This is a genomic window from Thalassotalea agarivorans (assembly GCF_030295955.1).
Lineage (GTDB): Bacteria > Pseudomonadota > Gammaproteobacteria > Enterobacterales > Alteromonadaceae > Thalassotalea_D > Thalassotalea_D agarivorans.
Map to the genome: position 1 here is coordinate 1,268,770 of NZ_AP027363.1, position 57,671 is coordinate 1,326,440.

The window sequence follows — 57,671 nt, forward strand, 5'->3', positions numbered from 1 at the left end:
GCTACAACTTTTGCGGTAATTGGAACACGTGCACTACGCACACGACGGTCTTGGCGAGCATAGCCAAAATAAGGCATAACCGCTGTAATACGACCCGCTGACGCACGACGTAATGCGTCAATCATTACAATAAGTTCCATTAGGTTATTGTTAGTTGGTGCACATGTAGATTGAATAATAAACACGTCTGCACCACGGACATTCTCAGTGAACTCAACACTGATTTCGCCGTCGCTAAAGCTACCAACTTTAGCTTCTCCTAAACTGATGTATAAACGGTCAGCGATTTTTTTAGCCAGTTCAGGGGTGGCGTTACCCGCAAAAATTTTCATGTCAGGCACTGTCAGTTCCTCAGAAACTTTTGACATTTAAACATATGGTTGGTGAATAAATATTACCAACCTTCATTAATTTTATATCGACCTAAGTGCAGTCGTAACGGGGGAATTATTCACCCCTTTAGCAACAAAGCATTCAACGTCATCTGGCAGCTGTTTGGCTGCGGCTAAAGCTTCATCTTTTGTGCTAAAACAACTAAAAATACAAGCACCTGTGCCGGTCATACGCGACGGCGCGTATTCTAACAACCTAGCCAGTAGATTGGCAACCTTAGGATAGTGATTTACCACATAAGTTTGGCAATCATTATGGAAATCACTAAACAAGTTGTCATCATTATAGTCGTTTATATTGATAGACGCGGAATTTCTCGGTAGTTGCTCTGCGGTGAATACCTCAGCAGTACTAATGCTGATGTCTGGCTTTGAAATCAGGTACCAGTACTCTTTTGGATGTACTTGCGTTAATTTCTCTCCAACGCCTTGCGCAAACGCGGAAAAGCCATGTACAAAAATCGGTACATCTGCACCTAAAGATAAGCCAATATCAGCGAGTTTTTCTGTGGTTACATTAGTTTGCCAAAGTTTGTTTAGTAGCAATAGCACTGTGGCTGCATTTGATGAGCCTCCGCCTAAACCGCCACCCATCGGCAGTACTTTCTCTATTGATATATTGCAGCCATGTTGTGTCTTGGTATAACGCTGTAAAGCAGTAGCGGCTTTGTAAATTAAATTGTCTTCAAGCGCAACGCCTGGCATCGGTGTTTGTAAGATGATTTTACCCGAGGCGTTTGCCGCGATGGTTATGCGATCGCCATAGTCGAGAAACTGAAACAGCGTTTCTAAATTATGGTAACCATCAACGCGGCGACCGACGATGTGAAGAAACAAATTTAGTTTCGCTGGGCTTGTTACTGTGATGCTACTTGGCATCTTTTTTTCTGTTACAGCACCCATTTATTGATGCTCAATTTGATTGTACTAGAAGGGTGTTTAACCGATATTTTGGTCGGCATTTGAACACCTTGAAACGCTTTGTAGCCGCTGTAAGTGACCTTGTATTGGTTACTGTGATAATTCCCGATGAGTATATTAGGCAAACCATTTTTGTCATCAATTTGATCATCTTCACTAAACGGCAGGGCTTTTATCCAATAAGCGATCGGTTCAACCGGAAATTCTAGCTGTGTTAAGTCAAACAACAGACTATCTAAGTCTTTTCCTTGATAGCTTTTACCATCTACGTCGATGACATGTTTGTCGGCGTCGGACGTTAGCTTAAATAGCGTGATGCCAAGCACATTTGTTACCGTGATTTTTTGATTAACGCCTTGTTTTTCCCAATAAATAACAGCACTTTCGCGTTTATTTTGTTGGATAAATGCAATTTTACCGCTGAGCTGCCAAAAGTTTGAAGTAGCCAAGGCTTGCTGTCTTTCCATTCCTTGATAATTTTTCAAGGTATGGGGTGGCTCGCTGAGTAAGCTACAACCCGATAAAAGCAAAACAAAAACAAATGATAAGCGTTTAAAAAGCATGAAATAACGACTTTATTACAAAAGAAACTAGGTATATTTTAAACATAGCTTGCATATAGCTTTCAATCGTTGCGTTATTTTCGTAAAATTAGCACCATTGTAGTTGTAACTAAATCCGTATCAACAGGTCCTTTATTTTTCATGTCGATAGTAGCCGTAGGTATTAATCATAAAACAGCGCCGGTCGCCGTTAGAGAGAAGATCTCTTTTGGCCCAGATCTGTTAACTAGTGCCTTACAAGATATGATTACTGCTGTAGAGTGCAAAGAAGCGGCGATACTGTCTACCTGCAATCGTACAGAATTGTATTTGGTGCAAGAAGGTGACGTAACCGCAACTCAGGAGCGTGTTGTGCGCTGGTTAGAGCAACACCATAATGTTCCAGCCTCAACAATTGCCCCTTGCTTGTATTGGCATCACGATCAACACGCCGTTAATCATATGATGCGTGTAGCGTGTGGTTTGGATTCACTTGTTCTTGGTGAACCACAAATCCTTGGTCAAATGAAGCAAGCCTATAGTCAAGCGAAAGCGGCTGGCTCTATGGCGCTTGTTATGGATAGATTGTTTCAACGCACCTTTGGTGTTGCGAAACAAGTTAGAACAGAAACAGACATTGGCGCTAGCGCGGTCTCTGTGGCTTTTGCAGCGGTAAGCTTAGCTAAACATATTTTTGCTAACCTAGAAAAAGCACGTGTGTTGTTGGTCGGTGCGGGTGAAACGATTGAACTGGTTGCTAAGCATTTATACGACAACAAAGTAGGGCAAATCACCGTTGCCAATCGTACCTTGGGTCGCGCACAAGAGATGGCGAAGCAAGTTGGCGCGGATGTGATTACCTTAGCGCAAATTCCAGAGCATATTGGACAAGCCGATATTGTCATTAGCTCGACAGCCAGTACCTTGCCTATCTTAGGAAAAGGTATGGTGGAAAAAGCGTTAGAAGAGCGTAAGCATCAGCCCATTTTTATGGTAGATTTAGCCGTTCCTCGCGACATTGAAGAGCAAGTGGGCGAGCTAGAAGACGTATTTTTGTATACGGTTGATGATTTGCAATCAATCATTGCAAAAAACATTGAAAGTCGTCGTAAAGCTGCCGTACAAGCGGAAGGTATCGTAAAGAACCAAACCGGACAGTTTATGTCTTGGCTACGAGGCTTGAACACACAAGATACTGTAGTGAGTTATCGTAAACAGTGCATAGATGAGCGCGATGTGTTGATTGAAAAAGCTGTTGCTCAGCTAAAACAAGGTAAGCATGCCGATGCTGTAATTGCAGAGCTTGCTACCAAATTAACGAACAAATTAATGCATGCACCTACCAGTGCAATGCAGTCAGCCGCGCAAGGTGGTGAGCTAGATAAGCTAATTTACCTGCGAGATATATTTAATTTAGAACAGACCAAAGAGTCTTAACCTTTCTATAAAGACGAATAATTCATGAAAGATTCTGTTTATCAAAAACTGGAAATGCTTGTTGAGCGTTTCGAAGAAGTGCAAGCCTTATTGTCAGATCCTGATGTCATTAGTGACCAAGAAAAATTCAAGGCACTATCTAAAGAGTTCTCTCAGTTGGAAGAAGTGACAAAAACGTTTAACGCCTACAAAACGGCGCAGGACGACATAGAAACTGCGCAAGAAATGCTAAATGAGGACGATCCAGACCTTAAGGAAATGGCGCAAGAAGAGCTTGCTGAAGCGAAAGACGCCATTGAGCGTTTGGAAATGGAATTACAAGTGCTACTTATTCCTAAGGATCCAAATGATGACAGCAACTGTTTCTTAGAAATAAGAGCCGGAGCAGGTGGTGACGAAGCGGCTATCTTTGCCGGCGACTTATTCAGAATGTATACCCGTTATGCAGAAAAGATGGGTTGGAAAATCGAGTCAATGAACCTGAGCGAAAGTGAGCAAGGCGGATACAAAGAAGTGATCGCTAAGGTTGCTGGCGACGGTGCATATGGCCAAATGAAATTTGAATCGGGCGGTCATCGTGTGCAACGTGTTCCTGAAACTGAATCGCAAGGCCGTGTTCATACATCAGCTTGTACCGTTGTTGTGATGCCAGAGATTCCAGAATCGGAAGCGATTGAAATAAACAAAGCCGATCTGAAAGTGGATACGTTTAGAGCGTCAGGAGCAGGTGGACAGCACGTTAACAAAACCGACTCAGCGATTCGTATTACTCATATACCATCGGGTATTGTTGTAGAGTGTCAGGATCAACGTTCGCAACACAAAAACCGTGCACAGGCTATGTCTGTATTACAAGCAAGGCTTCAACAAGTTGAAGATGAAAAGCGTCGTAGCCAGGAAGAATCTTCACGCAGAAACTTAGTGGCTAGTGGTGATCGTTCTGAGCGTATTCGTACTTACAACTACCCGCAAGGGCGTATGACGGATCATCGTATCAACCTAACCTTGTATCGTTTGAATGAAGTAATGGAAGGCAACTTACAACTGGTTATGGAGCCAATCCTTCAAGAAAACCAAGCCGACCAATTAGCGGCGTTAGCAGACGAGCAAAACTAAGCTGAATGACTATTGAGCAGTTATTAAGTTTTGGTGAAAAGGCACTGGCGGCATCATCCGACAGTGCCAAATTAGATGCACAAATTCTGCTTTGTCATGTCCTAGATAAACCGCATACCTATTTAATCGCATGGCCAGAAACCAATGTTGAAGCGAGCGTGCAACAGCAATATTCAGCATTAATTGCTCGTCGCCGTGAAGGTGAACCCATAGCCTATATTACTGGCGAGAGAGAGTTTTGGTCGCTAACCCTTAAAACTTCGCCGGCGACATTAATCCCAAGAGCCGACACCGAAAGTTTAGTCGAGACGGTATTGTCACAGCACCCTCAAGCAGATTTGAAGCTATTAGATTTAGGCACCGGCACAGGTGCTATCGCTTTAGCACTGGCAAGTGAACAACCAAGTTGGCAAGTAGACGCCGTTGATTTTAATCAAGATGCAGTAGCGTTAGCTAACGAAAACAAAACGTTAAACCAGTTGAATCATGTCAACGTATTTCAAAGTGACTGGTTTGAGCAGGTGGCAGATGATAATCGTTACGACATTATTGTTAGTAACCCACCATACATAGATGAATCGGATAGCCATTTATCGCAGGGTGATTTAAGGTTTGAACCCAACACAGCTTTGGTTGCCAGTGACAACGGTTATGGCGATATCATCCATATTATTGAACAAGCACGACACTATCTAAATCAAGGCGCGAGTCTCTATCTTGAACATGGTTTTGAACAAGCTGAAAAAGTAAGAGCATTATTTGCAAAATTTGGATACGCTAACATACAAACAATTAAAGATTACGCAGGCAATGACCGCGTAACATATGCGCAATACACACGTTAGAGGTATAAATGAAACACTTACACATGACACTTGCTGTGATCAGCATCACGTTTTTTACGGTTAGATTTTTTTGGACGCTCGTCGGTTCGGCGCAGCTTAATAAAAAATGGGTAAAGATTACCCCTCATGTCGTTGACACCTTTTTACTGTTAACAGGTGCTGCAATGGCCTTTTATTTGGCGATAAACCCATTAGAGTACACTTGGTTGTTAGAGAAGATTATTGCCTTAGTTGCTTACATATTTACTGGCTACTATGCGTTAAAACTTGCTCGTAACAACGCGATGCGAGTGCTAGGTTATGTAGGCGCAGTAGGCTGGTTTATGTTAATTGCGCGCGTTGCTATGACTAAGCAACCGATTTTCTTCTAGGCCTTGAATTTAAACGATACGTCCCCATATAGACGTTAAGACGTAACAGAGAGAATGTGATAAGCAGGAATCTATGCCTGCTTGACGTATTACATGAAAGAATTACTTGTAAATGAATTAACCGATAGCAACATCGATTTACTTGATGCCATTGGCTTAATTGAAAAAACGCTGCTAACACATCATAGCGAAACAGCAGCTTTAGAGGGGCTTGTAGCAATGGCGAAGACTGCTATTGCCGAGCAAGAAAATCCGCTAGAGCAAGCTGAGCTTTTGCTAAACCACGTGTTTATCGAACAGCTATTTCTCGATCATAATCGCGCCCATTGGCCACTTGATAGCTTTGTTATAGACAAAGGTATTGAAGGCAGAAAGCTGTCACCTACCTTAAAAGCGATTGTTATGTGTTACGTGATCAACCAATGTGATTTGACCGCTGATATTATTGTGTTGCCAAAACAAGCCTTCGTGCGCATCGTTTGCAACGAAGTCTACGCTATTATCTTCGACCCTGTCACGGGGGATTCTCTGAGTGTAAATGAGTTGGAAGGTCAACTAGATGACTTACCAAGCGACCCGAGTAACCGAGAACTAAAAGTCCTTTCAAAACAGCATTTGATTATTGCTTATCTTACCGAGTTAAAAGCAAGTCTTATTCATGCTAAAGCGTACAAAGATGCTTTGATGTGTGCGGATGTTCTTAATGGCCTTAACCGAACATTGCTACCAGGTGATGCCAATACACTTGAGCAAAACCTTTCAAACAATGACAGACACGCTGTCATGTATGACGATAAGTTATCTGTGGACAATACCTTAAATAGTGTATTTATCGATAGCCTGAGCGAATCGCATAAAGTACACTAAACTAATACTAACAAAGACAAAAAGCAGGCAACATTAATGAGTCTACAAACTGTCGCAATTGGCGATATTCAAGTAGCAAATGACAAACCATTTGTTTTGTTTGGCGGTATGAATGTATTGGAATCTCGTGATTTAGCAATGCAAATTGCAGAATACTACAAAGAGGTTACTACCAAACTTAACATTCCATACGTATTTAAAGCTTCGTTTGATAAAGCAAATCGCTCATCAGTGCATTCGTTTAGAGGGCCTGGTATGGATGAAGGCTTGAAGATTTTTGAAGAAATCAAACAAACCTTTGACGTGCCAATTATCACTGATGTTCATGAGCCACACCAAGCACAACCGGTCGCTGAAGTTGTTGATGTGATACAACTACCTGCATTTTTGGCGAGACAAACCGATTTGGTGGTAGCAATGGCAAAAACAGGCGCCATTATCAATGTTAAAAAACCTCAGTTTTTAGCTGCACACGAAATGCGCCATATCATCAAGAAGTTTGGCGAAGCGGGTAATGAAAACATTATTCTGTGTGAACGCGGCAGTTGCTACGGCTACAACAATTTGGTTGTCGATATGTTAGCCATGGATGAAATGAAGGGCTATGCACCGGTTATTTTTGATGCCACTCATGCGCTTCAAAAGCCTGGTGGTAGGGAAGATTCAGCTGACGGTCGCAGAGCACAGGCTGCTCAACTAGCGCGTAGCGGTATGGCTTTAGGTATTGGTGGATTGTTTATTGAAGCGCATCCAGATCCTAGCCAAGCTAAATGCGATGGACCATGTGCTTTGCCACTTGATAAGTTAACGCCTTATTTATCGCAAATGAAGGCAATAGATGACTTGGTTAAATCATTCGAACCATTGATTACAGGTTAAAAAAAAGGTGCCAAAAGGCACCTTTTTAATTTGCGCGAGCATTATTCAGCGACAGCTGTTTGCGAATGGCTGTCGATCATTTCATCAGAGTTACCTTGCGCTAACAGGGTGTCTGTCTCTAACGAAATTGTTAATTGATTACTTAATTTCAATTCCTTCTGCAGGGCTTCACGCATTTGTGCATTTTGCTCTGCGTTTATTTGGCTTAGTTCAACTGGTTCAGCGCTAACTAAATTAACCTGGTGAACATTGGCCAAAGACAAAGGTGAGATCAAGTAAACTGCGAGCACGCTAGATAGCGTTAAATGTTTGCTTAATTTCATGTAAAAGTTGCCTTTAAGTTTTGTAAATCCGTTAAAAAACCTTATAGATAAACAAGTGCACTTATATTTACAGGAAGTTGAAGGTTGGGCATTCAACACAGTATCCTTATAAAAAATAAGTGTTTTTTTGTTCTTTTTATCTACGGGAAGAATGATACGCAGTTACTAGCCTTTTTTAAAATGACAATTTATAATATTTTAGATTAGAAAAACTAATGCGAAATATGCGATGGCAACCAGAATACCACCACTTAATGCCTTGCGCGCTTTTGAAGCGTCTGCCCGGCACCTAAGCTTTACAAGGGCTGCGGAAGAATTGTTCGTGACACAAGCAGCCGTAAGTCACCAAATAAAATCATTAGAAGAGCATCTTGGCTTAAAGCTATTTATGCGTAAAAACAGGGCGCTTTTGCTGACTGAAGAAGGACAGTCCTATTTTATGGACATTAAAGATATCTTTAAGTCCTTGCATGATGCGACCGAAAAGTTGCTCGCAAGAGGCGCTAAAGGTGCGATAACGGTCAGCTTACAGCCAAGTTTTGCGATTCAATGGCTCGTGCCACGACTTAGCGAGTTTAATAGATTGCATCCTGATATCGATGTGCGCATTAAAGCGGTTGACGATCCTGACGGCACCTTAACTGAAGACGTCGATGTTGCCATTTATCATGGACGTGGTAATTGGCCAAATGTGCATGCAGATAAACTGCACACTGAGTTTCTTATTCCAGTATGTTCACCTATGCTAGTCAATGGTACCAAGCCGCTCAACGCTGTGTCTGATTTATCACACCATACATTGCTGCATGATACTTCAAGGCGCGATTGGAAAAGATGGTTTAAAAATCAGCAAGTGAGATCGATTAATGTTAATCATGGGCCTATCTTTAGTCATTCAGCTATGGTGGTGCAGGCCGCCGTCCATGCCCAAGGGGTAGCACTTGCTCAAAGTGTATTGGCGCAGCCTGAAATCGACGCAGGCCGTCTCGTTGTGCCGTTCACAGAAAAGCTGGTTAGTAAGAATGCGTTTTACCTAGTTTGTCGAGAAGCGCAGTTGGATATAGGAAAAATTTCAGCGTTTAGAGATTGGGTATTAGATACAGTAGCAAGTGAAGAAAGAAACGATGAAGATTAGCCAACAATGGTTGCCCGCAGATGATGCCATTGCGCTTGTCGTTATGGCACATGGTGCTGGCGCAGATATGTCACATACGTTTATGCAAAACATGGCGGCATTGCTCAACCAACAAGGTTTGTCGGTATTACTGTTTAACTTCCCCTATATGGATAGGAGAGCAGTCGAAGGAAAAAAATTTCCACCCGATCGAATGCCTAAGTTATTAGACTGCTTTCAAGATATCCTTGCACAAGTAGGGCAATACAATGTAGAGCAGCTGCCGATATATCTAGCTGGTAAGTCTATGGGGAGCCGTGTTGCCGCAACGCTATTAAAATCTTCACCACAAAAGGCAAACGGGTGTATCGCATATGGCTATCCTTTTCATCCGCAACGAAAAGCCGACAAGTTGCGACTAGAACCACTGCAAGGCATCAATACGCCTACGCTGATAGTTCAAGGTGAGCGAGATCTGTTAGGGAGTAAAAGCGAATGCAACGACTACGATTTGGCCGACTGTGTCTCGATTCACTTTGTTGAAGATGGGGATCATGATTTAAAGCCGCGCGTTAGATCGGGTTTTACGCATGAGCAGCACGTCGATACGGCAGCGCGATTAACAAGGGAGTTCATTAATGAAATCAACAGCAAGTGTTAATTTGTTTATAGGGTTAAATGGCTTGTTTTTAGTCATTTTTAGCGCCTTGTTTAGTCATGGTGCTTTTGCTGTTGCCAATCCCAAGGGAGTCGTTATTGCGCTTGCCTTTCATGCGTTCCATTTGTGTGTCATGTGGTTATGTCATTTATCCAAAGGAAAACTAATTAAATTTGCCGAGATGTTTTTTTTATCAGGTATAATACTGTTTTCTTTTACCATCTATATCAAATCAACCATGGCAATTGATTTTATCGGTAAACTCACCCCCGTTGGTGGTGTTTGTTTTATGATTGCATGGCTGTTAATTGCTGTTTCAGGAATACGCAAAAAATGAGTTCATCCATTACCTTGTATTGCCGCCCAGGTTACGAAAAAGAATGTGGCGCGGAGATTCAGGACCGAGCGGCCTCAATAGACATTTTTGGCTATTTTACCTTTGATAAAAACCAAGGCTTGGTGACCTTTAATGTATATCAAGCCGATGATGCCGAGCGTGTCATTCAAAAAGTTCGATTGTCGAGTTTGGTTTTTACACGCCAATGGTTTGTGACGTTAGCAAGTCAGGTAGCCTTGCCCGATTATAACCGTGTTGAGGCGATTATTGAGGCGCTAGGAAGTGAATGGCAATATGCCGATTTACGCATGGAAATGCCTGACACCAATGAAGGTAAAGAGTTATCTAAGTTTTGCCGTAAACTCGCGGTACCACTTCGCCAAGCGATGCGACAGCATAATATGCTAACCAAAAAAGGCGACACTGATGGCGCCATCTTGCATGCCTATTTTCACAGCGGCAAAGAGGTCACGCTAGGATATTCATACGCAAACAATAGCTCTGAACATGCTATGGGTATTATGCGTTTGAAGTTCCCAAACCAAAGCCCTAGTCGTAGTACATTAAAACTCGATGAAGCATTTCTTACCTTTGTAGAAAAAGATGAGCGCGACACGCGCGTAACATCAGGCATGAAAGCCGTTGACTTAGGTGCTTCCCCAGGCGGTTGGACGTATCAATTGGTTAGACGCGGCATGATGGTTTCTTCAGTGGATAATGGTCCCATGGCAGAATCCTTGATGGAAACAGGGCAGGTGAAACACTTTCAAATGGATGGCTATAAATTTACGCCAAATAAGCCGCAAATCCATTGGTTAGAGAAGAAGCTTTCAAATGGACAAATGGTACCAGTGCCCGATCAAACACCGATTGATTGGATGGTATGCGACATAATCGACAAGCCACAACGCAGTGCTAAGTTAATTATCGATTGGATGCAAAAAGGTTGGTGCAGAGAGTGCATTGTTAATTTGAAACTACCGATGAGCAAGAAGTTTGAAACGATAAAAGAGTTGCTTGCCAAAATACGTGAAGAAATCGGCGATTTTTGTAAGGTTCAAGCGAAACACTTGTATTACGATCGTGATGAAATTACGGTGCACGTGCGCTATGTAGTTAAAAGAGAAAACAATAGATAAATAGTAATTTATTTATAAAAAAAGCTGGCTAATGCCAGCTTTTTTGTCTTTTACACCATTAAAGCTTAAGAGCTTTAAAGAGGCGACAAACTAGTTGTCGCTTATAAACGCTCTAATAATGCGTCAGTGAAGTCTGTTGTACCGTGCTCACCACCTAAATCGCGAGTTGTACGGTCGCCTGATTCGATCACGTCAGTTAATGCTGCGCGAATTTTTTCAGCTTTATCAGCCATACCTAAATGCTCAAGCATTTGAATAGCCGCTAGGATAACAGACGTTGGGTTTGCAAGGTTTTTACCTGCAATGTCTGGCGCAGAGCCGTGAACCGCTTCAAAGATTGCACAATCTTTACCAATGTTAGCGCCAGGTGCCATACCTAAACCACCTACAAGGCCAGCACATAGGTCAGACAAAATATCACCAAATAGGTTAGTCGTTACGATTACGTCGAACTGACCTGGGTTCATGACAAGTTGCATACACGTGTTATCAACAATCATTTCAGCTGATTCGATATCTGGGTAACGCTCACCAACTTCACGTGCAACTTTAAGGAATAAACCAGACGTTGACTTAAGGATGTTTGCTTTGTGTACCGCAGTGACCTTTTTACGACCTTCTTTACGTGCTAGTTCATAAGCAAATTCTACGATACGCTCAGCACCTTCACGTGTAATTTGGCTCATTGCTTCAGCGCGAGAACCGTCTTCAGTAACAACCTGACCTAAACCAGAGTACATACCTTCTGTGTTTTCACGAATCGTGATGATGTCGATGTCTTCGTAACGTGCTTTAGTGCCTTTGAACGAAAGTACTGGACGTACGTTTGCGTATAATTGGAATTGCTTACGCAATGTTACGTTGATTGAGGTAAAACCTTCGCCAACAGGTGTTGTTAGAGGACCTTTCAAAGTGATTTTGTTCTTTTGAATTAAGTCTAATGTTTCTTGAGGAACAAGTTCACCGTGCTTTTCTAAAGCAACTAAGCCTGCATCTGCAAACTCATATTCAAAGTCACAGCCTGCTTTGTCTAATACTTTTAACGTTGAATCGATGATGTCCGGACCAATACCGTCGCCCGGGATTACCGTAATGGTTTGTTTAGCCATTTAACAATACCTTTGTATAAAATTCTGAATGAATGTCTTTTACGTGGTTAGACCACGCTAAAAAATTGCGCGTTTTATATCATTTTTAAACTATGTAAGCCAGTATGAAAGCTTTCATAAGTTAGTTTTTTGAACGAATACCCGTATTAAAGGATAGTACAAAGCGAGAAACAAGCAGACTTTGGTCGTAGTTGGTTGATAAATGTATCTTTTTTGTACGAGAAATTAATTGATTGCAAGAAATGCAGGCGCGAGTCTGAGTGAAATGCCCCGAGCGGGGAAACTGACTAACTTAATTCTCTAAATACTTGGTAAGCGGGCTCACCAATGGCAATGAGTTGATCATTCTTAAATAGTAACGGTGTACACTCTTCTTGCGTTGTAATGCCGTCAGACTTCACGTGTTGCGTGCGATAAAAAAGGACTTGGTAGTTGTCGATGCCGACTTTTTTAGCTTCCGTTAAATCGGGGGTACCTAAATCCGTCAGCGCCTGCTCAAAGTTAAAGTTGTCGATTTTCAGCGCGGCAATATATTGGCGATTATAAAGTTCGCGATCTTCCCACTTCATATCTGCAGGGCTGTCTTTGTAGAACATAACAACGAGCACCACGAACACCGCGTATGCAATTAGCGCAAGGAGGATCCTAAATAATACTTTTTTATTCATTTAAATCTTTAAATAAGCCAGAGAATGACAAATTAGTCATAAAAAGATAACACATTTAAACAAAAAACAGGGCACATTAGTCGTATTTTACTGACAACTGACCGAAATCAGCCGGTAGATTGCATGCTTTGCCCGTCGTTAAGGGGTAAGCGGATATCTTTAAGGTTAAATCCTAGCGGAATATCCGTTTGTAAACATAAGAGCTTGCGAGTCATCATCAATTGCTCTTGGTGGGTATTAATTTTTTCTCGTACACTCGACTTTAAATCGTCTGCTTTTAAAATCGCTTTTAACGAACCGTATTGGTTAATTAAATCGGCAGCTGTTTTACCGCCAATACCACTCACGCCAGGAATCTTATTGGTATTGTCGCCAGTAAGCGACCAATAGTCGATAAGTTGTTGTGGTTGCACACTAAACTTGCTTTCAACATGTGCTTCGTCTAAGAAACGTCGAGTAAAGTAGTCATACACGCGAATATGCTTGCTCAACAATGACAAAAATATTTTGTCAGTGGAAATAATCGTAACCTGTTGACCTCTTAAGGCTACTTTTACCGCGAGCGTCGCGATCAAATCATCTGCTTCGTCTTGTTCTGAAATTAACGAGTCGACGTGTTTTTGCATAAACACTTCTTGAATGTCATTGAGACTCTTGGCCAAATATTCGGGCATTTTCGCGCGGCCTTTCTTGTAATCTGGAAAGGTTTCGTAGCGCCAACAAGGGTTTTCTGAATCGAACACTGCTAGCGCATGCGTTGCTTTGTGATAACTCACAATTTTTTCCATAGCTTTGGCACAGGCTGTTGACGTGTTATGAATAATTTGAGCGATGGTAGAATCGGAAAGCGTACCTGTTTGCCCATAATGGCGCTGTTCAACGGCGTGTATCCGCCGAATCAAATTGAGCGCATCAATTAAGACTAAATGAACAGACATGGTCGGTACTACTTCCTACTTATTTATTATTTTGCCGCAACGTAAACCGCTGCGGCTTTTATACTAGCTTCTTGCAACCTTGTAGCAAGGCACATACTCAGTGCCAGGTAGTTTCATCCGCTGTTGCTCAACAAACGACTGCAATAACTTATCCATAAGAGCCATGATACGCTCTTCACCAGAAATAATAAATGGTCCATTTTCTCTTATTGCTTTTATCCCTTCAGACTTCACATTACCAGCAACAATACCAGAGAAGGCACGCCTCAAATTTGCCGCTAGATGTGGCAATTCAATCGTTGAATCAATGGCTAAGCCCGCCATATTTTCATGAGTGGGTTCAAAGGGTTCTTGAAATTCTTTCTCAATTTCCAATGACCAATTAAAGTGAAAACCATCGCCGGTATCACGTCTGTGGTCGATAACGAGCTCTAGTTTTTTCTTCATATGATCAGCAACGGTTCTTGGCTCGTCGATGATAATTTCGTAAAGATCTTGTGCTTGTTTACCAAGTGTTGCGCCAACAAACGCGTCTATTTCTTCAAAATAGGGAGCGCTAGATTCAGGGCCGGTTAAAATGACAGGTAATTTTTGCTCGCTATTCTTCGGGTTTAACAAAATACCCAGTAAATAGAGCAGTTCTTCTGCGGTTCCCGCGCCACCCGGAAAAATAATAATACCGTGAGAGACCCTAACAAATGCTTCTAAACGTTTTTCAATATCCGGCATGATCACCAATTCATTGACAATGGGGTTAGGCGGCTCTGCGGCAATGATGCTTGGCTCCGTGAGTCCAAGGTATCGGCCCGTATATTTACGCTGTTTTGCATGCCCAATGGTTGCCCCTTTCATCGGGCCCTTCATAGCACCTGGGCCGCAGCCAGTACAGATGTTAAAGCCACGTAAACCAAGTTCATAACCCACTTGCTTAGTGTATTTGTATTCTTCTTGATTGATTGAGTGTCCGCCCCAACAGGTAACAAGGTTTGGCTCGGTTTCAGGCTTGATCATGCGAGCGTTACGCAGAATATCAAACACAATATGCGTGACGTGCTCTGTTTTTGTTTCCGCGCCTAAATAGCGAGAATGAATATATAAGATATCGCGCAAAACGGCAGAGAGTAATTCTTGTATACCACGGATAATTTTGCCGTCGACGAATGCTTCTTTAGGTGGGTTACATAACTCGAGCTTGAGACCACGTTCTCGACGGAGTAATTGAATATGAAATGTTTCAAATTGCTTGTAAATCGCTTCAGCGTCATCGGTGTTACTGCCCGAGTTTAAGACCGCCAAACTACAATTTCTGTAAAGATTATAAAGTTCACTGGTCGCTGATTGCTGTAAACGGTCGACTTCCATGTGTGAAAGTAAGTTCATAGAACCTACAGGATTGACTTGCGTGCGCATAAAACCCCTCCAAACAATGAGAAAGCCCAGGTGCTTTCTCTTAACCTCATCTTAACGCAAAAAAGGAATTGCTCAAGGTAAGGTTTTTGTTTTTTAAGCGTTTTCTAACGCTTAAAGGGAATTATTGCCTTAATGTACGTAAACTAGGCGCGCTCAAGTCTGCTGTGCTTCTGTATGGATTGATATCTAAACCGCCACGTCTTGTATAACGTGCATAGACAGTTAATGACGATAGCTCGAAATAATGTTGTAAGTCGCAAAATATTCGCTCAACACACTGCTCATGAAATTCATTATGTTGTCGAAACGAAATGATGTACGCCAATAATTTCTCGTTATCAATTTCCTTGCCTTGGTAATCGATATAAAGAGACGCCCAGTCTGGTTGATTAGTGATCAAACAGTTGGACTTAAGTAGATGACTAACCAAAGATACGCTGCGTATTTCTCCATCAATTGCTTGCGCCCCTTCGAGTAGCGATGGATTGAAGTCAAAATCGTCTATGTTGATATCTAAATCATCTATACACAGCGCTGTTGATTGGCCTATCTGCAATGCAGGGCAGTCATCGACCGCAAAAAGAGTAACTTGCACAGGTAGTTTTGCTACCTCACTTAAATCTTTTGTTAATGCATCTTTGACCGCATGCCAACTGTCGAAACGCGATTGATTAAAACTGTTTAAATAGAGCTTGAATGATTTTGATTCAACAATGTTTTCGCTTTCGCAAGGGAATCTAAATTCAGCGACCGCAACTATAGGCTTGCCTTTGGCGTTAAGCCAAGACAGTTCGTAACCATACCACACATCCTCGCCTTTAAATGGCAAATTGTCATTGGAGACATCAATATCATCACGATTTAAACTACGCGGTACTGCTTGCAAAATCTCTGGTTGATATTCGCTGACATAAGCGGTGGTTTTACCTAACGTCAAACCTTTTAACGCCTGACTATCTTTGTATTTGCTCATTTATTTCGTTTCCATTGCCAAGGACTGATGATGGCAGTTAAACTGATACCTTATTTTATAACAGTTAGCCGCTGTGGTTAATAAAAAATTAGCGCGAAGAAGTATGACTGACAATGCCACCAAAAACGCTGTAGTACAATTTACGCAGCAATACACCGAACAATTTGAACAAGCCCATGGACATTTGCCTGTTGCTGAAAAGGATGCGCAATGGCCATCGCCTTGTGAGGCCGGTGACAAAGACAATGAGTATTGTTTTTGGACACCTAAGCCGATAGCTGATGACATTAACTTCGACAATGTAGAACAAGCGCTTGAGTTGTCGTTTCATCAGGATATTAAAGATTACTTTCTCTCGGTCTATAGTGAAGACATTCACGCCAGTCATAGTGAAGGCCGTTTAAGTTTATTGTTTGCATGGAATCAAGACGATTTTGACCGACTACAACAGAATATTATTGGTCACATTCTAATGAAGCGTAAGCTTAAGCAAGCGGAGACTGTGTTTTTTGCGGTAACCGATCAAGAAGATATGATTTTGTCGGTGTTAAATAGTACGGGCGAGGTCTGGGTGGAGCAGGTTGGCAAAGAGCCTCACAAGAAAATAGCAGACTCACTTGCCGAATTTATGGCGCAACTAACGCCATATGTTGATACTTGGGACTAGCACTCACAGTTATCACATTACTTTTTTAACTGCGCTTCCATACGACTGATTCTGTCTTCGATCGCGGTTAAACGATTGAGAATTTGACTCAGTATATCACTGTCACTACCTGTGCTTGCTTCCTCAACTGTTTGTTTTTCGGCTACAGGTGCGTTGGTTGCTATATTGTCTGGTTCATGTTGCCAGCTTTTCATTGCTTGTATAATAGTAGGTAAGGGAACATTACCCGTTACTCTGCTTTTTACCAAGGCAGTCGTTGGCTGCTTTCCTTCGTTTTTAAGCTTGTTGGCAATTTGATGTATGTCATTAATTGATGTCATAGCGGTTAAACCTTATACAGATTTGGTCAATTCGGCTGTGTAAATTTCGCTAGATGTTAGTCTATTTCACTAAAACTAGTAAGCTGTTTTTTTGAAGTTGTATTTAAATGGCAATAAATTCAATGGGTTAAAATTTTGGCAAGGTGTTTGCTGTATCTAGTTGCAATGATAATTAATTGATTTATTCAAAAAGAGTAAGAGAGAGTTAACATGAAAAAGTCTTTAATAGCCTTAGTGCTTGTAGCGCCATTAGCATTATCTACTACAGGGTGTGTGTTTGCTGTAGGCACCGGCAGTGACAAGGAATATAGCAACAGTGATTTTGAACGAATTCAAGATAACAACAGAGAAAAACTTGCTCGCGTAGCGGTGAACGATTCACTCGATAGCGTTATGAAGCTATTTGGTACGCCTAACTTTAATGAGGTATATCAAAAAGACGGTGAAAGCATTTAAGTGCTTTACTATAGAACACACCGTAAACATAAAGATGGCTTAACCACTAAAGATGAGTGTACGCCACTTATATTTAAACAAGGTAAACTGGTTGCTTGGGGCGAAACAGCTTACAAAATGATGTAAAAATCAATAAGTTAATAATGATATAAGGGCGCTTTTTGCGCCCTTTTTTATATTGCTATGCACAATATTTGACCAATGTTAATGTTAGTTGCTATGTTTATAAGTCCGCTGTTGAACCTGCACTTATGTTCATGCGTATAAAAATAATCATAATAAACGGGGAGAGGACATGACAGACGTTGTAACTGAAAAACCGCAAACAGATATTCGCGCAGCCTATCTTGGCGCAGAAGACTTAAAGCTAGCAGCATCACTTTTATATCAAGCCTACCACGACGATCCCGTATTTTTAGAAATCTTCAATGGTCAACGTGACGACTACGAGCAACGTTTACGCGCTTCTATTCGAGAGGAGCTTGGCGCATTTTGGCAGGCTAAACAACCTATCATTGGCCTATACTTAGGCGAAGCTATGGTCGGTGTAGCATGTTTAAACGGCCCTGATGACGGTTTAGGCAGCGAACGATTCTGGCACTGGCGCCTAAAAATGTTGCTAAGCGCAGGTTACGTTAGTACCAAACAATTAATCGAGAAAGAGGAAATTATCCTCTCCTCTGTGCCGCTTGATAAGTTTCATATGTTGTCGTTTATTGCTGTGCACCCGCTACATCAACAACATGGCTTAGGACAATATCTTATGGCCGCGGTGAATACGGTGCTAAGTGAGCACCCAGATAGTGAGGGTGTTGCTGTTTATTCTACGATGGATAAATATCAACGCTTTTTTGAAAGCGTGGGCTACGATTTTATACAAGATGTAGAAGTGGGGAACGTTTCTGGCGCGCTAATGGTGCAGCATAGACATCAATAGTATGGGGCAATAAGAATACATCGTTGTATTTATGCCTGCTTAAATAGGTCGACAATAAGAAATTATTGTCGGCTTTTTTGTTTTTTAAACAATAGATGACACTTTTTTCAAGACTAATGCCGCTAAAAAGCCGATAATACGCTATACCCGTTAACGCACTTAACTCGCGATCCGCGTTTGACTATGAGACTTTCCGATGGAAATAAATGTAAATTTTCTTGATAACTTGAGATTAGAAGCAAAATTTGATGATTTTAGCGTTATTGCTGATCAACCTATTCGTTATAAAGGTGACGGTAGTGCGCCGAGCCCTTTTGATTATTTTCTAGCTTCTTCTGCGCTTTGTGCGGCGTATTTCGTCAAGGTGTATTGCAATGCAAGAGATATATCTACCGACAATATCAAAGTATCTCAAAACAATATTGTTGACCCTGAAGATCGTTATAACCAAGTCTTTCAAATAGACGTTGAGTTACCTGAGACGATTTCTGAAAAAGATCGTCAAGGTATTTTGCGTTCGATTGATCGTTGTACAGTAAAAAAAGTGGTTCAAACCAATCCTACCTTCAAGGTTAATGCTGTAGAAAGCCTAGCAGATAACAACGAAGCTATGCTGATGGTTGATGTCGGTGAACATAGTGAAACATACATTTTAGGTAAAGACTTACCACTTGAGAAAACGATCGAAAATATGACGTCGATTTTGTCGAGCCTCGGTATGAAAATAGAAGTTTCGTCTTGGCGTAATATCGTGCCCAATGTTTGGTCTTTACATATTCGTGATGCTCAGTCGCCAATGTGTTTTACCAACGGTAAAGGCGCAAGTAAGGAAAGTGCGCTATGTTCAGCGTTAGGTGAGTTCATTGAACGTTTAAGTTGTAACTTCTTTTACAATGACCAGTTTTTTGGTGAAGAGATTGCCAATAGCGAGTTTGTTCATTACCCCAATGAAAAGTGGTTTGCACTGACCGAAGATGACAGTTTACCTGAAGGGATACTCGACGAATATACTCGCGCTATTTACAACCCAGATGACGAGCTATATGGTTCAAACTTAATTGATACAAATTCAGGCAATTTTGAACGTGGTATTTGCAGCTTGCCTTATACCCGCGCGTCTGATGGCGAAACGGTTTACTTTCCTTCAAACCTTATCGAGAACTTATTTTTAAGCAATGGCATGAGCGCGGGTAACAACCTACATGAAGCGCAAGTCCAATGTTTGTCAGAAATTTTTGAACGCGCTGTAAAGCGACAAATTATCGAGCAAGAAATTTCATTACCTGATGTGCCAGAGCAGGTTTTAGCGAAATACCCTGCTATTCAGGCAGGGATCGCTGGCCTAGAAGCACAAGGTTTTCCTGTGGTGGTAAAGGATGCTTCGCTTGGCGGAAAATTCCCGGTTATGTGTGTCACCTTGATGAATCCGAAAACAGGTGGTGTATTTGCATCATTTGGCGCTCATCCAAGTTTTGAGGTTGCGTTGGAGCGCAGTTTAACTGAGTTGCTACAAGGCAGAAGCTTTGAAGGGTTAAACGACGTACCTAAACCAACGTTTAGCAGTGAAGCGGTTGCTGAACCAGAAAACTTTGTGGAACATTTTATTGATTCTACCGGTGTTATATCGTGGCGATTTTTTAGTGCGAAACATGATTATAGTTTCTGTGAGTGGGATTTTTCGGGCAGCAACGAGGAAGAATGTCAGCAACTAATGGCCATTCTTTCTAAGTTAGGTAAAGAGTCATATATGGCGGTATACGAAGATTTGGGCGCTACCGCTTGTCGTATTTTAGTACCAGATTTTTCTGAGGTATATCCAGTCGAAGACCTTATCTGGGACAACACTAACAAAGCGTTAGAGTATCGAGAAGATATCCTTAATTTGCACCGTCTAAGTGATGAGCAGTTAGAAAGTTTGTTTCATCGTTTAGAGGATAGTCAATTAGACAATTATATTGATATTCGTACCCTGATAGGCATCGAATTTGATGAAAATACGGTTTGGGGTCAGCTGACAATATTAGAACTCAAAATTCTTATCGCACTTGCACTGGGCGCATTTGAAGAAGCCTATGATATGGTTGGAGAGTTTTTGCAATACAATGACAATACCGTAGAGCGAGGCTTGTTCTATCAAGCGATGCACCTAGTTTTAGAAATAGCATTAGATGAATCTTTAGAGCTAGAAGATTATTTAGACAGCTTTAATCGTATGTATTCAGAAGATGTGATGGCGCAAGTGGTTGGTTCGTTAACCGGAGAGGTAACATTTTCTGGCCTTACAGAAACCAGTATGGCACTGGAAGGCATAGAGCCTCACCTAAGACTCATTGAAAGCTATAAGAAACTTCATGCAGCACGCGCTAATGGTGGTATAACGCGTTAATTTGCAGATGGCCAAGGTTAATCCCCTTGGCCTTTGGGCAATTTTTACTATGCGATAAAGATTTATTCCCAGCACATTTCTTGTTACTGTACTTTTGATACATCAATCAAAAAGACGTACCTCATGGAAAAGCAATACAAAACGTTTAAAGAATTTTATCCTTTTTACTTGTCACAACACGAAAACAAAACAAGCCGCTATTTGCACTATATCGGTACAAGTTTAGGGTTGGTATTGTTCGTCTATGCACTTGTCGTACAAAACCCTTGGTTGTTGTTAGTTTCTTTTGTTTGTGGATATGGATTTGCTTGGGTGGGCCATTTCTTCTTCGAGAAAAACAAACCTGCGACTTTCCAATACCCTTGGTATAGCTTCCTAGGTGACTGGGTGATGTTATGGCAGTTTTTAACGGGCAAACGTCGATAGTCGTTAGTTTTTTACAATAACTCGGCAACCTGTATAGTGCTTTAATAGTTATACTTGTTATAGCGCAATGCTATTCTGTCCCTGCTTCAATGCTAATCACTTCATCGAGTTTTCGCTTGGTGAGTAGGGTGTTTTTGTGAGATTCGCCAAGTATAGCTTTTCGTTGCTGCCAAGTTTCTGTCAGTAATAATCTTGCTTGGTTACTTTTTCCCGTTTCAATGTAGAGTTCACCTAGGTAATGTTTTGAGCTTAGTACTTCGGGATGGTCAGTTCCCATCACGCGAGAAGAGGCATCTATATGTCGAGTAAAAAGCTTTTCAGCGTTGTCATATTGGTTAGTCGCTAGCTGAGTTATCGCTAGTCTTCGCATGCAATGTAGCGTGTATGGATTGTTTAATTGGGCTTTTTCTAGCCAAGTTTCATAGCACTGTGAGTAGTAGCTTTCTGCTTTTGAATACATGTTTTGTGCAAAATACAAGTCACCCAAGTTTTCAAGTGAGTACAAAGTATGGTTGTGGCTTGCACCAAATAGCGTTTTTCGACGGTGGTAAACATCTAAAAATATAGCTTCTGCTTCATCGTAGTTTTTTTGATCCAGATAATAGGTGGCAAGATTGTCTAATGCGCCTAAAGTATCCTTATGTTCTTCTCCAAACAACAGTTTGCTCACCTCAATCGTTTCTATAATTCTTGCGTATTCGCCTGTAGGATCGGATTTAAGCACACTTAACCGACTTAAAGTAAACAGCAAGCCAAGGTAATCTTCATCTCTTGTTAAATTATTATCTTTGTATATGCGGAATCCCTTATTTAGGTGATATTCCGCCGGTTTAATTTTACCAAGATCAATGTAAATCACGCCAAGTGTTTTGTGTAATAGCGCATCAACATAGAGTTGTTGAATAGTGCTCTTTTCATTTTTATCGTTAAGTTGTTCACTTGCATTAGCCAAGACATCTTCTAATAGGAGGTCTTTTCCTTGCGCCTCATAGGGGCTCTCGGCGGTTAGTATTTTGGTTAAAAACTTTGATATGGCTTTAGTTCGCTGACTTTGCGTTAGTGCAGTATCACGTTCAAACCTCACTTGCTTTGCTTGAAACCAAGTGGAGATGCTAAAGGCGATTAACGCAACAACTGCAGTGGCTAATACATACTTTTTTCTACTTTGGTAGCGTTTTGATTTTGCGATAAATTCAAGCTCTGCCTTACTTAGCGTAATTTCCGAGCGATCCATTAAGTCAATGCAGTCAAGCACCTTCTTTTTAGAATTCAACAAGGCGTCCGACGCTTTACCGCTTTCCAACCAAAAAGCACAATTTTCCGCAAGTTGCTCTCTGGTCTGAATAGCGCTGGCATTGTCATTTAACCATTGTTTTATTCGTTGCCAGTGTTTGAGCAAAGCTTCATGCGCTATGGTAATGTATTGCACCGGCTCTCCTCGAGCGTTTTGTATCAATGATACAAACAACTGAGCATCTAAGAATCGTTGAATAAATTGTTTTTCCAACGCTGTTTTGAATGCGGTTATCGGTACTTTTCGCGCTGTCACAGCATGTTTGTTTTTATGATCCACCTGGATTAACGCATGCATGATGTTATTCCAACAGCCTTGTGTTTTTTTAGGTAGGCTGGTGAACACTTTTTCCGCTTGCTTCGCGATAGCGCCTTCTATTCCACCAATTTGATGATAAACATTCATTGTTAATTGGTTGTCTTTGCTGCGTTTTTGATAGAGTTGATCTAAGGTGTATTCAAGCAGCGGCAGCGCATCTGGGTTCTTAACCGCGGTATCTAGCAATATATCGTCCAATTGCACACCTGACTTTGCATCCTGTTCAAAAGTAAGGCCTGCGGCAATAGCAGGGTTTCTTATCATCCTTGTGATTTCTGTTGGTGTTGGTGGCTGCAAATCATATTGGCTACCAGCATCTTTTAATTCAGTGAATCCTTTTATAGCTGTGCATTCTGCATAAAAATCATTTCTAAGTAGCGCCACACATAAAATATGCTCGTGCAGGGCTAATTGCTTAATGCAAAGTACTAAATGCTCTTTGGCGGCTGTCGTTAGGTTTTCATCAAGTAAAAACTGTTCAAATTGGTCTAAAACGAGCAAACAATAAGAGGTGGTTGGTTTTTTTTCATGGGCACTGGATAGCTCAATGCTATCTGGAGAAGTTGATATATTAGTCGGTAATGCAATTCCCGCATTAATGCGTTCTGGGCTTCGTTTAACCTCTTTAATAAACTTGTCGAGAGAAATGCTTTCCTTTAGCAATGACATGGCTTCTAGTGCATTTACAAGTGTAACGGTTGGCGACTCGTGAATACTTTGACTGGGCATCACGATATGGTGTTTGACCACATTAAGCGGAAAAAGCCCTTTCTCTTTGCTTAATTGTGGCAGGACCCCCGCTCTGATTAAAGAGGACTTACCACTACCGCTTTTACCCAGAACTAAAAGAAAGTGGCATTGTTTTTCTATACAAAGGGTTAGATGATGAACTACGTCAGCTATAGCTGCTGTTCTGCCAAAATAGACCGCCGCATGTTTATTCTCAAACGTATTCAAGCCCAAATATGGAGAGCCATCATTCCATTTTTTAAGGGGGGTACGCTGCGAGAGGTCAGGGCCATCGTCAGGGAAATCGACATTAGCGATAATTTTATACCCCCGACGATAGATGGTTTCTATGTAGCTCGGGTTTTTAGCATCGCAGCCAAGTTTCTTTCTCAGACCCGCGATGCATTTTTGCACAGGGGCGTCACCATAAAAAGTGCCTGCCCAACAAGCGGTCAGTAATTGTTCTGCACTAATGGTTTGCCCAGCATGCTGGCAAAGGTAAATCAGTACATCCATCATTTTAGGTTCGATGGTGTAGCACTTTCCATTGCTAATGAGCTGATTAGAACCACTATCAACGGTCCAAGCGCCTAGCTTAAACGAATATTGTTTCTCTGCTTTACTAACGGGACCTTTAGCATCCATTCGAATTGTTGCCTATATGCAGTGTATGTAACTATTAAAGTCTAATGTCTTCGTTTTGTCATGCCCTGGTATTGCGTGGCAATGTCATAGTTTCTAGTTTTTTATATCACTGAAATGCAGTATTTTTCTACTAAATCTATGATTGGTAAGGAAATCGTAAGGTTTAACTTAAATGGTTAGAAAACCGTAAGTCATTTTTTAACAACCTGAACAATACTGAATTGAGCAGATAGGAGTAGCTAAGCAAAATTTTAGGTTTTATGGAGGAAGTCATGAAGTATTTAATATGTTTCGTTGTATTAGTTATCAACTCAGTCGCTTTGGCACCCGCTCAAGCTGAGCAAACTACCTTAGAAATAGCACCGGTATGGAGTATGGATTCATCCTTACAGGCAACATTTGTCGAGCAGCATCAAACGTATTATTTAATAGTTAAGGACAAGGAAGGCAACTCAGTATCCGAACACCTCGTATCAAGGAGTAGCAATCTTTCGGATATCTCTTGGGCACACGATAACAACCACTTAAGTTTTGTTGAAAACAATAACCGTTTATGGCTGCTCAATTTAAAAACAAATGCATTATCATTAATTGCATTTAACCAAAGTGAACAAGCAAAGGATAGCCAAGACATACCAGCGTTTAACGTGCAATGGTCGCCACAGGGTAATTGGATTCAGTATTTATCTAAAACGCCTAACAGAACGTCTGCTAAAGTTTATTCTCTCGATCGCCGCCGCTCTTTTACTATCCCTGTCAACGCAGAGCAGATAGCATCAATCAACTGGCATAGCCAGGAAAGTCAATTAGTCGTTAATACAGATGATGGAAATAATGTGGAAAGCGAATTGATGGTACAAGGCATCAAACTACTTGTTAATCCACAGACTCAATTGGTAAAAGCCTATTAGGCTGGCAAAGGCAAACTTAGCAATAGCTATCAGGGGTATGCTAGCAATAAAAAAGCACCATTATTTGGTGCTTTTTAACAATCTAAAAACGTATGAATAATTACTGATTTAATTTTCGTGACATCAGCCCCAAAATACCTAATACAAAAATCGCTAGGGTTGAAGGTTCAGGAACCGGAACGCCGGTAGTTGTAACAAGAAAAACTGAACGTTCGTCTGATGATCTGACATCACCACCCGATATCGATACAACACCTGGGAAGTTAATATCCGTAGGGTTTGTTCGATTGATTTCACTGATTATTAAGTCTAGTTCTGTAATTACGCCATCGCTAAAAATTAACCATGGGTATTGAGGATAATCTGTGTCATTAGTGTTAGTGAAAATTTGACCTAGCAAGTTCAAGGTCATGGTAAACTCTGTTCCTTCTAAAGTTTCCTCACCGACTCCCGATAGTAGATCATCGTCAAATTCAACCGACAAAGATCCCGTGGCTCCCACTGCGACACCAGAAACTATCGCAACGTCTAATTCTTCAGTAATTAAACCTGCATTAGCAATACTACTTAATGACAAAAACAAACTTGCCAAGACCGCTTTTAACATTTTTAACTTCATAGTACTTCCCTTTGAAATACGTTCATTGAAATAGAATGGTAATGCTTATGGTTATTCGCTTGAATGTCAGCATTAATCGTACCAAGACGTAAAAATCCTTAATTTACATTGTGATAGTGATATAGATAAAACGCGAAAACTATAATGTGTAAAAGAATTGGACACTTCTGCAAACGTAACGCTATACCATTTGCTTGATACGTTTCGTTCACTAACCAAATACTTTGCTGTATAATTTGCCCTCTCAAAAGCACTGCTAACCATTGATTTAATAAAGACACGCATGACTGTTGAACAATTCGACCCGAACAAAACATCACCCAAAGCTCAATCTGACATTAAGCAGACCACTACACTAGATACGCCTAACCAAGTCATCGCAGAGCAAGCGAGTCAGGTAGGTCATAGCCAAACACAGGGCAGCCGTATTGGCTTTGTTAGCCTTGGCTGTCCCAAAAACTTGGTAGATTCTGAGCGGATACTGACCCAACTTCGTACCGAAGGGTATGATGTTGTGCCAAGTTATGATGATGCCGATTTAGTGATAGTAAACACCTGTGGTTTCATCGATAGTGCTGTGCAAGAGTCGCTCGACACCATTGGCGAAGCGCTCAACGAAAACGGTAAAGTGCTTGTAACGGGCTGCTTAGGTGCCAAAGAAGATGAGATTACTGAAATTCATCCCAATGTATTAGGTGTCACGGGTCCTCATGCTTATGAAGAAGTATTGACGCAGGTGCATAGCCATGTTGCCAAGCCTAAACACAACCCGTTTACCGATCTTATTCCTGATCATGGTGTTAAGTTAACGCCTAAACATTTTGCTTACTTAAAAATATCGGAAGGCTGTAACCACCGTTGTACTTTTTGCATCATTCCTTCCATGCGTGGCGACCTTGATTCTCGTCCAATTGGCAGTGTTCTAAGTGAAGCAAAACGTTTAGCTGATGCTGGCGTAAAAGAATTATTGGTGATTTCACAGGATACATCTGCCTACGGCGTAGATGTAAAGCACAAGACTGATTTCTGGGATGGCATGCCGGTTAAAACGCATATGAAGGCGATGTGTGAACAACTCGCTAAACTCGGTATTTGGGTGCGCCTACACTATGTTTATCCATACCCGCACGTAGACGATATTATTCCACTGATGGCAGAGGGAAAAATACTGCCTTACTTGGACATTCCTTTTCAACATGCAAGTAAGCGTATCTTAAAGCTTATGAAACGCCCTGGTAGCTCAGACAGAGTGCTAGAGCGTATTAAAAAATGGCGAGAAATTTGCCCTGAATTAGTGATACGTTCTACTTTCATTGTCGGCTTTCCAGGTGAAACAGAAGAAGAGTTTGAAGAGCTGCTCGACTTTTTAAGAGAAGCGCAACTAGATCGCGTTGGCTGCTTTAAATACTCACCTGTTGAAGGCGCAACTGCCAATGATTTGCCAGATCATGTACCTGAAGAAATACAGGAACAGCGTCTGCAACGCTTTATGCAAGTGCAAGCGGAAATCAGTGCCGCTAAACTGCAAGCGCGCATCGGCCAAGAGTATTTGGTGCTTATTGATGAAGTAACAGACATTGGTGCAGTAGGGCGTTCTTATATGGATGCACCAGAGGTAGATGGAAAAGTTCACCTTAGCGATGAGTTTGACGTTAAACCAGGCGAGCTTGTTTGGGTACAAATCATTCATGCCGATGAGCATGACGTTTGGGGCGTAAAAGTAGACGACGAATAATTACTTATGTAGCACGAGCGAATATGCTCTTCGCTCGTGCTTTAATAGTTATCTAATTTGTCGCGCTCTAAATTTTCTCCCTTTCATTTTCTCATTCGTAATCAAGGCGAGCGCTTTTCTTGCTACTGGTTTAGCTATCGCCACAAAGGCAGTATTGCTGAACATATGAATTTTTCCTACATCATCGCCTTTGATTTGTTTACTTGAGGTTAGAGCGCCTAAAATATCGCCAGGGCGTAACTTTTGTTTTTTTCCTGCATCAATTTGAATCGTTGTCCATTGGGCTGACAGTGGTTTGCAAGATTCAGAAATCGTTGGCAAAGGCTCGGTTTCGAATGGCTGCTTCATATATTCTTCAAGTCGAAGCAACTTTGGAATTTCTTTGTCAGAAATTAATGTGCAGGCCAAACCATGGCTGTCGCCGCGGCCTGTTCTACCGATACGATGCACGTAAACTTCACTATCTTTGGGCAGATGGTAATTTATAACAAGTTCAACGTTGTCTATGTCTAACCCACGTGCAGCAACGTCAGTGGCAACAAGTATTCGCGCACTTTTGTTCGCAAACTGGACCAGTGTTTGGTCTCTGTCTCGTTGCTCTAGATCACCATGCAATGCAACACAGCTATATCCGCTATTTACCAATGCATTGGCAACGGCGCTCGTTTCTGCCTTCGTTGTACAAAAGATTACACTGGCAACGGGTTGGTAGGTATTTAACAATATTTCAAGCGCCGATAATCGTTGTTCGTTGCCAGAAACTTGGAAAAAGTGTTGGTCAATCGAGGCGCTTTGATGAAGAGATTCTTCTTTCACTGTCTCAGGATTATTGAGGATACTAGCCGCTATCTGTTGTATTTGTTTCGGGTAGGTTGCACTAAACAGCAAGGTTTGGCGTTTTCTCGGACACTGATTAATGATGTTATCTAAAGCATCTTGAAAACCCATGTCTAACATGCGATCAGCTTCGTCTAACACAAGGGTGTTCAGGTGATTCAAATTAAGTGTTCCTCTACTTAAATGATCTTCTATTCTTCCTGGTGTACCTACAATAATATGAGCACCATGTTCCAACGACCCTTTTTGAGGGCCAAATGGCATACCCCCACATAAGGTAAGTACTTTAATATTGTGTATGGTACGAGCCAAACGTCTAATCTCCTTTGCTACCTGATCGGCAAGTTCACGCGTCGGACACAAGACCAATGATTGGATACGAAACAAGCTTACGTCTAGGTTTTGTATAACGCCTAAGCCAAACGCGGCAGTTTTTCCAGATCCTGTTTTTGCTTGGGCAATTATATCTTTACCATTGATAATATGTGGTAGAGAAGAAGCCTGAATAGCGGTCATTTGGTGGAAGCCTAAGCTATCTAGGTTTTGGATAAGCGCCGACTTTAAAGGCAGTGATGAAAACGAAAGAGTAGACAAGTGAGAGTCTCAACATAGAAATGTAATTCCTATATTGTACGCACTAATGGCTTAAACGACTAATTTAATACATTTTGTCTAAATCCAATTATTCCTATTAATTTTTTTAAGTGCAGGGGTACAAATTATTCACGCCGTTGAACATGACGTTTGAGGCGTAAAAGGAGATGACGAAGAATAACGAACAAATTTTAAACAAATGATAAAGTTTCATTAATAAAAGCCGCTTTTGAGGCTTTTTTTGTGCTAAATTTGGTTAAAGTACTGATATAAAAGAACACAAAAATATGTCATCTATAGAAGCCAATTTTGATGGTTTAGTGGGGCCAACGCATAATTATGCAGGCCTAAGTGAAGGCAACGTTGCCTCCCTTAATAATGCGCAATCGATTTCAAGTCCTAAAAAAGCGGCTAAACAGGGATTAGCTAAAATGAAGGCCCTTCATGATATGGGCTTTGTGCAAGGTGTATTAGCACCACAAGCTAGGCCAGATATCGGCGTGTTAAGGCGTGTAGGTTTTGGCGGTAACGATCAGCAAGTGTTAGAAAAAGCGTATAAGCATGCGCCGGTATTGTTATCTGCTTGTTTTTCCGCTTCAAGCATGTGGACAGCCAATGCAGCCACCGTATCACCATCAGGGGATACGCAAGACGGCAAGATTCATTTTACCCCAGCAAACCTAACGAATAAGTTTCATCGTTCTATCGAGCCAAAAACAACGGGCAATATTTTAAAAGCGGTATTCAATGACGAAGCGACCTTTAGTCATCATGAACACCTGCCAGAAAACGATCATTTTGGTGATGAAGGTGCGGCAAATCATACGCGTTTGTGCCAAGACTACGGCAAACAGGGCATCGAAATTTTTACTTTTGGTCGCTATGCCTTTAATCGCAGTATGCCAAAGCCTACAATTTTTCCTGCAAGGCAAACCAAAGAAGCGAGTGAAGCGATAGCTCGATTGCACCAATTGAACGAAAAAAATACGGTGTACGTTCAGCAAAATCCTGATGTGATTGATCAAGGAGTGTTTCACAACGATGTTATAGCGGTTGGAAATCGCAATGTCTTGTTTTATCACGAACAAGCGTTTTTAAATACTGACCAGTTTAAGCAACAACTTCAGGAACGATTTGAAGAACAACTGTATTTTGTAGAAGCGCCAACCGAGCAGGTTAGTGTGGAAGATTGTGTCAGCTCTTATTTATTTAATACACAGCTTGTGTCTCACAATGACAACGAGATGAGCATTATTGCGCCAATGCATTGTAAAGAGAATGAAGCGGTTTACCGCTACTTGCAGAGTGTTGTTCAAGCGGATAACCCGATTTCCAATGTGCACTATTTCGATGTTAACGAAAGTATGAAAAACGGTGGCGGCCCAGCATGTTTGAGGCTACGCGTTGCGTTAACAGAAAATGAAGTTAACGCCGTTAACCCACAATGTTTACTTAACGACGACTTGTTTAATCGATTAAACCAGTGGATTGATAAATACTATCGCGATCAATTAGCGTTTTCAGACCTAAAAGATGGAAATTTATTAAAAGAATCGTACGATGCACTTGACGAATTAACCAAGATTTTGAATATTGGTAATGTCTATTCTTTCCAGCAATAACGTAGGATAGATACAGGTTGAATATTTATTCTGTTTTACTGCATGAACAGTTTGAATATTTGCTCTAAAAAAAATAAAATAACAACGAAAAGATAAATTCACACTATAAATAACAAAGTTCACATGAAAAATACTCACTTTAAAAAGTCAGCGTTATGCTTGGCGGTAAGCACAGGACTTGCTTTACCTCAAGTGGCACTCGCTGCAGAAGAAGAATCTGCCAAGGATCAAGGTATAGAAACAATTCAGGTTACTGCCTCTCGCCGTAGCTCTACTATCCAGGAAACACCAATTAACGTAACCGCACTAGACGGCGACGTGATGGCTGACCAAAACATCACGCAACTTGCTGATGTAGCACGTTGGGTACCGGGTTTAACCGTACAAGATCAAGGTGGTCGTTCTGCACCGCCAATTATCGTGCGTGGTCTAAACACCAACTCATCTGGCCCAGGTGCTGATGGTGGTACAGTTGCAACTTACGTGGGTGAAATCCCACTTGCAATCGATTTAAAGATTCTAGACGTCGAACGAGTAGAAGTCCTTATTGGCCCACAAGGTACATTATACGGTGCGGGTACACTAGGTGGCGCGATTCGTTACATGCCGAAAAAACCTGTATTAGACGAAACTTCTGGTAGCGTTTATGGTGATATTTTTAATATTGCACAAAGTGATGACCTAGGTTCTGAAGCAGGCTTTGTTGTTAATACACCAATTATCGAAGACACATTAGGTGTGCGCGTTGCGTTTAACCACCTAGATGAGCCTGGTTTTATCGACTACAACTATGTCGTTAGAGAAAGCGGTGTTTCACTTCCTGATCCAGACTGGAACAACCCAGACGAAGTTGCGGCAAACTTGAAGCAAGTTAAAGACGCTAACTTTGACAAAGCAACGACAGCACGCGTAATGCTTCGTTGGCAACCGAATGAAATGTTCGATGCAACGTTGTCGTATCATTATCAAAAACAAGAAATTGGCAGCCGCTCAATTACACACTACGGTAGCTTAAGCGATACAAACCCTTTGTCAGCGTTCATGGGCAAGTATGAGTCTGGTTATCGTTACGAAGAACCGTTTACGCGTGAAGATTCTTTAATTAGCTTAGAGTTAACTGCAGACTTAGGTTTTGCTGAATTAACATCAGCAACGGGCTTTACCGACCATCAAGCAGACGGTCAACGTGACCAAACTGACTTACTTATTCGTCTTGATTACAGCTACGAAGAATTCCCAGCGTTTTCTGCGTTTACGCGTGAAACAGAAGACGATCAAACCATTACACAAGAAATTCGTTTAGTATCTACGTCAGATTCAGCGCTTTCTTGGATTGTTGGTGGTTTCTATAACAAATTCGATGGCTTCAACGACTCAAAAGAGTTCACGCCAGGGTTTGACCAATTTGCAGTAGATAATTGGGCTGCCAACCAACTACGCCCTGATTCGCTAGAGTACATCTCTGTAGGTGATGACGTTGTAGAAGAAATGGCACTATTTGGTGAATTGTCATACGACATTACCGATGCGCTATCAGTTACTGTTGGTACACGTTTCTACAACTATAGCGTTGAATCTACATCAGGTATCGACTTACCATTATTCTACACTTTATTCGGTGATTACGGTCCAGATGAGATCAATATCGACTTGTCTACAGATGAAGCAGAGGACGACGGTAACTTGTTCAAGTTCAATGTGTCGTATCAAGTGAGCGAAGACGTATTGACTTACTTTACTATCAGTGAAGGTTTCAGAATTGGTGGTGCAAACGGTGTTGCGGCCTGTCCAGACAATATCGACGATATCGACAACCAAATCGTCTGTGCATTGCCAGATGAAGTTATCTATACGGCTGATACAACAACCAACTATGAATTTGGTTTAAAGAGTACTTGGTTTAACAACAAGCTACACTTTAACTCAGCGCTATTCTACGTAGAGTGGGATGATGCACAAGTAGCTGGTGCAACAGTAAACGGTCAACAACCAATTACGTCAAATGCAGGTGCAGCTGAATCTAAAGGTATTGAAATTGCGACACGTGCACTTATCACAGATGAGTTAATTGCTTATGCAACGTATGCATACACGCAGGCAGAGCTTTCTGAAGATGCACAATACCTATTTGGTGTACCAAGTGATCCAAACGATACGTCATTAGATGCATTTGCTGGCGACCGTTTACCAGGTTCTCCAGAGAATCAATTCTCATTAGGTTTAACTTACTCAACAGAAATCTTTGAAGATAAAGGTCTAGACGTTACATACGGCTTAACCTATCAAGATGAGTATGTTTCAAAAGTTGGTTTACGTAACTTCGGTGAAGTTGTGCCGGGTTATGCATTAAGCAACTTGAATGCTAAGTTCTCAGATGAATCTTGGGCAGTTACGTTATACATCGACAATATGTTCGACAAGTATGCGTTTAGCTCGGTCCGCCGTGACTTTGGTGACATTACCGTACGTAACGATCCAGCATTACAAAGAAACTATGGTCATTATCTAGTGACACCAAGAAAGATTGGTTTAAGATTTGAATATTTCTTTGACCTATAAATCTTAGGTGAATGGTTAAAAGGCATTGTTTTTACAATGCCTTTTTTTGAGGGAAAAATAATGAAAAAATTAACGCTTTTATTATCGTCGCTTGCTATCTTGTTTAGCTTGCCTGTATTGGCGAACCAACACGTGATCAAAGCCGGCTATGTGTTAGATGTTGCCTCTGGCAAGCAATTAAAAGATCAATATATTGTGGTCGACAATGGTAAAATTACTAGCATATCGAGCAATCAACCAGCATCGTTTGATCAAACTAAGTTAATCGATTTGTCCGACAAATACTTAGTGCCTGGTTTGATGGATATGCATACACATGTGGTACGTAATCTGTCAAAAAACTATTTTGACTCATACTTTCAGTCGCCGCATCGTTCGACTATTGGCGGTGTTGTTAACATCGAGAAAACCTTACTTGCCGGTATAACGACTATTAGAAACGTAGGCGCTTCAGATTATCGTGATGTTGCACTTCGTAATGCAGTTAATGCAGGTGAAATACCTGGTCCTCGCATGTTTGTTTCAGGCCCATCGTTAGGTATTACAGGCGGGCATTGCGATTCCAATGCACTTAATCACACCTTTAACGAAAAATCACAAGGCGTAGCAGATGGCCCGTGGGCAGCGCGTTTAAAAGTTAGACAAAACGTAAAGTATCAAGTTGATGTGATTAAGTTTTGTGCCACCGGCGGTGTATTTTCTAAAGGCACTAAGCTTGGTCAGCGTCAATATACCTTTGAAGAGATGAAAGCCATTGTTGATGAAGCGCATACACATGGCAGAACTGTGGCAGCTCATGCCCACGGAACAGAAGGAATTCAATTTGCTATTAAAGCAGGTGTAGATTCTATAGAGCATGCGAGCTTTTTAGACAAAGAAACCATCAAACTTGCCAAAAAATATGGCACCTACTTGTCGATGGATATCTATAACACCGAATACACGCTAAGCAAGGGTGAGGAAAATGGTGTACCAGAAGAAAACCTTAACAAAGAGCGTAAGGTTGGCGGTATTCAACGGGAAAGCTTTTCTAAGGCGGTTAAGGCAGGCGTTAACATGGTGATGGGAACTGATGCAGGTATTTACCCACATGGAGACAATGCCAAACAGTTGAGCCGCATGACCAAGTTTGGTATGACACCATTACAGGCATTGCAAGCAGCCACCATAAACAGCGCAAAATTGTTAAAGCAAGAGAAAACATTGGGTCAAATCAAAGAAGGATTCTTCGCAGATATTATTGCTGTTGATGCAAACCCATTGGAACAAATTACGACGCTAGAAAATGTGTCATTTGTGATGAAAGACGGTGTCGTTTACAAGCAGTAGTCCAATTTTGAACGATATATCAACTCTTCATAAACGTGCGATAGCTGCGTTAAATAAAAAAGACTATGCCGGTTGCCATCACAATGTGATGGCGATTTTGCAGCAAGATAAGTACTTTGCTGATGGTTATTTTTTATTAGCGATGATCGCCGCGCAACATCAAAATGCGTTAAAGGCGACGCAGCTTATTGAACAAGCGTTAAAGCTGTCACCAGACAATACAGAATATATGGCGCAACTTGCGCGCCAATATGTTGTGTTGCATCGCCACATAGACGCTAAATCACTGGTAGACAAGGCGTTGGCATTAAATCCAACAAATACGTTAACGCTCGATACTTTGGGTGTGGTATTGAATCAGTTGGGCTTGCATGACGCCGCATTGCCACTGTTTCAACAAGTTGTGTTAGCGTCACCTGACAATACACAGTTTCAGTTTAATCTTGGTGCAACCTATAAATTTTTAGGTCAGTTTGAACAAGCAAAAGGGGCGTTTGAGCAATGCATTAAGTTAACACCAGATTTTGCCAAAGCTTATATGTCTTTATCGAGTTTAAGCAGCACAACGTCAACTGTGTTGTCCTTAGACAACTTGGCAAAAATTAACGCCAAATCAGCTGATGACAAGCTGTATCTTGCACATGCTAAAGCTAGACTGCATGAATCATCTGGCGACTATGCTGGTGCCTACCGCGAACTTTTTGAGGCTAAACAACATAAGCTTGCATCATTAAACTACAGCTTTGAGGCGGATCAGCACATGTTTGATTCCTTGCATCAGGTTTTTGGTGAAGGGAAGATTAAAGCAAGCAATATTGAGAATAGCGAAGCCATTTTTATTGTGGGAATGCCTCGCACAGGGACAACATTGTTGGAGCGTATTGTTAGTAATAACCCGCAGGTATGCAGTGCAGGCGAGTTGCAGTATTTTGGGCAGTTGTTGAAACGCCTTAGCGCAAGTCAGTCGCCCCATGTCATTGACCCACCCACCATTGATGCGGCAAGTCATATGTCACTGGATGAATTAGGTCAGGCATACATTGACTCGACACGCGTACTTACTGGTAGTCATGAGCATTTTATCGATAAAATGCCATTAAACGTGCTTTATGCAGGCTTTATGTTGAACGCATTGCCTAATTCTAAAGTGCTGTGTTTAGCGAGAAATCCGCTTGATACCATTATTAGTAATTACAGGCAGCTATTTGCGGTGAACTATTCCTATTATAACTATGCCTATTCGCTAGAATCCTGTGCCCGTTATTACATTGAGTTTGTTAAACTAAGTCAGCTTTGGCAACGATTGTTCCCTGATAATTATTTAACAGTAAACTACGAAGAGTTAGTACAAGATCCCGAGCGTGTATCGCGTCAAATTTATCAATTTTGTGGCTTATCATGGGATCCAAGCTGTCTGGATATTGCCAGCAATAAACAAGCGGTAGCAACCGCAAGCGCTGTACAAGTGCGCAGCAGTATTACTGATAAAAACATTGGTAATTGGCGCCGTTACGACGCTGAGCTTGATAAGGTAAAATCCCTATTGGATGAAGCTGGTATCGTATGGCAATAAAAAAGGAGAACTGATGTTCTCCTTTTATTTGCTTATGCTAGAAACCGCATTGCTTACCTTGGTTCTTCTCTTTCAACCAAACATGCAATGGCTCAAAATAGTCAATTATCGCCGTTGCGTCCATTTCAGGTTTGCCTGTCAGGACAACATAGGCATCTTGCCAAGGTTGGCTAGAGCCCATTTCTAATACTTGATTTAATCGCTCACCAGCTGCCTTGTTTCCGTAAATTGAACAGCGATGGATAGCATCCTTGTCACCAGCAATTTCGCACAGTGCTTTGTGGAATTCAAATTGTTGGATATGTGCTAGGAAATAACGTGTATACGGCGTGTTTGCAGGCACATGATATTTTGCACCTGGATCAAAAGCGTCTGCGCCACGTGCGATAGGAGCACTTACACCTTGATATTTCTTACGTAATTCCCACCAAGCGTCATTGTATTGCTCTGGCGTAATTTCACCGTTGAAGACCTTCCAGCGCCATTGGTCAACTAAAAGTCCGAAAGGAATAAAGGCAACTTTATCTAATGCCATCTTCATTAGTAGGCCGATGTCTTTAGACTCATCTGGAATTTCGTCAATTAATCCGATTTGTTTTAAATATTTCGGCGTTACAGATAACGCGATTGTGTCACCAATAGCTTCGTGGAAGCCGTCGTTTGCACTTCCTTGGAAAGTGACGGGTTGGTGTTTATAGGCGCGTTGGTAGAAGTTGTGACCCAGTTCATGGTGAATAGTAGAAAATTCTTCACCTGTCTTTTGGATACACATTTTAATACGAATATCATCTTTGCTATCTAGGTTCCAAGCAGACGCATGACACATGACATCGCGATCTTGCGGCTTAACAAACAAACTTCTATCCCAGAAAGTTTGTGGTAGTGGTTCAAAGCCTAGCGACGTAAAGAAAGTTTCCGCCTGTTCAACCATTTTGATTTCATCATAGTTGTGTGCAGCGAGTTGTTTTGTGACATCGTAGCCAGGATCAGCATTTTCTGGTGCCACTAAATCATAGATATTACCCCATTGCTGTGCCCACATATTACCAAGCAGGTGAGCCGGGATAGTGCCATCTTCTGGCATTTTATCTGCGCCATATTGTTCTGACAATTCATCGCGAACATAGCAGTGTAAATCGTCATAAAGCGGTTTAACTTGGCCCCAAATACGGTCCAGCTCAGCGGCAAACGCATCGGGATCCATGTCATAGCCACTGCGCCACATTGCGCCTACATCAGAAAAGCCTAGGTTTTGGGCACCTTCATTGCCAAGCTCTGTTTGGCGCTCATACAAAGGCTTCATTTGCGGGCTTACTTCGCGCCAACCAGCCCAAAGCTCAAGTAACTCGTCATAATCGCGAGACGTGGCCATTTTCGCACTCATTTGTGGCAAACTTAATGTTTCGCCCGCTTTTGTGGTATAGCTTCCTTTGCCGTACATGGCGCCCATTTGTGATTTGATCTGCGCCAATTCTACTGATTTAGCTTCATCTTGAGGAGCAGGCATGACAAGCCCTTGCTTAAACTTATCAAGCTTTCTGCGCACATCTGCAGGTACGTCTACTTGATTAAACTTTGCCGCTTCTACAGCAAACCTTACATAGGCGTCAGTACTTTTCTTGCTAGCCGCGGCAGCTAGGGCCGACGTATCATCAGTGATAAAGTTTTGGTAAATCCAAGCCGCTCGCGCACCTTCAAGGTTTAACGCCACAGCTTCTTGCTCTACTTTTTCAACGAAAGCAATCGCATCGGCTGCTGTTAATGCTGCTTCGGTTGTTTTAGGTGTATTTGCTTCTTGGTTGCAGCCAGTTACGCCAAAGGCAACTATCGCTGCAATGGAAGACATTTTTATTAACTTATTCTTCATATACAGGTTAACTCAGTTGTAATAATCGCATTGGAGTATATACCGAAAACCTACGAAGCAACATCCAATGATAACGTCGGTTGTTTAACTGAATGAATTTTGGGCAAAAAAAAGCTCAGCTATTGGGAGCTGAGCCGTAGGAATTATTCCTAACAATCAAGGGAGAGTATAACAAAGTCACTATTTCAAAAGGGTGTTTTGAAAAGTTGAAATAAGTATAAGCGCAGATGATGTTTTTTACTGTTGGTTAAATGTTTAAAAGTGTAAAGAGCTTTTGGGGCATGGGGCATGGGGCATGTACGCTTCGCTAAAGTTAAGGGTCGCGTTGCTTCAGGGAACAGGGGGGAAGAGGCATGGGGCATGGAGCAAGGGGCATGGAGCATGTACGCTTCGCTAAAATTAAGGGTCGCGTTGCTTAAGGGGACAAGGAACAGGGAACAGGGAACAAGGGGCATGGAGCGAGGGGCAAGGAACAAGGGGCATGTTCGCTTCGCTAAAATTAAGGTGCGCGTTGCTTAAGGGGACAAGGAACAGAGTTTTTTTTGACACGCAGCACATAGCTCGCAGCTCACGGCACCCAAAACAGTTATACAATGATAAGGGGTAATTGTTTGCGGTAATGAGTAATCATTTATTTCAGGCAAAAAAAAGCTCGGCGAAATGAGGGGTGCCGAGCTATAAAACGGGATTTAACAAAGTTACTTAACAAGCTTCTACTCTCGATAAGTGGTTTTATCTTAGCCCTGTCTCTTGTTATTTACTGTGGGAGAAATGTTTAAAAGTGTAAAGGTTTTGGGGCACGGGGCATGGTGCACGGGGCATGGTGCAAGGGTCATGGTGCAAGGGTCATGGTGCATGATGCAAGGGGCATGGGGCATGTACGCTTCGCTATAGTTAAGGGTCGCGTTGCTTAAGGGAACAGGGAACAAGGGGCATGGAGCGAGGGGCAAGGAACAAGGGGCATGTTCGCTTCGCTAAAATTAAGGTGCGCGTTGCTTAAGGGAACAGGGACAAAGGGACTGGACATTTTTTTAGCTCGCAGCACGAAGCCCGTAGCTCACAGCACCCAAAAACAGCTATCCAATGATAAGGGATAGTTGTTTGTGGTAATGGATGGTCATATATTTCAGGCAAAAAAAAGCTCGGCGAAATGAGGGGTGCCGAGCTATAAACGGGATTTAACAAAGTTACTTAACAAGCTTCTACTCTCGATAAGTGGTTTAATCTTAGCTCTGTCTCTTGTTATTTACTGTGGAAGAAATGTTTAAAAGTGTAAAAGTTTTGGGGCATGGGGCAAGGGGCATGGGGCAAGGGGCATGTACGCTTCGCTATAGTTAAGGGTCGCGTTGCTTAAAGGGACAAGGAACAGAGGATTTCTGTTAACACGCAGCACAAAGCCCGAAGCTCACAGCATGATAAAGGAATTTGTTTTTCTTTTAACTCGTAGCCCTAAGCCCACCTCAGCTACCATTAGTTGTTAATATCGGGTAAACTTTCGCCATCATTTCTTCATGCTTAAGTACTTATGCATTCTCAAGACGTTATTGAACGACTTTCTTCATCACACGACTTTTTAGCTTTAACGCGCCAGTATCCAGATTTTCTTCCCGAAGCGCAGTTTGTTATTTCTCCCAATGGACACGACATCAATGTAGTCGTAACCGATACCGGCATTATTAGTTTCGATCCAGTAACCAAACATGTTGATAACCAAAGTGCAAAAGATATCGTGTTATCGTGCGCTGTACATGGCAATGAAACAGCGCCGATCGAAATTTGTGATGCGCTTATTAAATCACTCTTTAAAGGTGAACTTGATTTATCGCATCGCACGTTGTTTTTATTCGGCAATCCTGATGCCATCAATAATGGCACGCGTTTTATCGAAGAGAATATGAATCGTTTATTTATGGGGGCTCACAGTAAAGCACCAGGACTTGTGAATAAGGAAAGAAAGCGTGCGAAGCAGTTGGAAGATGTTGTAACGCAGTTTTTTGAGCAAGGTAGCAATAACCATAATATTCATTACGACTTGCATACAGCGATTAGAGGTTCGTACCACCAGAAGTTTGCGGTATATCCTTTACTGCACGGCGATAAAACCTGGCAAAAATCCCAATTTGAGTTTTTGCTGGCTTGTGGCATCGACACGGTGTTGTTATCGGAATCTACCACAACAACATTTTCCTATTTTTCATCAACAACGTTTGATGCAGATGCCTTTACCATTGAGTTGGGCAAAGTAAAGCCATTTGGAGAAAACAAACAGTCGGATTTCGAACAAGCGCACAATACGCTTGCACGCCTTATTAGCGGCGCCGATATGCAGCTTAAACCGTACGATGCGAGTCAGTTTAATATCTTTACCATCCATCAAACGATTAACCGTCACCATGAAGCATTTTCACTAAGTTTTGACGATGATGTGAAAAACTTTACGCCATTTGCTAAAGGCGACTTGTTGGCAACCGATGGTGACGTAAAACATGTTGCTCAGCAAGATGGCGAAGCCATTATATTTCCCAATGCCAATGTCGCGATAGGACAACGAGCATTATTAACGGTTGTTAAGACCGATATCGAGCCAGTATAAAGAACCTCATCTTCAAAATTGGCGTTGTAGCAACTCGTGTAAACATACGTTTGCACTTTTAAGAAGGCATACGGCGCCATTTTCTTGTCTTCATTTCCCCCCACCGTTATTGTGCTCGCAGTAGGTTGTTAGCTAGCTATACTTGTAAAAATAAAACCATTAATTAGCTGCAATAACCGCTTTACTAACAATTAAAGAGTTTGTTATGAGCACTGAACAATATAACGAAGGGCTGGTAACACATCATCCAGCGTTCATTGATGGACACTCGGTCGATATTCCAACCCTAAAAATATTACAACAAGACGGCACCGTTTATGAAGGTGCTGAATTACCAGATATAGATCAAGCGCTTGCAGAGCGGATCTATAAAACACTCGTTTTTCATCGCGTATTAGACGAGCGTATGATTGCCGCCCAACGCCAGGGGCGCGTGAGCTTTTATATGGCAGCACTAGGCGAAGAAGCCGCTAGTGTTGGCAGTGCAGCCGGTCTTGCGGATCAAGATATGATCATGGCGCAATATCGCGAACAAGGTGCATTGATGTATCGCGGATTCACCTTAGATCAGTTTATGAACCAACTGTTCAGCAACGAGCAGGATTTAGGTAAAGGGCGTCAAATGCCTATCCACTATGGTTCAAATGAATTGAACTATATGACCATATCTTCTCCTCTTGGCACACAAATTCCACAAGCAGCTGGTTATGCTTATGGCCAGAAAATGCAAGGTAAAGATGCGGTCACCATTTGCTATTTTGGTGAGGGAGCTGCGTCAGAAGGTGATTTCCACGCTGGATTGAACATGGCAGCTGTGCATCAAGCACCGGTTATTTTCTTCTGCCGAAACAATGGCTATGCAATCTCTACACCGGCGGAAGAGCAGTTCGCTGGAAATGGTATTGCCTCTCGTGGCGTAGGCTATGGCATTAAAACCCTGCGTATCGACGGCAACGATATTCTTGCGGTATTGAAAGCAACACAAGAAGCAAGAAAATACTGCATTGAAGAAGGCAAGCCTGTTGTTATCGAAGCAATGTCTTATCGTTTAGGTGCACATTCAACGTCAGATGATCCTACCGGCTATCGTACAAAGGAAGAGGAAGAAAAGTGGCAAGCACACGATCCAATCTTACGAATGAAGCAATGGATGTTAAATCAATCATGGTGGACTGAAGAGCAAGATAGCGAAATATTTGAGCAGTTGCGTGAAGATGTGTTGGCTGCACTTAAAGTCGCTGAAAAAATCGATAAACCTGCGTTAGAAGATCTGGTTTCAGATGTTTATGACCAAGTACCAGAGATGCTTGAACAACAACTCAACGAGTTAAAAGCACATATCAAGAAGTACCCCGATGCATATCCAGTGACATCAGGGAGGATCAAATAATGGCTCAAATGAATTTATTGCAAGCGATTAACAATGCACTCGACATTGCAATGGCTGAAGATGATAGCACCTTGTGCTTTGGTGAAGATGTTGGTTATTTTGGTGGTGTATTCCGCGCAACCAGTGGCTTACAAGAAAAATACGGCAAAGCAAGATGTTTTAACACGCCATTGGTGGAGCAAGGTATTTTAGGTTTTGCTAATGGTCTAGCTGCACAAGGTTCAAGACCTATCGCAGAGATTCAATTTGCAGACTATATTTTCCCTGCATTTGATCAAATCGTGAATGAATCAGCAAAATTTAGATATAGAAGTGGTAATGAGTTTGACGTAGGTCGCTTAACCATTCGCACACCATATGGTGGTGGTATCCATGGCGGTTTATATCACAGTCAATCCCCAGAAGCTTATTTCGCCCATACGCCTGGCTTAAAAATCGTGGTGCCTAGAAACCCTTATCAAGCCAAAGGTTTATTGTTGGCAGCCATTAGAGATGACAACCCCGTGTTGTTTTTCGAACCGAAACGTTTGTACCGCGCTGCCGTTGGTGAGGTGCCTGAGGAAGATTACCAATTACCGCTTGGAAAAGCTGAAATTGTTAAACAGGGTAGTGACGTCACGCTATTGGCGTGGGGCGCACAAATGGAGATTATCGAGAAAGCTGCAGATATGGCAGAAGCAGACGGCATTTCATGTGAAGTGATAGATTTACGTTCAATATTGCCGTGGGACGTAGAAACAATCGCCAACTCTGTGCGTAAAACAGGTCGTTTTGTGATTTCACAGGAAGCGCCACTGACAGCTGGTTTTGCAAGTGAAATCGCAGCAACGATTCAACAAGAATGCTTTTTACACCTAGAGTCGCCTATTGCTCGTGTGTGTGGTTTAGATACGCCGTACCCACTTGCATTAGAAAAAGAATATCAGGCGGATCACTTAAAAGTGTATGAAGCAATCAAACGCAGCATGGATTACTAGGGGGCTTTGATGAGTAAAGATTTTATTTTACCTGACATCGGCGAAGGCATCGTAGAGTGCGAAATTGTTGAATGGCGTGTGGCTGAAGGTGACGACATTGTCGAAGACCAAGTTGTTGCAGAAGTCATGACCGATAAAGCTGTGGTAGAGATCCCCGCGATGTATTCGGGTACAGTGAAAAAGCTGTATTACAACAAAGGTGATATAGCGAAGGTTTATCAACCTTTGTTTTCGATGGATGTTGCTGGCGAAAATAATGCAGCAGCGGCAGACGTCGCCGAAGCCACCACTGAAAATGCAGCAGCTGAGAAAGCACCTGTTAATACAGGGCAAGTATCTGAAGACTTTATTTTACCTGACATTGGCGAAGGCATTGTTGAATGTGAAATCGTCGAATGGCGCGTAGCTGAAGGCGACACCATCGAGGAAGATCAGGTTGTTGCAGAAGTGATGACAGATAAAGCCGTTGTTGAAATTCCGGCAATGTACGCCGGTGTTGTCAACAAGCTTTACTACAAAAAGGGCGACATCGCCAAAGTTTACAAACCGCTGTTCTCAATCACACGCGACGGTGCTCTGGTTGAGCAGACAACTACTGATACAACAATGCCAGTAGAAACACCTCAAACAGTGACTGAAAACACTAGCTCGCCAGTATCACAAGGCAAGGCGATTGCATCGCCAGCTGTGCGCCGTGTTTGCCGCGAATTGAACATCGATATTTCGCAGGTACAAGGTAGCGGTAAAAAGGGCAGAGTATACAAAGAAGATGTGTTGGCCTTTAGCCAAGGCAATCAACAAGTATCACCTGCAGCTGAAATGCCGAGTAGCACTGGACGTATAGAAGGTGGTACACGTGTTGAGCCTATTAAAGGCGTTAAAGCAGCAATGGCTAAAGCCATGGTTAATTCCGTTTCAACCATCCCACATTTCACTTATTGTGAAGAGATTGATCTAACCGAGCTTATTGCTTTAAGAACGTCTCTTAAAGAAACGTATGCGAAGCAAGATATTAAACTGACGTTGATGCCGTTTTTTATGAAAGCGATGTCTATGGCAATCACCGAATTTCCAATTCTCAACGCACAGGTCAATGACGAATGTACTGAGCTGACGTATTTTGATGACCATAATATTGGCATGGCTGTCGACTCAAAAGTCGGTTTGTTGGTGCCCAATGTTAAGCAGGTTCAGAACAAATCAGTGATTGATTTAGCTATTGATATAACTCGACTGACAGAACAAGCTCGTGCGGGTAAAGTAAGCCCACAAGACCTTAAAGGCGGCACTATATCAATTTCAAACATTGGCGCGTTAGGCGGTACGGTGGCGACACCGATTATTAATAAGCCTGAAGTGGCAATCGTTGCCTTGGGTAAAACGCAAAAACTGCCTCGTTTTGACGAAAATGGCGATGTTCAAGCACGTCAAATTATGCAAGTAAGTTGGTCGGGTGATCATCGTGTAATTGATGGTGGCACGATAGCGAGATTCTGTAATTTATGGAAGTCTTACTTAGAATCGCCGTCAAATATGCTTGTACATATGCGTTAAAATTTGGCTAAATAGTGGGTAAATTGGCTATTACAGAAAGGTCAATTTACTCATTTTTATTTTCCTTTTTGCTTAAGTTGTTGAAAATAAAGTTTATTATTGGTTTGGCATCAAGGTTGCTTAAATAAGTAATATCAACAGGGTAAGTTCAAGGGAATACTATGTCTGTAAAAATAAACGATCGTCCAACTGAAAAAGTAAGAGAAGAAGTTATTGATCGCCTGATCATGAATTATGGTCATGGAGAACTCTCTTACGAAGCGTTTAACCGCCGTCTTGATGAAGCGATGGACACGCAAAATAATGAAACCCTCCAATCTTTAGTGGAAGACCTTCCGCTCACGCCTGATGAGCAATATATTCGCTCTAAAACAGAAGAAAATGCCGCCACCTACGTCAGTGAAGGCGCAACGGAAGAAGAGCACATCGTCAGTATCTTTTCTGGTTCTGATCGCGGTGGACGTTGGGTTGTGCCGAAAAAACTAAAAGTGACTACTGTTTTTGGTGGTGGCGATTTAAATTTCAGCGAGGCTGTATTTAGCCAGCAACAAACTGAAATAGAAGTATTTTGCTTATTTGGTGGCGTAGATATTCACGTGCCTGAAGGCGTCAATGTGGTAAGTCGCATGTTTAATATCTTTGGCGGTGTGTCAAACAACACGAATAATGCGATTGGTAGTCAAGCTAATGTAGCGCCAACAATAGTCGTGACAGGTTACTGCATATTTTCTGGTGTAAACATCAGAATACCTCGTTCTATTAAAGAGCGCTTTGTCTCGTTTGCTGACGAGTTTAAGAAGATGTTTATTGATTCAAGCGGTAAATACTAGGGCGTGTTGATCTTTACTGTATAAATTTCGTGCGAGTTAAATGCTTTTTAGATCGCGGCACGAGGTGTGTAGCATGGTTACTCCATGTAAATGACTCGTAACAAAGAGATAGAGGCCTTTAGCCGCACCCAAAGGGCAGCGCATTTGCACCATTTCTACTGCGTTATCACTCATTAAGGTAGGATAACTATATTACATTCATTCTGCCTTGTATAAATCGCGTAAATTCTGCTGCGAAAATATACACGAAAGATCAACACGCCCTAGCTATAAAAAAGGCTAGCTACTTCTATAGCTAGCCGAGCTCCGATTGTACGCCAAACAACAACATTGGCCACGGGAGTTGAGCAGTGGAGGGAACTATGTTTAAGCGCCTAACAATTGTTGCTTAACCACGATGGTTAATTTACTACTTGTTTATGACAACACAATGAAAGATGATGACAGTTTGATGAATAATATGAGTTAGCTTGTTTATTCGTCATTTTTCAGTGAAGTAATCTATATGGATAGGTAATCCCGTTGGCAGAAAAAAAATTACAACATTTCTATATTGCCGAAGAGCAGTCGATATATCTGCTATCCCACAAAGATGCCACAAAGTTAAAGCAATGGGTCGAATTGTGTCAGCAGCAGCTTGCCCAATTAGGTTATCGAGATATTTTTCTATTGGGAAAGGGTGCCTATGGCTTCGTCTTTAATGGCGTTTCTAGCTCAGGAGAAGAGCATGTATTTAAGTTTTCTCGCCTAACGTTGCCTGAGCATGTTCAAGCGAGGCTTGCTGATGAAGCCGATATTCAATCATTGCTCAATCATGAAAACATCCCCAAGGTCATAGAATACCGTCAGATCAAACGACAGCATATTTTGCATATGACTCGCGCGCCCGGGTTAGATCTCGAGCAACTATCACTTAAGATGGGGCCACTACCGCCTGAGTTAGTGGTTGAGATTGCTATTGCATTAGGTGATTTGCTTTTATATTTGCGTAACGCTAAAGAGCACGCGTCGAATAAACCTATTGTCCATGGCGACATCAAGCCTTCTAATCTTGTGTATGACCAAGAAACCAAGCGTTTGCACCTGGTTGACTGGGGATCATCGGTTAAAGCTCAGCTAGACGCCAGTGGCCAATCGACAGAAAACAACGTCATGGATTTAATGAGCGGTGATTTGCAAAATACTAATGCTCGCTTAGGTGATGTCTACTTCATCGGTCCTGAACAAATTAATGGTGGGCTGTCATCGCCTCGTTTTGACGAACAAGGCATGGCGGCAACGCTATATGCGCTTGCCTCTGGGCAATCGTGTCGATACGGGACTGGCGTTATACCTCCGAGCGCTTTGGGTTTACCAAAAGATCTGGGCTTGACGCTTGAAGCCATGCTCAGTGAAGATGCCAGCACAAGGCATAAGGCGGGTGATTATTTTTTTCGCTCCCTCGATGTTCTGCGCCGCACAGTATTAGCTAAAACACCGACAATTTATCCGTTAGAAGTTAAGATCCCTATTTGGTCAAAACCAAAAGAACAAGAAATCGATACGGTTGTTTATGGCTCAAGGAAATCATTTTTAAGGGAATCGAGTGAACGCGATAATTTAGCCAGTGTTAACGATGTGCAATTAGAAAAGTATTACAAGAACTACCTTATGGGCATGGGTGATACAGAAAAAGCCTTTATTGCCGCTGTTAGCCGCTTAGCGCATTACCCTGTGGTTGGCGGGCTTGCGATTCGTTGGGAAAAAGAAGGCGTTTATGTTGATTCCAATTTAAGCTTATTTGATCCTGAAATGGAACATGCCTTTCAAAGCGCAGTAAACAATATGATCACCTTGGCGCAGGGTATTTTTCGTATTGGTGTTTTTAAAAGTTGTTTATTTAATGCGCGTAATACGTTGCATATTGAACGTGATAATGAACAACAACCTTTCAGCGCGTCTGCGCAACAGTTTATACCTTTTGATATTAGTGCTGTGCCAGATATTGATGATGAAAGTCGTCTTCATTCATACTTTGAAGACGGTAAAGATCCCGATGAATATTTGTATCTACCAGATCCCATCATGGAGGCATTGACCGCGCTCAATGAAATACACCACACCGGATGTATCATCTTCGAGGTACTGCCGACCCACCTTAAAATCCATAGTTATTTAATGCTGCTCGATCCACAAAAACAAACAGCGTTTGAGCAACTCTTAAAACAAATCATAGATTTGTTACCCTTGATTGAAGGTGTTGGTATTTCTGGCTTTATGAAGTTGCCCTATAAAGATACCCGTTTTTTTGAACATATTAATCGACTGCCTGAGCACTTCTATCCTAAAAATGCAAAGGCCGGCTAACAGGCGCGATTCGCTAATATCAACCTAGGGTGCTAGTGTGTAGGAATATTAAAAATTCAATTTCTAGATTAAAGGCAGATAAAAATGGATAACGCGAAAATAGGTGAAATGGCTTGGTTGGATATCTCTGTTGGGGATGCTAGCAGTTTAAAATCTTTTTATGAGTCGGTTGTCGGCTGGAAAAGCGAAGCAGTGTCTATGGGCGATTATGAAGATTATTCAATGCTTCAGGTTGATGATAACAAGCCTGTAGCAGGTATTTGTCACGCAAAAGGTCCAAATGCAGCTTTGCCACCAACGTGGCTACCTTATTTTTTAGTGTCGGATATCAAGCAGTCTGTGGATGCAGTTAAAGCACAAGGTGGCGAATTAATTACGGACATTAAGTCATATGGTAGTGACAGTTTTGTCGTCATTAAAGACCCCGCTGGCGCGGCTTGTGCTTTATACCAAAAAGGCTAAGGTGCAGATTTTTCGATGATGTCCGCACTACCGGTTTCGAGTAAACGTTTTAAGCGTTGAAGTTGTTCGTTGTGAACAAAGTCCACTGGAGCTGCCCAATCTGACAGGCCTTTTTCCAGTGTGCCTGTAACGCGGTAGGTGAGGATTAACTCGCTACTTTCTTTATCTATCGCTTTAATTTCCCAGGTTTGTGCACCGGCAATAGCAAACTGTTGCAGAGGGCCAAGTGCGCCAGACATACGCAGTGTTAGCGGTGGCTGTGCAAATACAACTTCTAAATGTTTAACCGAACCACCCCCGACAAGCTTTTCGCAAAAACAACCGCCCGCCGTGGCATCGATGGACATATTGTTGGCATCGCCGCTCCAGGTATGGTCGCTGTTCCACCAAAGGTGTACTTGGCTTGTTAGCGTTTTGTATATCACCTCTGGCGTTGCCATTATCCTGACTTTATTCACGCTTTCAAAGCCATTGTCTTTTACATAGGTTACGTCAGCTAACGCGCTGTTAAATAGTAATTGCGCGAGAGCACAGGTAATAAGTATTTTAATCTTTTTCATGGCGTATACGATTGAGTTTACAATAGTAAAAAGCTATCAGATGTTGTTGAGTTTTCAACTATATTCGTTCACTATTTGCTTTTTTGGCGAAGGAAAGAGGATTAGATGAGCTGTATTGACGTTTATGCAGGCGAAACGGCGCGAAAATTAATTGCCGAGCACGGATTTACGCCCAATTTGTTCAAAGGAATGATAGCAGCGTCAGGTGGACCTAAATGGTTCGTTTTGTATGGCTTGGATAAGGTACTTTTATCTGATTTTTTCGCCAGTAAAACAATACCAAGCTACAATATCGGTACCTCATCAGGTGCTTGGCGTACGGCCTGTATGGCAATTAAGCAACCAGGTGAGGCATTAAACCGATTAGTCGAAGGTTATGCAAACACGACCTACACCGATAAACCCAGCGTCAGCGAAATAAGTGACAAGGCACGAACATTACTGTCGAGTATGCTAGGCGAGACGGGGATAGACGATATCGTTAATAATCGCTTAATCAAAACGCATACCATTGTAAATCGTTGTAAAGGGCTAACAGCGTCGACCAACCGTTTTCTGCAACTCGTTGGGCTGTTACCAGCGGCCGCACTAAATAGAATTGACCGAGCAACCTTAAAACTGTTTTTTGAACGCATTACTATCAGTAACGACGCTTTAGAAACACACTTTGCTCTTGACGATGGCTTTGGCGATACATTGGTGAGTTACACGCAGCAAAATGCATTTGATGTACTGATGGCGACAGGGGCTATTCCACTTATCTTAGAAGGCGTTAAGGATATAGAAGGGGCACCACATGGCATGTATCGAGATGGCGGTATTATCGACTATCATTTTGATTTAGATTTCACTAAACATATAGGCACACAAAATGCAGACGAAAATCAGTTGATGATTTATCCGCATTTTTACCCGCACTGCTCGCCAGGTTGGTTTGACAAACGCATAGCAGGGCGAAAAGGCGATGAAAAGCGCTTTAGCAATGTTGTGTTGATTAGTCCAAGTCGCTCCTTTGTTGATACTTTGCCTTATCAAAAAATTCCAGATCGCACCGATTTTGAAAAAATGGACGATACAACGCGCATGGCATATTGGCATGAAGTGATTGAGCGTAGTCATGAGCTGGGCGAAGCCTTTAAAAAACTGCTTGATAGCGATGATGTAAACGGCGCAATAAAACCTATTTTTCGTTAAAGATTTGGCTCTCTGTAATTAGGCGTCGCCGCCGCTGAAAACAGCGTTTGATAGAGTTTAGAGGCATATTCGTCGGTCATGCCACTGACATAATCTGCAATGACTCTATGTTCATTTAAACCATCAGATTTTGCTTGAGCAAGTCGTTTCAGCGTATTTGTTGGCAACAGTCGTTGCGGATCGCTAGCTAGCGCTTCAAATATTTCCATGACTACTTGCTGGCCGCGATATTCCATTCGTTGAATACTTGTTTGTTTGATCACATATTCATAAACGAAGTCTTTAAATATTTGTAGTGCTTGCGCAACGGTTGCAGGCAATTGAGCGTTGTAACGCAACAGTGGCTCGTTAAACTCAATGCCTAATTGCTCATTTAAATCGACTAGCGTTATGTTGGTAATGAGATAATTAACCAACGCACCAATCGCTTCTTTTTGAATATAATGTTCTTCGCTAAACAAATGTGATGCTAAATCATTAATATGCTCACTAATCCACGGATCATCACTTATATTTGCTAACTTGGTCACAACTTCTCGTTCAAAGTCTTCACGATGCACAACACCGGTAACAATGGCATCTTCCAAATCATGAATACCATAGGCAGTATCGTCAGCAAGTTCCATGATGGAGCAATCTAAAGACTTAAATTTTGTTTTATGATGTTTACCATTATTTTGCTTAAATTGCTGGAATAAGTCGCGATCTTGTTGTGAAAGTGGTGCTAAAATCCAATCTAACGTATCGGTGTCATCTAGGTATAGTCCTTTTGCCGGATGCCAATCACTCGCTTTTAATTGTCTAAAGTTATCTAGCGTGGCGGGGTATTGTTTATTGTCCAAAACATTTAATGTTTGCGGGTATTTAATTAGCCCCAATAGCGTGCGTCGACTTAAATTCATGCCATGACATTTTGAAAAAGGTTCTAATTTAGCCACTATACGAAGCGTTTGCCCGTTGCCCTCAAAGCCACCGTGATCTCGCATCATATAATGCAGTGCTACCTCGCCACCATGGCCAAATGGTGGATGGCCAATATCGTGAGCTAAGCATAACGCTTCAATCAAGGAATCTTCTTGTGGAAGTAAAGCATGGGTTAGTTCTGGGTACTTGCTTTTAAGCTGCGCAACAATACCGGAACCAATTTGTGCCGCTTCTAACGAATGGGTAAGTCGTGTGCGATAAAAGTCACTTTGTCCACTGCCCATTACCTGTGTTTTAGATTGCAACCGTCTAAACGCTGCCGAATGCAAAATGCGAGCACGATCCCGTTGAAACGGACTTCTGTGATCGTCTTGTCTGATTGAAACAGTACTTTGCTGCCTATCGTGCCACGGGTTGGTCATGAACTATTTTCCACGAATGTAAGTTATTGATTAAGTTAACCTAGCTAACGATGCAAGGCAATGTTTTGCCATATCGCAGTCATAAAAAAAGCCGTTACACCTAAATGCAACGGCTTTAGAAATTAGATAACGTTTCTACTGAACAAGCTCTTTGTCTGAGAAAGTATCAGCAAACAATGGACTTGATAAGTAACGTTCTGCAGAACTAGGTAAGATAACCACAATGTTTTTACCTGCGTTCTCAGGCTTTTCAGCTAAACGGCTTGCTGCTACAACAGCTGCACCTGATGAAATACCTGCAAGAATACCTTCTTCTTTCATTAAACGATGGGCCATTGCAATAGCATCGTCATTGCTTACTTGCTCAACCGCATCAACCACTGAAAGGTCAAGGTTACCTGGAATAAAACCAGCACCAATACCTTGGATTTTGTGAGGTCCTGGCTTGATTTCTTCGCCTGCCATGGTTTGGCTAATTACTGGAGAATCTTCTGGCTCAACAGCAACCGTAAGGATATCTTTTCCTTGAGTATTCTTAATGTAGCGACTTACACCCGTGATAGTACCACCCGTACCAACACCAGCAACAAAAATGTCTACAGCACCGTCAGTATCGCGCCAGATTTCTGGTCCTGTTGTTTCTTCATGAATCTTAGGGTTTGCTGGGTTATCGAATTGCCCTAAAAGAACATAACGCGAAGGATCAGACTCAGCAATTTCGTTAGCACGTGCAATTGCACCGCCCATACCTTTTGCGCCATCTGTCAGCTCAAGCTTTGCACCTAAAGCAGATAATAGCTTACGACGCTCTAAACTCATTGTCGCAGGCATAGTTAATGTGATCGGGTAACCTCGTGCCGCTGCAACAAAAGCTAGTGCGATACCTGTGTTACCACTGGTTGGTTCAATGATTTCTTTACCTTCGCCCAATAAACCTTTTTCTTCAGCATCCCAAATCATGCTTGCGCCAATTCGACATTTAACACTGAAGCTTGGATTACGCGCTTCTACTTTTGCGTATACATTGCCGTTTGTAACACGATTCAACTTAACGATAGGAGTTTTACCAATCGATTTAGAATTATCTTCAAATAATGTAGACATACACTTTTCCTTTGTTGCCCGATAAAGGCGAAATTTCTTACCATGTGTGAATTGAGTATAGTCTCAACATGGATTAACTGGATTCAACATGGATTGATCTTAGTTTAATGTTTAAGATTAGACTGTTATCACAAAAAAAGAAGTGCCGATTCGTTATAACTTATATGGTTTTAGCGCTAGCGCACATAAAGTAGGCAATTGATTGCTGAGAACGCACTATGACAACAATAAATGAACCGCAAACACCTTATTTGACGCAGGAAGAGACGAGGGAAGTTTTAACACCTTTTGCCTTTGAATTAGATAAATCTTTATATGGAACGCCGTTGGCCTCGCCATGGCGAAGACTTGTCGCCTTATTGATTGATTTGTTGCTTGTTGCCATGCTCAGTGGCGCGCCTGGTGAATTGTTGGCGTTTTTGGTGGCCTTCATTATTTTTAGAGCAAGTAACAGAAAACCATTGAAAACTTTGCCAAGCGGCAGGGTAGTCGGGAGAAAAAGACGGTTTATTGTCAGGTTACTTGCCGCTTTTGTCATATTAATTGTATTGCTTGTAACCTTGCCTCAGGTATTCAAGGGTGACAATAGTTATTACAATCCCGGCGATAATAATCAAGATACCTTAACCACAGAGCAAAAGGTTGAGTTAGCGATTATCGCCGCTGTTGCAGCAAACAAAATGGAGCAAAGCGATTGTCAGCAAGATTTATCTTGTTGGGAAGCACTATTGCAAGATGACATGCAACATCCAGCATCAATGCACGTTGACGACAAAGTGGTAAAAGAAGGACTAGAAGACATTATTAATGAAACGCCTTTGTCGAAAGAAGACAAAAAGTCATTGGCGCAAACCCTTTACTCCTCATACAAAAAGTTTCAGGCGCTAGAACAAACATCTAACCCTGTAGTAGATGAAGAGCAAATAACAACAGCAACACCTGACGCTGCGCCAGAGCAGGTCGAAGAAAAAAGTCTTGAACAAGAGGTAGAAGAGGACATTGTAAAAGCATCTTCACCGATTATGTCGCTATTAGAATATATTAAGGGCATTATCAGCGACTTAGGTTTAGGCTTTGGTTGGGCTGCCTTGTATTTTACGGTGTTTACCGCACGATTTAGAGGCAGAACACCAGGCAAAAAGTTACTTGGTATTCAAGTAATTCAATTGGATGGCACGCACTTGTCGTTGTGGGATAGTTTTGGCCGCTATGGTGGTTACGGTGCTGGCTTGGCAACGGGACTATTAGGGTTTATGCAAATTTTATGGGACCCCAATAGACAAGCGATTCAAGATAAGATTTCTGCCACTGTTGTTATCCGTACAAACGCAAAAGCTATGCACAGCTAGTTAAAGCTGAGGCAGAAGACGTTACAGGTTAAATGCATAGGTGAGCTTACTAAAAATGGTACGCTCAGCTTGTTTTAAACCCGGTAGAAAATCATCTTCAATACTGTAATCCGAATAGCCTAAATAGAAAGCTGTTTGTGGATTGATTTTATAGGCGTAAATAAGCTGCGTGGCAACGTCTCGAAGTTGCTCCGTATCCAAACCTACAGGGTAATTATTCGGATTGTATTCAACATCAAAAAAGTTAGCTTTTAGTTTGATGTAACTGCGCGTACTGAAATTATAAACTAGGGTTAAATCAAGAAACTGCTCGGTATATACCTGTGCATTATCAGCATCTAGTCGGCTAATGCCGTAATCAATTTGACTGTTAAACTGTTTATTCACATCCCAGAAAAAGTAAGCTTGACCTTCTTTAACATCGGCTAGGCGATTATTGACATAATCTATCTCGTCACCGATACGCAGTTGTGTCCAGAAGTAGGTTGTGCTGCTAGGTGTCAGGTAATATTCTAACGTGACCGTATTTACGGTAAACAAATTCGTATTGCCATCAATAGCGTCACTAGTGTCGTCAAAACGTAAGCCAACTTTATCTTCATGGCTAAATAAAATGTCGAAAGTAGATATAAGTGGGCCATTAAAGCCTAAACTTGCAGACCAGGTCTTTTCTATTAGTTCGCCACTTTCGTTGTGTTTGATCGCATATTTAGCGCCCGTGTAACCTTCATACCATGAGCTTTCTTCAAAATAAAAACGACGGTTTACAACAACGCTTTGGGTATCAATATCATTTTGTGCAACAAAACCTAAATCAGCTCTAAAGTCTTTACCTATTTGCTGGTGGTTTGCTTCCACACGCCAGTATTCAGAGTCATGAATAAAATCTACTTTAATGGCTTGATCGCTGACACTACCTAGTTGGCTACTATAGCTGGGACTATCTTCAGTATCTGAATATACGAATTGCGCTTTAACGGCGTTTGAATCGTCTATTTGCCATTTGCCATCGATACCGCCTAACACGTTATGATAGGTTTCTGAGCTGCGCATAGTGCTTATAACACCCAACGAAAGGTTCTCGGTAAAATCACGTCTGTAGCGTACGGCGGCACTATGGTTTTCTTCTTCTAATGTCACCAGATTTGATTCAAGGTTACCCGGTAACACAATGTTTGTTTGGGTATCGTTGGTAACAAAGGCTGCATAGGTTTGATCTTCGTCTGCCCCGGTTATCTTTGCGCCATAGTCTGGATCAGCGATATTTCGGGTATAGACTAGGTCCATATTACTAACAAAGTAATCTTGGTTTTCCAGGAAAAATGGGCGTTTTTCTTCAAACTGCAAGGCAAAGTTTTTATTCACACTTAGCTGGCTACTATCAGACTCCACCGTTGAAAAATCTGGGTTCACCGTTAAGTTGACTAAATTATTGGAGTTGATAGACCATTTAAGGTCGATACCAGCTTCTACTGTAGTATCACTTTGCCATGGCTCATTAGCATAAACATCACGCTGTTCGTCATATTCGGCAACAAGTGCCGGTGTTACTGTGAGGTTATTAGCCGTCGATATGTTTTCTAAGCCGCTCAGTGTAGGGTATTGGCATAGCCAACACGCGTTGTTTCGATCAAGCGGTGTATTTGAAATTCTTAACCACTGATCGCGAGGATAAAGTCTGAGTAGCTCAAACGCCCACGTTTTTTCTGTTTTACTGTCGTCAATGTTTAGAATGCGAAATGGAATCGCCATTTCGACTTGAAATCCCTCGTCGGTCAGTTTTGCTTCGGCATACCAAATACCATCCCAAGAGCGATTATCAGCACCTGTAATTTCATTGGCGGTAGAATCCATTTGCACGCCGTAAGGGTTCACCAGAAACACATAACTGTGTCTACGACTGTTAGTAGTGTCCAGTTTGATACCTACTAAATCATCGTCCCAACGAGAATCGCGCTCGGCAATAGCGGCTGTTATTTTGCTAGGCTCTGGGTCTTTAGCGACAAAACTTAAATAAAGAAACTCGCCATTTTCTACTAATTTGGCGGAGGTAACGACGGGACTTGGCGTATTTTCAAATGGGTCGTTAACGATATCTAACGAGATAGTTTTGGCTTGCGACCATATTTCATCATCTAACTCACCGTCGATGACTGCACTCAAAGAAGAGGACGGCAAGGCATAGTCCGGCTTGGAAGGCTCTGTAGTGGCCACAACCGAACTAGAAAATAATAATAGTGATAGTAATACTCGAGTGCTAATACTGCTTTCCTTTAGCATATTCATCCGTGATATTTTTAGCGCGCTTCCATAGCGTGATTAATTTTTATTCGTTCAAAAATTATCACAAAAAACAATATAACTATCAACGATTAAATAGCGGCCTGGTTATAACAAACTTCACTACCACAGCTCAAAAATGTTTATTTCACCCAAGCATAACTAAATTTGGCAAATACGTTGCGCTGATCTTGCTCTAAATCAGCAAAAGCTAGTTCTGTATCGTGATGGTCCGAATAGCCAAGATATACCACAGTTTGTGGGTTTATTTTGTAGCCATATAATAGTTCAGTGCTGACATCACGGGTTTTGGCTGAAATGTCTGCTGGATTGACGTAAATGTAGTTGTAAGGGTTTCTGTCGGTATTGTTATATATAAAGCTAAAGCGCACAAAACTCTGCACACTAAATTGGAAGGTGGTGCGAAGATCGGTTAGGCGAGCGGTAAATACATCCGCGCCATCAGCACGCAAATCGCTATAAATTTGTTTAATTTTAAGTTCTAAATGTCTATTGACGTTCCATCCGATGCTTGGCGTAAAATTAGTGCTATCACCAGCGCGATTACTGGCGTAGTCAATGGTATCTCCAAAGGATAAATCAGCATTAAAATTCAAACCTATCAAAGGTTTTATCCCGCCTCTTATACGATATCGAGTAATATCAAATACATCCGTATTGTCATCAATCGCAAGCGAACTGGCATCTATACGAGAACCAACTTTATCTTTTGTTTCAAAGCCAAGGATGACGTGCGAGCGATACTTAGCATCTAGGTGGACACCAAATTCTATTTCTTCTTCTATAAATTCGCCCGCGTCATTTTCTGTTTTGTCCCAGTTTGAATAGACTTTTAATTTTGTCCACCATTGTCCTGGCTGTGCGTACCATTTGCGATCGCCGCCAATTTCAACTTTTGCGTAATCGACTTGCGAAATAAAACCTAGATCAGCTCTAAAGTCCGAATCGTTCTGACGATAGGTCATACGATAATGCCAGTCGCTATCGTTGTAATAGTAACCTGCGGTAAAGGCGTTTCCAGAAAAGGTGTCGTCTTTTTGTGTGCGCAAAACCCGTTCGTTATAGTCGCATTCTGCATATGTACAAGGCTCTGTAGGTGGCTGCTCACAACCGTTTTCTGAGTCGTCATTACAAAATTGCTTAAACAGGTCTTCGGGATAAAGCGTTTGTGAATACAAGGTTTGAAACTTAAACACATTGTTGGTGTTCAATCTAAAACGCGCGTCAAAAGCATGAACCTGATTTTGATAATCCTCTGCACTGCGTGCTGTGCTGACCCATCCTAGCGTGATATTGGGGTTTAAATTGTATCGATAACGAAGTGCCGCGGCCTTAGATTCCCCCTCAATTTCAGCGATTGACGATGAGCGGTTGCCGGGGATCAGAATATTGGTAGATTTATCGTCGGTCATAAAAAGGCCAAAGGAATGATCTTCTTTTCTTCCGGTTAATTTTGCACCGTAATTAGGGGCATTGATGTTTCGTGTGTAAACCAAGTTATAGTTTGAATCAAAGTAGTCCTGGTTATCGAGAAAGAAAGGTCTTTTTTCTTCAAACCTTAGCGCAAAGGTATTGTTGATATTGAGTCTAGCTTGATCAGTTTCAACGGTTGAAAAATCGGGGTTTAAGGTTGCGTTCAGCAATATATCAGGCGTTATTCCCCAACGAACATCTAAACTGGGTTCGGTTCTATCGTCGGTAATCCAATCAGTTGTACCGTCGTCTTGTGTTTCAAGTGTTTGTGTTCTGCCTACTACAAGCGCCGGCGTAATGGTTAAATTAGATCCTTGCTTTGCGCCAGA

At 41.9% G+C, this 57,671-nt stretch carries 48 protein-coding genes and 1 pseudogene (2 of these 49 only partly in view); 30 read left to right on the forward strand and 19 right to left on the reverse strand.

Annotated elements, in window-relative coordinates; all coding sequences use genetic code 11:
* The 3 genes from QUD85_RS05980 to lolB form a co-directional block, all read right to left on the reverse strand.
* Window positions 1–341, reverse strand: the beginning of a protein-coding gene (locus QUD85_RS05980) for a ribose-phosphate pyrophosphokinase (protein WP_093330185.1). The gene continues 604 nt to the left of window position 1, outside the view; 341 of the gene's 945 nt are visible here — the first part of the coding sequence; it begins with the start codon at window positions 339–341; its stop codon lies off the left edge, out of view.
* A 72-nt stretch (window positions 342–413) separates the two neighbouring features.
* Window positions 414–1,271, reverse strand: a complete 858-nt coding sequence (ispE, locus tag QUD85_RS05985) for a 4-(cytidine 5'-diphospho)-2-C-methyl-D-erythritol kinase (protein ID WP_093330189.1) — start codon at window positions 1,269–1,271, stop codon at window positions 414–416.
* 11 nt (window positions 1,272–1,282) lie between these two features.
* Window positions 1,283–1,876 (reverse strand): lipoprotein insertase outer membrane protein LolB, encoded by a 594-nt coding sequence (lolB, locus tag QUD85_RS05990; protein ID WP_093329928.1) that lies wholly within the window; start codon window positions 1,874–1,876, stop codon window positions 1,283–1,285.
* 141 nt (window positions 1,877–2,017) lie between these two features.
* Between lolB and hemA the strand changes: the two genes are divergently transcribed.
* From hemA to kdsA, 6 genes are all read left to right on the forward strand, one after another.
* On the forward strand, window positions 2,018–3,292 hold the full coding sequence (gene hemA / locus QUD85_RS05995; protein WP_093330192.1) for a glutamyl-tRNA reductase: 1,275 nt from the start codon (window positions 2,018–2,020) through the stop codon (window positions 3,290–3,292).
* Between the two features lie 24 nt (window positions 3,293–3,316).
* Window positions 3,317–4,408, forward strand: coding sequence for a peptide chain release factor 1 (gene prfA / locus QUD85_RS06000; RefSeq protein WP_093329931.1), 1,092 nt, complete (start codon window positions 3,317–3,319; stop codon window positions 4,406–4,408).
* Between the two features lie 5 nt (window positions 4,409–4,413).
* A complete protein-coding gene (gene prmC, locus QUD85_RS06005) occupies window positions 4,414–5,253 on the forward strand; it encodes a peptide chain release factor N(5)-glutamine methyltransferase (protein WP_093329934.1) in 840 nt (279 codons plus the stop codon).
* Window positions 5,254–5,261: 8 nt separating this feature from the next.
* Complete coding sequence (locus tag QUD85_RS06010; protein WP_093329936.1) at window positions 5,262–5,624, forward strand: SirB2 family protein; 363 nt, start codon at window positions 5,262–5,264, stop codon at window positions 5,622–5,624.
* A gap of 93 nt (window positions 5,625–5,717) precedes the next feature.
* A complete protein-coding gene (locus QUD85_RS06015) occupies window positions 5,718–6,491 on the forward strand; it encodes a transglutaminase family protein (RefSeq protein WP_093329939.1) in 774 nt (257 codons plus the stop codon).
* A 36-nt stretch (window positions 6,492–6,527) separates the two neighbouring features.
* Window positions 6,528–7,370: a 3-deoxy-8-phosphooctulonate synthase gene (gene kdsA, locus QUD85_RS06020; RefSeq protein WP_093329941.1), complete on the forward strand. Its 843-nt coding sequence runs from the start codon at window positions 6,528–6,530 to the stop codon at window positions 7,368–7,370.
* A gap of 41 nt (window positions 7,371–7,411) precedes the next feature.
* Here kdsA and QUD85_RS06025 read toward each other — a convergent pair whose 3' ends face one another.
* Window positions 7,412–7,693 carry a hypothetical protein gene (locus QUD85_RS06025; RefSeq protein WP_093329944.1) on the reverse strand — a complete coding sequence of 94 codons (282 nt, stop codon included), beginning with the start codon at window positions 7,691–7,693 and terminating at the stop codon, window positions 7,412–7,414.
* A 229-nt stretch (window positions 7,694–7,922) separates the two neighbouring features.
* Between QUD85_RS06025 and QUD85_RS06030 the strand changes: the two genes are divergently transcribed.
* The 4 genes from QUD85_RS06030 to rlmM are packed head-to-tail and all read left to right on the forward strand — an operon-like array spanning window position 7,923 to window position 10,941.
* Window positions 7,923–8,828: a transcriptional regulator GcvA gene (locus QUD85_RS06030; protein WP_093329947.1), complete on the forward strand. Its 906-nt coding sequence runs from the start codon at window positions 7,923–7,925 to the stop codon at window positions 8,826–8,828.
* A complete protein-coding gene (locus QUD85_RS06035) occupies window positions 8,818–9,468 on the forward strand; it encodes an alpha/beta family hydrolase (protein WP_093329950.1) in 651 nt (216 codons plus the stop codon). The genes QUD85_RS06030 and QUD85_RS06035 overlap by 11 nt, the downstream gene beginning before the upstream one ends.
* The gene (locus QUD85_RS06040) at window positions 9,446–9,802 is read left to right on the forward strand and encodes a DUF423 domain-containing protein (RefSeq protein ID WP_093329952.1); all 357 of its coding nucleotides are present in this window, start codon (window positions 9,446–9,448) and stop codon (window positions 9,800–9,802) included. Before QUD85_RS06035 ends, QUD85_RS06040 begins: the two co-directional genes overlap by 23 nt.
* Complete coding sequence (gene rlmM, locus QUD85_RS06045; RefSeq protein ID WP_093329954.1) at window positions 9,799–10,941, forward strand: 23S rRNA (cytidine(2498)-2'-O)-methyltransferase RlmM; 1,143 nt, start codon at window positions 9,799–9,801, stop codon at window positions 10,939–10,941. The genes QUD85_RS06040 and rlmM overlap by 4 nt, the downstream gene beginning before the upstream one ends.
* A 101-nt stretch (window positions 10,942–11,042) precedes the next feature.
* Here rlmM and QUD85_RS06050 read toward each other — a convergent pair whose 3' ends face one another.
* The 5 genes from QUD85_RS06050 to queF all read right to left on the reverse strand — a co-directional run bounded on the left by QUD85_RS06050 (window position 11,043) and on the right by queF (window position 16,039).
* On the reverse strand, window positions 11,043–12,050 hold the full coding sequence (locus QUD85_RS06050) for an isocitrate dehydrogenase (protein WP_093329957.1): 1,008 nt from the start codon (window positions 12,048–12,050) through the stop codon (window positions 11,043–11,045).
* Window positions 12,051–12,337: 287 nt separating this feature from the next.
* Entirely contained in the window at window positions 12,338–12,718 is a 381-nt protein-coding gene (locus QUD85_RS06055; protein WP_093329959.1) for a DUF3192 domain-containing protein, read from the reverse strand.
* Between the two features lie 107 nt (window positions 12,719–12,825).
* Entirely contained in the window at window positions 12,826–13,656 is an 831-nt protein-coding gene (gene xni, locus QUD85_RS06060) for a flap endonuclease Xni (RefSeq protein ID WP_093329962.1), read from the reverse strand.
* A 63-nt stretch (window positions 13,657–13,719) separates the two neighbouring features.
* Entirely contained in the window at window positions 13,720–15,066 is a 1,347-nt protein-coding gene (ppnN, locus tag QUD85_RS06065) for a nucleotide 5'-monophosphate nucleosidase PpnN (protein ID WP_093329963.1), read from the reverse strand.
* Between the two features lie 121 nt (window positions 15,067–15,187).
* Window positions 15,188–16,039, reverse strand: coding sequence for an NADPH-dependent 7-cyano-7-deazaguanine reductase QueF (gene queF / locus QUD85_RS06070; protein WP_093329965.1), 852 nt, complete (start codon window positions 16,037–16,039; stop codon window positions 15,188–15,190).
* A gap of 103 nt (window positions 16,040–16,142) precedes the next feature.
* Here queF and syd point away from each other — a divergent pair, with 103 nt between their 5' ends.
* Window positions 16,143–16,706, forward strand: a complete 564-nt coding sequence (syd, locus tag QUD85_RS06075) for a SecY-interacting protein (protein ID WP_093329967.1) — start codon at window positions 16,143–16,145, stop codon at window positions 16,704–16,706.
* 17 nt (window positions 16,707–16,723) lie between these two features.
* Here the strand turns inward: syd and QUD85_RS06080 are convergent, their stop codons facing one another.
* Complete coding sequence (locus QUD85_RS06080) at window positions 16,724–17,026, reverse strand: hypothetical protein (protein ID WP_093329968.1); 303 nt, start codon at window positions 17,024–17,026, stop codon at window positions 16,724–16,726.
* 210 nt (window positions 17,027–17,236) lie between these two features.
* Here QUD85_RS06080 and QUD85_RS06085 point away from each other — a divergent pair.
* The 4 genes and pseudogenes from QUD85_RS06085 (at window position 17,237) to QUD85_RS06100 (ending at window position 21,231) form a co-directional block, all read left to right on the forward strand.
* A pseudogene (locus QUD85_RS06085) lies at window positions 17,237–17,608 on the forward strand (DUF3192 domain-containing protein).
* A 169-nt stretch (window positions 17,609–17,777) separates the two neighbouring features.
* On the forward strand, window positions 17,778–18,419 hold the full coding sequence (locus QUD85_RS06090; RefSeq protein ID WP_093329973.1) for a GNAT family N-acetyltransferase: 642 nt from the start codon (window positions 17,778–17,780) through the stop codon (window positions 18,417–18,419).
* Between the two features lie 196 nt (window positions 18,420–18,615).
* A complete protein-coding gene (locus QUD85_RS06095) occupies window positions 18,616–20,805 on the forward strand; it encodes an OsmC domain/YcaO domain-containing protein (RefSeq protein ID WP_093329976.1) in 2,190 nt (729 codons plus the stop codon).
* Between the two features lie 123 nt (window positions 20,806–20,928).
* Window positions 20,929–21,231 (forward strand): DUF962 domain-containing protein, encoded by a 303-nt coding sequence (locus tag QUD85_RS06100; RefSeq protein WP_093329978.1) that lies wholly within the window; start codon window positions 20,929–20,931, stop codon window positions 21,229–21,231.
* A gap of 70 nt (window positions 21,232–21,301) precedes the next feature.
* On the opposite strand, the gene QUD85_RS06105 is transcribed toward QUD85_RS06100, so the two are convergent.
* Complete coding sequence (locus QUD85_RS06105; RefSeq protein WP_093329980.1) at window positions 21,302–24,217, reverse strand: nSTAND1 domain-containing NTPase; 2,916 nt, start codon at window positions 24,215–24,217, stop codon at window positions 21,302–21,304.
* 272 nt (window positions 24,218–24,489) lie between these two features.
* On the opposite strand from QUD85_RS06105, the gene QUD85_RS06110 reads away from it, so the two are divergent.
* Complete coding sequence (locus tag QUD85_RS06110; protein WP_143047954.1) at window positions 24,490–25,128, forward strand: hypothetical protein; 639 nt, start codon at window positions 24,490–24,492, stop codon at window positions 25,126–25,128.
* A gap of 100 nt (window positions 25,129–25,228) precedes the next feature.
* Here QUD85_RS06110 and QUD85_RS06115 read toward each other — a convergent pair whose 3' ends face one another.
* A complete protein-coding gene (locus tag QUD85_RS06115) occupies window positions 25,229–25,747 on the reverse strand; it encodes a PEP-CTERM sorting domain-containing protein (RefSeq protein WP_093329985.1) in 519 nt (172 codons plus the stop codon).
* Between the two features lie 283 nt (window positions 25,748–26,030).
* Between QUD85_RS06115 and rimO the strand changes: the two genes are divergently transcribed.
* A complete protein-coding gene (rimO, locus tag QUD85_RS06120) occupies window positions 26,031–27,482 on the forward strand; it encodes a 30S ribosomal protein S12 methylthiotransferase RimO (protein ID WP_093329988.1) in 1,452 nt (483 codons plus the stop codon).
* A gap of 48 nt (window positions 27,483–27,530) precedes the next feature.
* Here the strand turns inward: rimO and dbpA are convergent, their stop codons facing one another.
* Window positions 27,531–28,913, reverse strand: a complete 1,383-nt coding sequence (gene dbpA, locus QUD85_RS06125; RefSeq protein WP_093329990.1) for an ATP-dependent RNA helicase DbpA — start codon at window positions 28,911–28,913, stop codon at window positions 27,531–27,533.
* A gap of 287 nt (window positions 28,914–29,200) precedes the next feature.
* On the opposite strand from dbpA, the gene astB reads away from it, so the two are divergent.
* The 4 genes from astB to QUD85_RS06145 all read left to right on the forward strand — a co-directional run bounded on the left by astB (window position 29,201) and on the right by QUD85_RS06145 (window position 35,996).
* Window positions 29,201–30,535: an N-succinylarginine dihydrolase gene (astB, locus tag QUD85_RS06130; RefSeq protein ID WP_093329993.1), complete on the forward strand. Its 1,335-nt coding sequence runs from the start codon at window positions 29,201–29,203 to the stop codon at window positions 30,533–30,535.
* Between the two features lie 123 nt (window positions 30,536–30,658).
* The gene (locus QUD85_RS06135; RefSeq protein WP_093329995.1) at window positions 30,659–33,094 is read left to right on the forward strand and encodes a TonB-dependent receptor; all 2,436 of its coding nucleotides are present in this window, start codon (window positions 30,659–30,661) and stop codon (window positions 33,092–33,094) included.
* A 60-nt stretch (window positions 33,095–33,154) separates the two neighbouring features.
* Complete coding sequence (locus tag QUD85_RS06140; protein WP_093329998.1) at window positions 33,155–34,423, forward strand: Xaa-Pro dipeptidase; 1,269 nt, start codon at window positions 33,155–33,157, stop codon at window positions 34,421–34,423.
* 7 nt (window positions 34,424–34,430) lie between these two features.
* Window positions 34,431–35,996, forward strand: a complete 1,566-nt coding sequence (locus QUD85_RS06145) for a tetratricopeptide repeat-containing sulfotransferase family protein (RefSeq protein WP_093330002.1) — start codon at window positions 34,431–34,433, stop codon at window positions 35,994–35,996.
* Window positions 35,997–36,033: 37 nt separating this feature from the next.
* On the opposite strand, the gene QUD85_RS06150 is transcribed toward QUD85_RS06145, so the two are convergent.
* Window positions 36,034–37,863, reverse strand: coding sequence for a M2 family metallopeptidase (locus QUD85_RS06150; RefSeq protein ID WP_093330006.1), 1,830 nt, complete (start codon window positions 37,861–37,863; stop codon window positions 36,034–36,036).
* A gap of 1,525 nt (window positions 37,864–39,388) precedes the next feature.
* Here QUD85_RS06150 and astE point away from each other — a divergent pair.
* The 7 genes from astE (at window position 39,389) to QUD85_RS06185 (ending at window position 48,015) form a co-directional block, all read left to right on the forward strand.
* Window positions 39,389–40,456, forward strand: a complete 1,068-nt coding sequence (gene astE / locus QUD85_RS06155) for a succinylglutamate desuccinylase (RefSeq protein ID WP_093330013.1) — start codon at window positions 39,389–39,391, stop codon at window positions 40,454–40,456.
* Between the two features lie 205 nt (window positions 40,457–40,661).
* On the forward strand, window positions 40,662–41,846 hold the full coding sequence (locus QUD85_RS06160) for a thiamine pyrophosphate-dependent dehydrogenase E1 component subunit alpha (RefSeq protein WP_093330015.1): 1,185 nt from the start codon (window positions 40,662–40,664) through the stop codon (window positions 41,844–41,846).
* Entirely contained in the window at window positions 41,846–42,823 is a 978-nt protein-coding gene (locus tag QUD85_RS06165; protein WP_093330019.1) for an alpha-ketoacid dehydrogenase subunit beta, read from the forward strand. Before QUD85_RS06160 ends, QUD85_RS06165 begins: the two co-directional genes overlap by 1 nt.
* Before the next feature lie 9 nt (window positions 42,824–42,832).
* On the forward strand, window positions 42,833–44,377 hold the full coding sequence (locus QUD85_RS06170) for a dihydrolipoyllysine-residue acetyltransferase (protein WP_093330021.1): 1,545 nt from the start codon (window positions 42,833–42,835) through the stop codon (window positions 44,375–44,377).
* A 161-nt stretch (window positions 44,378–44,538) separates the two neighbouring features.
* Complete coding sequence (locus QUD85_RS06175; protein WP_093330024.1) at window positions 44,539–45,207, forward strand: DUF1707 domain-containing protein; 669 nt, start codon at window positions 44,539–44,541, stop codon at window positions 45,205–45,207.
* Between the two features lie 522 nt (window positions 45,208–45,729).
* On the forward strand, window positions 45,730–47,553 hold the full coding sequence (locus QUD85_RS06180; protein WP_093330027.1) for a protein kinase domain-containing protein: 1,824 nt from the start codon (window positions 45,730–45,732) through the stop codon (window positions 47,551–47,553).
* An 84-nt stretch (window positions 47,554–47,637) separates the two neighbouring features.
* Window positions 47,638–48,015: a VOC family protein gene (locus QUD85_RS06185; RefSeq protein WP_093330031.1), complete on the forward strand. Its 378-nt coding sequence runs from the start codon at window positions 47,638–47,640 to the stop codon at window positions 48,013–48,015.
* Here QUD85_RS06185 and QUD85_RS06190 read toward each other — a convergent pair.
* Window positions 48,012–48,575: an SRPBCC family protein gene (locus tag QUD85_RS06190; protein ID WP_093330034.1), complete on the reverse strand. Its 564-nt coding sequence runs from the start codon at window positions 48,573–48,575 to the stop codon at window positions 48,012–48,014. The genes QUD85_RS06185 and QUD85_RS06190 overlap by 4 nt on opposite strands.
* Window positions 48,576–48,680: 105 nt before the next feature.
* Here QUD85_RS06190 and QUD85_RS06195 point away from each other — a divergent pair, with 105 nt between their 5' ends.
* A complete protein-coding gene (locus QUD85_RS06195) occupies window positions 48,681–49,769 on the forward strand; it encodes a hypothetical protein (protein ID WP_093330036.1) in 1,089 nt (362 codons plus the stop codon).
* Here QUD85_RS06195 and QUD85_RS06200 read toward each other — a convergent pair.
* Window positions 49,766–51,115 carry an anti-phage deoxyguanosine triphosphatase gene (locus tag QUD85_RS06200; RefSeq protein ID WP_093330039.1) on the reverse strand — a complete coding sequence of 450 codons (1,350 nt, stop codon included), beginning with the start codon at window positions 51,113–51,115 and terminating at the stop codon, window positions 49,766–49,768. The two genes, QUD85_RS06195 and QUD85_RS06200, sit on opposite strands and share 4 nt — an antisense overlap.
* A gap of 135 nt (window positions 51,116–51,250) precedes the next feature.
* Window positions 51,251–52,219, reverse strand: a complete 969-nt coding sequence (gene cysK / locus QUD85_RS06205; RefSeq protein WP_093330041.1) for a cysteine synthase A — start codon at window positions 52,217–52,219, stop codon at window positions 51,251–51,253.
* 218 nt (window positions 52,220–52,437) lie between these two features.
* Between cysK and QUD85_RS06210 the strand changes: the two genes are divergently transcribed.
* The gene (locus QUD85_RS06210; RefSeq protein WP_093330043.1) at window positions 52,438–53,568 is read left to right on the forward strand and encodes an RDD family protein; all 1,131 of its coding nucleotides are present in this window, start codon (window positions 52,438–52,440) and stop codon (window positions 53,566–53,568) included.
* A 21-nt stretch (window positions 53,569–53,589) separates the two neighbouring features.
* Here QUD85_RS06210 and QUD85_RS06215 read toward each other — a convergent pair whose 3' ends face one another.
* Both QUD85_RS06215 and QUD85_RS06220 read right to left on the reverse strand, forming a co-directional pair.
* Window positions 53,590–55,746 (reverse strand): carbohydrate binding family 9 domain-containing protein, encoded by a 2,157-nt coding sequence (locus QUD85_RS06215; RefSeq protein ID WP_177168901.1) that lies wholly within the window; start codon window positions 55,744–55,746, stop codon window positions 53,590–53,592.
* A 245-nt stretch (window positions 55,747–55,991) separates the two neighbouring features.
* On the reverse strand, window positions 55,992–57,671 hold the 3' portion of the coding sequence (locus tag QUD85_RS06220) for a carbohydrate binding family 9 domain-containing protein (protein WP_093330047.1). 690 nt of this gene lie beyond the right edge of the window; the window shows 1,680 of its 2,370 coding nt (coding positions 691–2,370); its start codon lies off the right edge, out of view — the gene reads right to left on this strand; its stop codon occupies window positions 55,992–55,994.

Excerpts from the sequence above, each read along its gene's own strand:
- cysK (WP_093330041.1), bottom strand. The coding sequence starts at position 52,219 with ATGTCTACATTATTTGAAGATAATTCTAAATCGATTGGTAAAACTCCT.
- QUD85_RS06165 (WP_093330019.1), top strand. The coding sequence starts at position 41,846 with ATGGCTCAAATGAATTTATTGCAAGCGATTAACAATGCACTCGACATT.
- QUD85_RS06190 (WP_093330034.1), bottom strand. The coding sequence starts at position 48,575 with ATGAAAAAGATTAAAATACTTATTACCTGTGCTCTCGCGCAATTACTA.
- QUD85_RS06170 (WP_093330021.1), top strand. The coding sequence starts at position 42,833 with ATGAGTAAAGATTTTATTTTACCTGACATCGGCGAAGGCATCGTAGAG.
- syd (WP_093329967.1), top strand. The coding sequence starts at position 16,143 with ATGACTGACAATGCCACCAAAAACGCTGTAGTACAATTTACGCAGCAA.
- astB (WP_093329993.1), top strand. The coding sequence starts at position 29,201 with ATGTCATCTATAGAAGCCAATTTTGATGGTTTAGTGGGGCCAACGCAT.
- hemA (WP_093330192.1), top strand. The coding sequence starts at position 2,018 with ATGTCGATAGTAGCCGTAGGTATTAATCATAAAACAGCGCCGGTCGCC.
- ispE (WP_093330189.1), bottom strand. The coding sequence starts at position 1,271 with ATGCCAAGTAGCATCACAGTAACAAGCCCAGCGAAACTAAATTTGTTT.
- rlmM (WP_093329954.1), top strand. The coding sequence starts at position 9,799 with ATGAGTTCATCCATTACCTTGTATTGCCGCCCAGGTTACGAAAAAGAA.
- rimO (WP_093329988.1), top strand. The coding sequence starts at position 26,031 with ATGACTGTTGAACAATTCGACCCGAACAAAACATCACCCAAAGCTCAA.
- QUD85_RS06055 (WP_093329959.1), bottom strand. The coding sequence starts at position 12,718 with ATGAATAAAAAAGTATTATTTAGGATCCTCCTTGCGCTAATTGCATAC.
- QUD85_RS06140 (WP_093329998.1), top strand. The coding sequence starts at position 33,155 with ATGAAAAAATTAACGCTTTTATTATCGTCGCTTGCTATCTTGTTTAGC.
- QUD85_RS06150 (WP_093330006.1), bottom strand. The coding sequence starts at position 37,863 with ATGAAGAATAAGTTAATAAAAATGTCTTCCATTGCAGCGATAGTTGCC.
- QUD85_RS06115 (WP_093329985.1), bottom strand. The coding sequence starts at position 25,747 with ATGAAGTTAAAAATGTTAAAAGCGGTCTTGGCAAGTTTGTTTTTGTCA.
- prfA (WP_093329931.1), top strand. The coding sequence starts at position 3,317 with ATGAAAGATTCTGTTTATCAAAAACTGGAAATGCTTGTTGAGCGTTTC.
- ppnN (WP_093329963.1), bottom strand. The coding sequence starts at position 15,066 with ATGCGCACGCAAGTCAATCCTGTAGGTTCTATGAACTTACTTTCACAC.
- QUD85_RS06185 (WP_093330031.1), top strand. The coding sequence starts at position 47,638 with ATGGATAACGCGAAAATAGGTGAAATGGCTTGGTTGGATATCTCTGTT.
- QUD85_RS06210 (WP_093330043.1), top strand. The coding sequence starts at position 52,438 with ATGACAACAATAAATGAACCGCAAACACCTTATTTGACGCAGGAAGAG.
- QUD85_RS06100 (WP_093329978.1), top strand. The coding sequence starts at position 20,929 with ATGGAAAAGCAATACAAAACGTTTAAAGAATTTTATCCTTTTTACTTG.
- xni (WP_093329962.1), bottom strand. The coding sequence starts at position 13,656 with ATGTCTGTTCATTTAGTCTTAATTGATGCGCTCAATTTGATTCGGCGG.
- QUD85_RS06025 (WP_093329944.1), bottom strand. The coding sequence starts at position 7,693 with ATGAAATTAAGCAAACATTTAACGCTATCTAGCGTGCTCGCAGTTTAC.
- QUD85_RS06195 (WP_093330036.1), top strand. The coding sequence starts at position 48,681 with ATGAGCTGTATTGACGTTTATGCAGGCGAAACGGCGCGAAAATTAATT.
- QUD85_RS06175 (WP_093330024.1), top strand. The coding sequence starts at position 44,539 with ATGTCTGTAAAAATAAACGATCGTCCAACTGAAAAAGTAAGAGAAGAA.
- QUD85_RS06080 (WP_093329968.1), bottom strand. The coding sequence starts at position 17,026 with ATGACATCAATTAATGACATACATCAAATTGCCAACAAGCTTAAAAAC.
- QUD85_RS06010 (WP_093329936.1), top strand. The coding sequence starts at position 5,262 with ATGAAACACTTACACATGACACTTGCTGTGATCAGCATCACGTTTTTT.
- QUD85_RS06035 (WP_093329950.1), top strand. The coding sequence starts at position 8,818 with ATGAAGATTAGCCAACAATGGTTGCCCGCAGATGATGCCATTGCGCTT.
- QUD85_RS06050 (WP_093329957.1), bottom strand. The coding sequence starts at position 12,050 with ATGGCTAAACAAACCATTACGGTAATCCCGGGCGACGGTATTGGTCCG.
- astE (WP_093330013.1), top strand. The coding sequence starts at position 39,389 with ATGCATTCTCAAGACGTTATTGAACGACTTTCTTCATCACACGACTTT.
- kdsA (WP_093329941.1), top strand. The coding sequence starts at position 6,528 with ATGAGTCTACAAACTGTCGCAATTGGCGATATTCAAGTAGCAAATGAC.
- QUD85_RS06090 (WP_093329973.1), top strand. The coding sequence starts at position 17,778 with ATGACAGACGTTGTAACTGAAAAACCGCAAACAGATATTCGCGCAGCC.
- QUD85_RS06200 (WP_093330039.1), bottom strand. The coding sequence starts at position 51,115 with ATGACCAACCCGTGGCACGATAGGCAGCAAAGTACTGTTTCAATCAGA.
- QUD85_RS06030 (WP_093329947.1), top strand. The coding sequence starts at position 7,923 with ATGGCAACCAGAATACCACCACTTAATGCCTTGCGCGCTTTTGAAGCG.
- QUD85_RS06105 (WP_093329980.1), bottom strand. The coding sequence starts at position 24,217 with ATGGATGCTAAAGGTCCCGTTAGTAAAGCAGAGAAACAATATTCGTTT.
- QUD85_RS06135 (WP_093329995.1), top strand. The coding sequence starts at position 30,659 with ATGAAAAATACTCACTTTAAAAAGTCAGCGTTATGCTTGGCGGTAAGC.
- lolB (WP_093329928.1), bottom strand. The coding sequence starts at position 1,876 with ATGCTTTTTAAACGCTTATCATTTGTTTTTGTTTTGCTTTTATCGGGT.
- QUD85_RS06015 (WP_093329939.1), top strand. The coding sequence starts at position 5,718 with ATGAAAGAATTACTTGTAAATGAATTAACCGATAGCAACATCGATTTA.
- queF (WP_093329965.1), bottom strand. The coding sequence starts at position 16,039 with ATGAGCAAATACAAAGATAGTCAGGCGTTAAAAGGTTTGACGTTAGGT.
- QUD85_RS06040 (WP_093329952.1), top strand. The coding sequence starts at position 9,446 with ATGAAATCAACAGCAAGTGTTAATTTGTTTATAGGGTTAAATGGCTTG.
- QUD85_RS06110 (WP_143047954.1), top strand. The coding sequence starts at position 24,490 with ATGAAGTATTTAATATGTTTCGTTGTATTAGTTATCAACTCAGTCGCT.
- QUD85_RS06095 (WP_093329976.1), top strand. The coding sequence starts at position 18,616 with ATGGAAATAAATGTAAATTTTCTTGATAACTTGAGATTAGAAGCAAAA.
- prmC (WP_093329934.1), top strand. The coding sequence starts at position 4,414 with ATGACTATTGAGCAGTTATTAAGTTTTGGTGAAAAGGCACTGGCGGCA.
- QUD85_RS06160 (WP_093330015.1), top strand. The coding sequence starts at position 40,662 with ATGAGCACTGAACAATATAACGAAGGGCTGGTAACACATCATCCAGCG.